General features: G+C 47.4%; 53 protein-coding genes and 1 tRNA gene (2 of these 54 cut by a window edge). 34 read left to right on the top strand and 20 right to left on the bottom strand.

Features of this window, described 5'->3' with window-relative positions; translation table 11 throughout:
- The 8 genes from H5336_RS01715 to H5336_RS01680 all read left to right on the top strand — a co-directional run.
- Positions 1–428 carry the end of an alkaline phosphatase family protein gene (locus tag H5336_RS01715; protein WP_185230821.1) on the top strand. It extends 1282 nt beyond the left edge of the window, so the window shows 428 of its 1710 coding nt (coding positions 1283–1710); its start codon lies beyond the left edge, outside the window; its stop codon occupies positions 426–428.
- A gap of 750 nt (positions 429–1178) precedes the next feature.
- On the top strand, positions 1179–1865 hold the full coding sequence (locus H5336_RS01710) for a response regulator transcription factor (protein WP_185230819.1): 687 nt from the start codon (positions 1179–1181) through the stop codon (positions 1863–1865).
- Between the two features lie 11 nt (positions 1866–1876).
- A complete protein-coding gene (locus H5336_RS01705) occupies positions 1877–3010 on the top strand; it encodes a FecR family protein (RefSeq protein WP_185230816.1) in 1134 nt (377 codons plus the stop codon).
- Between the two features lie 21 nt (positions 3011–3031).
- Positions 3032–5470, top strand: coding sequence for a CHASE2 domain-containing protein (locus H5336_RS01700; protein WP_185230814.1), 2439 nt, complete (start codon positions 3032–3034; stop codon positions 5468–5470).
- A 159-nt stretch (positions 5471–5629) separates the two neighbouring features.
- Entirely contained in the window at positions 5630–6724 is a 1095-nt protein-coding gene (locus tag H5336_RS01695; protein WP_185230812.1) for an OmpA family protein, read from the top strand.
- A gap of 56 nt (positions 6725–6780) precedes the next feature.
- Positions 6781–7602 (top strand): mechanosensitive ion channel family protein, encoded by an 822-nt coding sequence (locus H5336_RS01690; protein WP_246438997.1) that lies wholly within the window; start codon positions 6781–6783, stop codon positions 7600–7602.
- Between the two features lie 72 nt (positions 7603–7674).
- The gene (locus H5336_RS01685) at positions 7675–8085 is read left to right on the top strand and encodes a hypothetical protein (protein WP_185230810.1); all 411 of its coding nucleotides are present in this window, start codon (positions 7675–7677) and stop codon (positions 8083–8085) included.
- 514 nt (positions 8086–8599) lie between these two features.
- Positions 8600–8899, top strand: coding sequence for a putative signal transducing protein (locus H5336_RS01680; protein WP_185230808.1), 300 nt, complete (start codon positions 8600–8602; stop codon positions 8897–8899).
- 228 nt (positions 8900–9127) lie between these two features.
- Here H5336_RS01680 and H5336_RS01675 read toward each other — a convergent pair whose 3' ends face one another.
- On the bottom strand, positions 9128–10006 hold the full coding sequence (locus H5336_RS01675; protein ID WP_185230806.1) for a transporter substrate-binding domain-containing protein: 879 nt from the start codon (positions 10004–10006) through the stop codon (positions 9128–9130).
- Between the two features lie 391 nt (positions 10007–10397).
- Complete coding sequence (locus tag H5336_RS01670) at positions 10398–11342, bottom strand: LysR family transcriptional regulator (protein ID WP_185230804.1); 945 nt, start codon at positions 11340–11342, stop codon at positions 10398–10400.
- Positions 11343–11464: 122 nt separating this feature from the next.
- Here H5336_RS01670 and H5336_RS01665 point away from each other — a divergent pair, with 122 nt between their 5' ends.
- Positions 11465–11755: a DUF1330 domain-containing protein gene (locus tag H5336_RS01665; protein ID WP_185230802.1), complete on the top strand. Its 291-nt coding sequence runs from the start codon at positions 11465–11467 to the stop codon at positions 11753–11755.
- A 12-nt stretch (positions 11756–11767) separates the two neighbouring features.
- Complete coding sequence (locus H5336_RS01660; protein WP_185230800.1) at positions 11768–12502, top strand: glutathione S-transferase family protein; 735 nt, start codon at positions 11768–11770, stop codon at positions 12500–12502.
- Positions 12503–12522: 20 nt separating this feature from the next.
- On the opposite strand, the gene H5336_RS01655 is transcribed toward H5336_RS01660, so the two are convergent.
- Positions 12523–13269, bottom strand: a complete 747-nt coding sequence (locus H5336_RS01655) for a polyamine aminopropyltransferase (protein WP_185230798.1) — start codon at positions 13267–13269, stop codon at positions 12523–12525.
- Between the two features lie 281 nt (positions 13270–13550).
- On the opposite strand from H5336_RS01655, the gene H5336_RS01650 reads away from it, so the two are divergent.
- From H5336_RS01650 to H5336_RS01630, 5 genes are read left to right on the top strand one after another with little or no spacing between them, the layout of a single operon-like run.
- Entirely contained in the window at positions 13551–14312 is a 762-nt protein-coding gene (locus H5336_RS01650) for an outer membrane lipoprotein-sorting protein (RefSeq protein ID WP_313555748.1), read from the top strand.
- A gap of 7 nt (positions 14313–14319) precedes the next feature.
- Positions 14320–15552: an ABC transporter permease gene (locus H5336_RS01645; RefSeq protein WP_185230796.1), complete on the top strand. Its 1233-nt coding sequence runs from the start codon at positions 14320–14322 to the stop codon at positions 15550–15552.
- A 3-nt stretch (positions 15553–15555) separates the two neighbouring features.
- The gene (locus H5336_RS01640) at positions 15556–16791 is read left to right on the top strand and encodes an ABC transporter permease (RefSeq protein ID WP_185230794.1); all 1236 of its coding nucleotides are present in this window, start codon (positions 15556–15558) and stop codon (positions 16789–16791) included.
- A gap of 12 nt (positions 16792–16803) precedes the next feature.
- The gene (locus H5336_RS01635) at positions 16804–17496 is read left to right on the top strand and encodes an ABC transporter ATP-binding protein (protein ID WP_185230792.1); all 693 of its coding nucleotides are present in this window, start codon (positions 16804–16806) and stop codon (positions 17494–17496) included.
- A gap of 5 nt (positions 17497–17501) precedes the next feature.
- The gene (locus H5336_RS01630) at positions 17502–18746 is read left to right on the top strand and encodes a hypothetical protein (RefSeq protein ID WP_185230790.1); all 1245 of its coding nucleotides are present in this window, start codon (positions 17502–17504) and stop codon (positions 18744–18746) included.
- 58 nt (positions 18747–18804) lie between these two features.
- Here H5336_RS01630 and H5336_RS01625 read toward each other — a convergent pair whose 3' ends face one another.
- Positions 18805–19494: a J domain-containing protein gene (locus tag H5336_RS01625; protein ID WP_246438996.1), complete on the bottom strand. Its 690-nt coding sequence runs from the start codon at positions 19492–19494 to the stop codon at positions 18805–18807.
- Positions 19495–19558: 64 nt separating this feature from the next.
- The gene (locus tag H5336_RS01620) at positions 19559–21085 is read right to left on the bottom strand and encodes a Ppx/GppA phosphatase family protein (protein WP_313555741.1); all 1527 of its coding nucleotides are present in this window, start codon (positions 21083–21085) and stop codon (positions 19559–19561) included.
- 41 nt (positions 21086–21126) lie between these two features.
- Between H5336_RS01620 and H5336_RS01615 the strand changes: the two genes are divergently transcribed.
- Entirely contained in the window at positions 21127–21777 is a 651-nt protein-coding gene (locus tag H5336_RS01615; protein ID WP_313555739.1) for a class I SAM-dependent methyltransferase, read from the top strand.
- 23 nt (positions 21778–21800) lie between these two features.
- Complete coding sequence (gene msrA / locus H5336_RS01610) at positions 21801–22454, top strand: peptide-methionine (S)-S-oxide reductase MsrA (protein WP_313555735.1); 654 nt, start codon at positions 21801–21803, stop codon at positions 22452–22454.
- 12 nt (positions 22455–22466) lie between these two features.
- On the opposite strand, the gene H5336_RS01605 is transcribed toward msrA, so the two are convergent.
- The 4 genes from H5336_RS01605 to speA are packed head-to-tail and all read right to left on the bottom strand — an operon-like array spanning position 22467 to position 27503.
- Positions 22467–23147: a GGDEF domain-containing protein gene (locus H5336_RS01605; protein WP_185230786.1), complete on the bottom strand. Its 681-nt coding sequence runs from the start codon at positions 23145–23147 to the stop codon at positions 22467–22469.
- 23 nt (positions 23148–23170) lie between these two features.
- The gene (gene nspC / locus H5336_RS01600) at positions 23171–24361 is read right to left on the bottom strand and encodes a carboxynorspermidine decarboxylase (RefSeq protein WP_185230784.1); all 1191 of its coding nucleotides are present in this window, start codon (positions 24359–24361) and stop codon (positions 23171–23173) included.
- A complete protein-coding gene (locus tag H5336_RS01595) occupies positions 24361–25560 on the bottom strand; it encodes a saccharopine dehydrogenase family protein (protein WP_185230782.1) in 1200 nt (399 codons plus the stop codon). Before H5336_RS01595 ends, nspC begins: the two co-directional genes overlap by 1 nt.
- Positions 25561–25583: 23 nt before the next feature.
- Complete coding sequence (speA, locus tag H5336_RS01590; protein ID WP_185230780.1) at positions 25584–27503, bottom strand: biosynthetic arginine decarboxylase; 1920 nt, start codon at positions 27501–27503, stop codon at positions 25584–25586.
- Between the two features lie 361 nt (positions 27504–27864).
- Between speA and H5336_RS23305 the strand changes: the two genes are divergently transcribed.
- The gene (locus H5336_RS23305) at positions 27865–27990 is read left to right on the top strand and encodes a hypothetical protein (protein WP_281385326.1); all 126 of its coding nucleotides are present in this window, start codon (positions 27865–27867) and stop codon (positions 27988–27990) included.
- Positions 27991–28023: 33 nt separating this feature from the next.
- Here the strand turns inward: H5336_RS23305 and H5336_RS01585 are convergent, their stop codons facing one another.
- Positions 28024–28338, bottom strand: a complete 315-nt coding sequence (locus H5336_RS01585) for an HPF/RaiA family ribosome-associated protein (RefSeq protein WP_185230778.1) — start codon at positions 28336–28338, stop codon at positions 28024–28026.
- Between the two features lie 358 nt (positions 28339–28696).
- Between H5336_RS01585 and H5336_RS01580 the strand changes: the two genes are divergently transcribed.
- The 3 genes from H5336_RS01580 to H5336_RS01570 all read left to right on the top strand — a co-directional run bounded on the left by H5336_RS01580 (position 28697) and on the right by H5336_RS01570 (position 31147).
- Positions 28697–29701 carry a TIGR01777 family oxidoreductase gene (locus tag H5336_RS01580; RefSeq protein WP_185230776.1) on the top strand — a complete coding sequence of 335 codons (1005 nt, stop codon included), beginning with the start codon at positions 28697–28699 and terminating at the stop codon, positions 29699–29701.
- Positions 29702–29919: 218 nt separating this feature from the next.
- Positions 29920–30429 (top strand): Hsp20 family protein, encoded by a 510-nt coding sequence (locus tag H5336_RS01575; protein WP_185230774.1) that lies wholly within the window; start codon positions 29920–29922, stop codon positions 30427–30429.
- 166 nt (positions 30430–30595) lie between these two features.
- Complete coding sequence (locus H5336_RS01570) at positions 30596–31147, top strand: class I SAM-dependent methyltransferase (RefSeq protein WP_313555725.1); 552 nt, start codon at positions 30596–30598, stop codon at positions 31145–31147.
- Positions 31148–31156: 9 nt separating this feature from the next.
- Here H5336_RS01570 and H5336_RS01565 read toward each other — a convergent pair whose 3' ends face one another.
- A complete protein-coding gene (locus tag H5336_RS01565; RefSeq protein ID WP_185230770.1) occupies positions 31157–32155 on the bottom strand; it encodes a GlxA family transcriptional regulator in 999 nt (332 codons plus the stop codon).
- 142 nt (positions 32156–32297) lie between these two features.
- Between H5336_RS01565 and H5336_RS01560 the strand changes: the two genes are divergently transcribed.
- From H5336_RS01560 to H5336_RS01510, 11 genes are all read left to right on the top strand, one after another.
- Positions 32298–34151, top strand: a complete 1854-nt coding sequence (locus tag H5336_RS01560) for a beta-ketoacyl synthase (RefSeq protein WP_185230768.1) — start codon at positions 32298–32300, stop codon at positions 34149–34151.
- An 11-nt stretch (positions 34152–34162) separates the two neighbouring features.
- A complete protein-coding gene (locus H5336_RS01555; protein WP_185230766.1) occupies positions 34163–34774 on the top strand; it encodes a helix-turn-helix domain-containing protein in 612 nt (203 codons plus the stop codon).
- Between the two features lie 439 nt (positions 34775–35213).
- Entirely contained in the window at positions 35214–37370 is a 2157-nt protein-coding gene (fadB, locus tag H5336_RS01550) for a fatty acid oxidation complex subunit alpha FadB (protein WP_185230764.1), read from the top strand.
- 9 nt (positions 37371–37379) lie between these two features.
- Positions 37380–38555: an acetyl-CoA C-acyltransferase FadA gene (gene fadA, locus H5336_RS01545; RefSeq protein WP_185230762.1), complete on the top strand. Its 1176-nt coding sequence runs from the start codon at positions 37380–37382 to the stop codon at positions 38553–38555.
- A gap of 188 nt (positions 38556–38743) precedes the next feature.
- Positions 38744–38828: transfer RNA gene (locus H5336_RS01540), tRNA-Leu, on the top strand.
- A 109-nt stretch (positions 38829–38937) separates the two neighbouring features.
- Positions 38938–40254: a trigger factor gene (gene tig, locus H5336_RS01535; protein WP_185230760.1), complete on the top strand. Its 1317-nt coding sequence runs from the start codon at positions 38938–38940 to the stop codon at positions 40252–40254.
- Positions 40255–40675: 421 nt separating this feature from the next.
- The gene (gene clpP, locus H5336_RS01530) at positions 40676–41326 is read left to right on the top strand and encodes an ATP-dependent Clp endopeptidase proteolytic subunit ClpP (RefSeq protein WP_185230758.1); all 651 of its coding nucleotides are present in this window, start codon (positions 40676–40678) and stop codon (positions 41324–41326) included.
- A gap of 179 nt (positions 41327–41505) precedes the next feature.
- Positions 41506–42795, top strand: coding sequence for an ATP-dependent Clp protease ATP-binding subunit ClpX (gene clpX, locus H5336_RS01525; RefSeq protein WP_185230756.1), 1290 nt, complete (start codon positions 41506–41508; stop codon positions 42793–42795).
- A 187-nt stretch (positions 42796–42982) separates the two neighbouring features.
- Complete coding sequence (gene lon, locus H5336_RS01520) at positions 42983–45406, top strand: endopeptidase La (RefSeq protein ID WP_185230754.1); 2424 nt, start codon at positions 42983–42985, stop codon at positions 45404–45406.
- A 306-nt stretch (positions 45407–45712) separates the two neighbouring features.
- The gene (hbs, locus tag H5336_RS01515; RefSeq protein ID WP_185230752.1) at positions 45713–45985 is read left to right on the top strand and encodes a non-specific DNA-binding protein Hbs; all 273 of its coding nucleotides are present in this window, start codon (positions 45713–45715) and stop codon (positions 45983–45985) included.
- A 272-nt stretch (positions 45986–46257) separates the two neighbouring features.
- On the top strand, positions 46258–48132 hold the full coding sequence (locus H5336_RS01510; protein ID WP_185230750.1) for a SurA N-terminal domain-containing protein: 1875 nt from the start codon (positions 46258–46260) through the stop codon (positions 48130–48132).
- Positions 48133–48197: 65 nt separating this feature from the next.
- Here the strand turns inward: H5336_RS01510 and murI are convergent, their stop codons facing one another.
- A complete protein-coding gene (gene murI, locus H5336_RS01505) occupies positions 48198–49043 on the bottom strand; it encodes a glutamate racemase (protein ID WP_185230748.1) in 846 nt (281 codons plus the stop codon).
- Between the two features lie 79 nt (positions 49044–49122).
- Between murI and H5336_RS01500 the strand changes: the two genes are divergently transcribed.
- Together H5336_RS01500 and H5336_RS01495 are read left to right on the top strand one after the other, a co-directional pair.
- Positions 49123–50568, top strand: a complete 1446-nt coding sequence (locus H5336_RS01500; protein ID WP_246438995.1) for a DNA recombination protein RmuC — start codon at positions 49123–49125, stop codon at positions 50566–50568.
- Positions 50569–50570: 2 nt separating this feature from the next.
- Complete coding sequence (locus H5336_RS01495; protein WP_185230746.1) at positions 50571–51053, top strand: DUF2489 domain-containing protein; 483 nt, start codon at positions 50571–50573, stop codon at positions 51051–51053.
- A gap of 11 nt (positions 51054–51064) precedes the next feature.
- On the opposite strand, the gene trmA is transcribed toward H5336_RS01495, so the two are convergent.
- The 8 genes from trmA to H5336_RS01455 form a co-directional block, all read right to left on the bottom strand.
- Positions 51065–52162, bottom strand: a complete 1098-nt coding sequence (gene trmA / locus H5336_RS01490) for a tRNA (uridine(54)-C5)-methyltransferase TrmA (RefSeq protein ID WP_185230744.1) — start codon at positions 52160–52162, stop codon at positions 51065–51067.
- A 4-nt stretch (positions 52163–52166) separates the two neighbouring features.
- Positions 52167–52442 (bottom strand): hypothetical protein, encoded by a 276-nt coding sequence (locus tag H5336_RS01485; protein WP_185230742.1) that lies wholly within the window; start codon positions 52440–52442, stop codon positions 52167–52169.
- Positions 52443–52456: 14 nt separating this feature from the next.
- Entirely contained in the window at positions 52457–52771 is a 315-nt protein-coding gene (locus tag H5336_RS01480; protein WP_185230740.1) for a hypothetical protein, read from the bottom strand.
- Entirely contained in the window at positions 52768–53115 is a 348-nt protein-coding gene (locus H5336_RS01475; protein WP_185230738.1) for a DsrE/DsrF/TusD sulfur relay family protein, read from the bottom strand. Before H5336_RS01475 ends, H5336_RS01480 begins: the two co-directional genes overlap by 4 nt.
- A gap of 74 nt (positions 53116–53189) precedes the next feature.
- Positions 53190–53840 (bottom strand): Bax inhibitor-1/YccA family protein, encoded by a 651-nt coding sequence (locus tag H5336_RS01470; protein ID WP_185230736.1) that lies wholly within the window; start codon positions 53838–53840, stop codon positions 53190–53192.
- Between the two features lie 246 nt (positions 53841–54086).
- Complete coding sequence (locus H5336_RS01465) at positions 54087–54776, bottom strand: TSCPD domain-containing protein (protein ID WP_185230734.1); 690 nt, start codon at positions 54774–54776, stop codon at positions 54087–54089.
- On the bottom strand, positions 54776–56923 hold the full coding sequence (locus H5336_RS01460; RefSeq protein ID WP_185230732.1) for an adenosylcobalamin-dependent ribonucleoside-diphosphate reductase: 2148 nt from the start codon (positions 56921–56923) through the stop codon (positions 54776–54778). The genes H5336_RS01465 and H5336_RS01460 overlap by 1 nt, the downstream gene beginning before the upstream one ends.
- A 190-nt stretch (positions 56924–57113) precedes the next feature.
- Positions 57114–57671: the 3' portion of a mechanosensitive ion channel domain-containing protein gene (locus H5336_RS01455; RefSeq protein ID WP_185230730.1), read on the bottom strand. It continues 261 nt past the right edge of the window; the window shows 558 of its 819 coding nt (coding positions 262–819); its start codon lies beyond the right edge, outside the window; the stop codon is at positions 57114–57116.

Below are 57671 nucleotides of genomic sequence, written 5' to 3'. Positions count from 1 at the left end.
TGATCAACAACAAAAAAATTGATTTGTTGGCGTTAGAAACGGCTGTGGTAGAAGAGTTGATACGTTTACCGGGTGTCTCGGCTGCGGTTTCCAGCACGGCTTTGGAGCGCGGACTTCTAGCGGACAATTACATTACTCGAGCGGTGAGCCATAATTACCATCCAAAGCGTTCAGGGAATGTTTATGTGGTTTTTGACCCGGGTTGGTTTATTAACGATTTGGACGGCCTCTCTGCGGCAGTGGTGCATGGTTCGCCGTGGGCATACGATACTTTTGTGCCGATTATCTTCGCGGGCCACAACCTAAAGCCTCGGACAATTTCACGCAGAGTACATACGGTTGATGTAGCTCCCACGTTGTCGAATATTGTTGGCGCCAATCCTCCGTCAGGCGCAAGCGGGAATGTGCTATTGGAGGTAGTCGAGTAACCGTCAAGTAACAAAACAAGCTGAAGGTTTAATTTCGGTGTTGTTGGCTAGTTACAAATTCGGTGAGCACTAAGCGTCGCTTTTTTGGGGGGCACTCATTAAACGGAAATGCGCCAACAAATGTTGTAGTCGCAAGTAATTGATAGCGGTGTCCTTAAGGGCACCTCTATTCTCGGGTTGAAGCCAAAATCAATCTCGGGCTATACCGGCTGAGCCGTTATTTATAGTATCTATTGCTGGCACTTTTTAACTCAAAAGTTCCTGTGCTCCTTATTCTCTGTTCTCGGCCTACCTTTAGTGGAACTGCAAATCCAATGATCTCCAAGCAAACTGCGCAGATGAAGGTTTTTGCTCGCCCAGTACTGAATAATGTGGTGTATGGGTGTAGTAATCGCTCGCCGGGGAGGAATCTTCATAGCTCAATCGCCGCATGGTGGCCTTATAGACCGTAAAATCCAGGCGTGTGGGTGGGTGGTTATTATTATTACCGCATCTGGGTGTTTGATTGATTAATGTGTGTCATGGGCTACAAGGTTATTTTTAGGGTTGGGGTTAGCGCGCGTCCCCATCGGTTGTACGGGGGGTTGTCTTTACAGCGGAAAGATCTTGCCAATGTGGGGGGTACATGAGTAATCTCTCGCCTTAACGCCATGCGGCATGGATTGGCTCTGTGGCTGTGGCTGTGGCTGTTGTCGAATGTCGTATGCAAATTGGTTGGCGTTATAGGGTTTAGTTTAGGGGATACGTTGTATGAAAATTGGTTTTTTGGAGGATGACATTGCCCAAACTGAACTACTTCTTTCCTGGTTGGGGAGTGAGGGGCATGAAATTGTCCATGCTTCCAATGGCGCTGATTTTCTTAAAAACTTCGTTGCTGAACCTGTAGATTTGATCATTTTAGATTGGGAATTACCGGACACAACGGGAATCGAAATTCTTAAAGCGCTTAGGCAGCAGTTTGAGGCTAAAACCCCCGTTTTATTTACAACCCAACGAGATTCTGAAGAAGATATTGTTTCAGCATTACGTGAGGGCGCGGATGATTATCTGGTAAAACCTGTAAGGCAAGCCGAATTGCTCGCGCGTATTGCGGCATTGAGCCGCAGAGCAGGTATTAAGCAGGTAAGTGATGTCATTGAAGTTGGTCCAATAACGCTAGATTGCAAAGCGGAGTCAATATGTGTTGGCGATGAAACTTTAAAGGTGACAAGAAAGGATTACCTTGTCGCTTTACACTTGTTTAGGAATATCGGAAAAATTTTGTCTAGGGAATATCTGCTTAAAGCGGTATGGGGCACGGAAACAGGTTTGGATACTCGAAAAGTTGATGTGCACGTGAGTAGAGTGCGCCGTAGTTTAAAAATTAGCCCTGAAATGGGGTATACAATAAAGACAATTTACCAGCATGGCTATCGGCTGGAAAAAATAAACACTTAGGGATATAAGTTATGCCCGGAATAAAAAATTCCAAATTGTGTACGTTTGTATTTCTTGCGTTATCGTTTATGTATTCAGCTCAGTCGTCTGCAGAGGACTGGGTATACACCGTAAGGGCAGGAGATACCCTTTGGGGGCTTTGCATTGAGTACACAACGGTACAAAATTGTTGGCAGAAGATTGGCGCTTATAATAATGTTGAATACCCTCGTTCTCTTGCTCCAGGAACCCGTATTAAGTTTCCTGTAGCCTGGTTAAAAAACCAGCCTGCAGCGGTGGAATTGGTCTACATTCATGGATCTGTTAGTGTCTTAAGTCAGTTTGGGAGTGCAGATGCAGTAGCTCGTGTAGGTGTAACGGGCGAAACGCTGAGTATGGGCGCAGTAGTTGTAACCGGTGAAAATAGTAGTGCCACATTAAGGTTTGCGGATGGTGCTATTTTAGTACTGGAGTCCGATAGTAAAGTTGTTCTAGATTCGCTTTCACAGAATGGCGAAGCCGGAATGGTCGATTCCAAAATACGGTTATTACAGGGTAGTAGTAGTGCAAAAGTACCTGTTCGAGAGCCGCGCTCAAGGTTCAGTATTACATCTCCGTCGGCCGTTGCAGCGGTACGGGGAACAGATTTTCGTGTTACCACTTCGGACACTGAAGCCCCTGTTATGCGCGGCTCTGTATATGAAGGGTCAATCGTTGTGGTGGGTCATGGTGATGATGCTGCAGTACCGGTTGAAACGGGTTTTGGTGTAATGGCCGAACAGGGAAAGCCTGTTGGGCAACCACTTGAATTATTGTCGGAACCGACATTTACAACTGCGCCGGACGCGCAGTTTTATCCCCTTAAAATTGATTGGGGAAATATAGACGGCGCCGAGCATTACGTAGTAGAAGTGCTTGCCGACTCTAGCGACGCAAAATTAATTCAGCTTCACAAAAGCGAAGATTCTGAAGTTATTGTTCCCATGGATGAACCGGCCTGTTATCGCATTCGTGTTAGTGGGGTTGATAAAAAGCTATTTAAGGGGATGCCGGGTGAGATAAAACTCTGTGGTCAGCCTAGGCCAGAAGAACCCCCTGTACAGAAAAAGGATAGAACCAAGGAGGTAATGACCTTTCTTATTGTGCTATTACTTGTGGGCCTTTAAAAGTATTCTAGGTAACCCATTGTGAATCGACTTGTACATCTTGTATTACCGCTGATACTGAGCATGGTCGCGGTATTGGCTGTGAGCGGGAGTTGGTTTTCCTCTCTTGATTATTACCTTTTTGACCGCATTCAGTCACATAACAAAGTCCCCTCCCAGGACGATGTGCTAATTATTGCGATAGATGAATTTAGCACAGCACAATTGGGGCGTTGGCCCTGGCCAAGAAAGCGACACGCTGAATTATTGGATGTTCTAACCGATGCGGGCGTGCGTGTTGTTGTTTTCGATATTCTTTTCGGCGAGGCGGATCTTCTTCAGCCCGCCAATGATATAGCTTTTGCCAACGCCATTGAGCGTAACGGTAAGGTTATTTTACCTGTGTATTTTGAATCGCTCAGCTATCAGGGGCAATCTGTGGAGATCCCGCCCCTAGCGCGTTTCGCCAAGCACACGGCAGCTATAGGCCACGCACATATTGATTGCTCTGTGAGCGGCATTTGTCGCAGTGTTTATCTCAAAGAGGGTGTCGGCTCGCCGCATTGGCCTCATATGGCTTTGGCGCTGCACAACGTGGTTGAAAATGCGTCTAAAGAAAAAATGCAAATGGAGGGAGGTACGCCACTGCCCGGTTTGCGAGCCCAGCAGGTCGAAAAATATTCTCCGATGCTTATCTATCGCGATTTTAAAAATTTCGTGCCAATTATATCGGGTGGAGAAACCCCAATATTATCTTATAGCGATGTCCTTAAACGAAGAGTTCCTGCATCGGTCCTGAAGAACAAGATAATTTTCGTGGGTGCAACGGCTACAGGTATTCACGATGTGGTTGTAACGCCTGCGGGAAGAATGCCGGGGGTAAAACTTAACAGTTTTGTTTATCAAGCCATTAGAGGAGATAAGCTATCCCACGAATTGGGCGTTGGTACGGCATCATACATTACATTTTTTATGGTGTTTGTATTGTTGACAATTTTTTCCTTTTTACGTCCGTCCCACTTTTTTCTGCTAACACTCTTTTCTTCGGCCATGATTGTGGTCGTGTCTGCTTTTTTATTGTTGAAGCATAATCTCTGGTTCCCTCCTTCAGGGGTAATGGTATTTCTTCTGATTTTTTATCCATTGTGGAGTTGGGTGAAAATAGAGTTTGCGTTGCGTTTTTTACACCGCTCACTGCTCCGTATACAGGAGGAGGAAGAGAGTGGTGGTTTGGTTAGTGTGCAGAATGAACAGGGCGACATGCTGCCGTCGAGTGAACGGCTTAGTAAAATACTGTTTGGTACCCATTTTAGTGTTGAATCTAAGCTGAAGGGTACGGAGATTGTAACCAAAACTATTGAACAGTTTCGCCTCGCGAATCGGGGATTGGAAAGTGCTAGGCAGTTGGTTTTACAAAGCTTGGCAAACTTGCAGGAAGCGGTCGTTATATTTAACAAGAGTGGTGCGCTTGTGCTCAAAAATAAATTTGCGCAATCGCTTTTCCCCGGTATGAGTGAATCATTTAGTGTTGCTGAACTGGGTCATTCACTTTGCCTTGGTGAATCGTGCAGTTGGAGCGATATTGTTGCAGCGTTGAGTGACAACAAAAAGCCAATTAATATTGAAGGTTATTGTGAAATAGCTGAGGGGGGCAGTGATAGGGTAGAGCGTGTTGATTTGTACATTCAAGGTAAAAATATTGATATATCGAGACCTTCCTCTAATAAAGAGTCTAGTTCGGCAACCACCAACATTCTATTATTTACGTTTACCGATATTACTACACTGAAGAATAGTGAACGTTCCCGAATGGAAACAATGGATTTTATTTCGCATGATTTACGCTCGCCGATGGTTTCAATTATTGCGCTAATAGAAAAGCAAAGAATAATGGCAGGAGATAGCCAAACGGAACTCCAGGTGCTCGGTGAAATAGAAAAGTACGCTATTAGAAATATAAGTTACGCAGAAAGCCTTTTACACCTTAGTCGCGCGGAAGTGGCCAGCGCGGACAATTATACCACTAATGATATGCATGCCGTAGTTGACGCAGCGCATGCCTACGCAGTACCGCTGGCCCAGCAGAAAAACATAACGATGACGGTGGAGCGAGAGGATGTGGACATATGGGTATTGGCCGATACGGATCTCATTGAGAGAGCATTAATCAACTTGGTCACAAATGCTATAAAATACAGTGATGCTTGCACAAAGATAAAAATAAGTCTTGCGACTCATGATAGCGTAGTTGAGGTTCATGTTTGTGACCAAGGGCCGGGTATAGGTGAGCAGGATAGAGCTACGTTGTTCCAGCGTTTTAAACGAGGTATGCGTAAGAGCGCTGAGGGTGGTGCAGGCCTAGGTTTATATTTTGTAGAAACTGTGGTGCACAAGCACGGTGGTACCGTTAGCGCATACAATAACCCTACACTGGGCAGTACTTTTATTGTTTCCCTACCGCTAATTGCTCCAGCGGCGTAATGGCACCTCAGACACCCTAAAGCACTGCATGTGAGTGTGTTCCCCTAAAAATTTTACACGGTTTTACACACCTAATTTGTTTTTCTTCCCATACTACGCCTGAATTTCGAGGCCCACGAAGGCTTTCGAATTATCAGGGATAAATGGAGAAAACAGATAATGAAAGTACTTGGGCAGAAATCTAAAGAATTTAAATTGCAGCGCGCGGTAGTTGTTAGCTTAGCTGCATGTTTAACCGTAGCGAGTTATTCAGCGAATGCTGGGGATGTGCAGACAGAAGGTTTTACCTTAGCACCGTCGCTGGGATACCTGACGCACTCCGAATCACGGCAGGGTGCAGAAGATGCAGCTGATGCCAGTATTGCCGCCGGGTATCAGTTTGCAAGCCCCTGGGCCCTGGAGTTAGCTTATACCATCTCTGAACCCGGAAACCCAATTGCAAGCGGCGATCTTGACGCGAACCAGATTCGGTTAGATAGCCTCTACCACTTTGGAAAAAGCGGTAAAGCGCAGCCATATGCCGTGTTTGGTGTTGGTAAAAATGAGATCAGCGGCGGCCCGAACGACGTTGATGAAACACTATTGAATGCAGGTGTAGGATTAAAGTACCAGTTGTCTAAAGCCTTATCTATGCGTACAGATGTTCGTGCCATTGCAGGCTTGGATACCGACACAATGGAAACGGCGTTTAATTTAGGCGTGCATTATGTTTTCGGTAAAAAGGCAGCCAAGAGTAAGCCTGTATCAAAACCCGCCGCTGCGGCCGCACCCATGCCGATAAAAGTAACCGATACCGACGGTGACGGTATTGCTGATTCTGCCGACAAATGCCCCAATAGCGATGCTGGTTCTAAGGTGGATCAGAATGGTTGCTACAGAGTACTAAAGGAAGATGTGCGTGTTGAACTGAACATTCAGTTTGCCAATAATTCTGATGCAGTTGTAAGTGATTCATTCGCTCAAGTTGAAGAGCTTGCAACCTTTATGCGTGAATTCCCACTGACCAACGTTGAAATAAAAGGGCATACTGATGACCGTGGCGCGGCCACATACAACAAGCAGTTGTCACAAAAGCGCGCGCAAGCGGTTGCCGATATCCTGGTCGATAAATACAGCATCGATGCCAGCCGAATTACGGCAAAGGGATATGGTGAAGAACAGCCTGTCGCGAGCAATGATACTGCAGCAGGACGAGTCGCTAATCGCCGCGTAGAGGGTGTTGTAAGCGCCACGGTAGAAAAAATAATCAAGTAAAGTGTTGTTAAGTGGGGCTGGCGACAGCCCACTATATTATTTATTGGAGAAAAATAATGAGTATGCAAGATAATATTGAACAGTTGATGGAGAAGCTGCCAGAGATTGTGACCACATACGGTATAAAAGTTTTATTGGCTGTTGCGGTATTTGTTATCGGTAAATGGATAGCCAAATCCATTTCAAACCTAATGCAAAAAGGCATGGCGGCGAAAGGCGTGGATGCCACAGTAGCGGGTTTTACGCGAAATATAATTTACTATTGTTTATACGTTATAGTTATTATTGCTGCACTTGGGCAGTTAGGTATTCAAACGGCTTCCTTTGTTGCGATTATAGGTGCTGCTGGTTTAGCTATTGGCTTTGCATTGCAGGGTTCACTAGCAAATTTTGCATCCGGTGTTTTGTTGATAATGTTTCGACCCTTCAAAATAGGTGATTTTGTTGAGGCCGGTGGCGCAGCAGGCGTTATTACAGAGATTTCAATATTCTCGACAATCATGAAAACGGGCGATAATAAAACTATTATTATTTCCAACTCCGCCGTAATGGGTGGCAATATCACTAACTATTCGGCCGAGAAAGAACGTCGTGTGGATTTTACTGTTGGTGTTAGCTACAGCGCAGATTTGGATCTGGTGCGTAAAGAGTTGAATGCAATTGTAGAAGCCGAAGGTCGAATTATTACAGAGCGCGGCATTACTATAGCTGTTGGCGAGCTTGCTGACTCATCGGTTAATTTTGTTTTCAGAGTATGGGCCAAAACAGAAGATTATTGGGCCGTATACTTTGATATAAACGAAAAGATTAAGCGTCAATTCGATACCGCTGGTATTGAGATTCCTTTCCCTCAAATGGATGTACATTTAGACAAGTAGTTGTGTTTTTCGGCGCACTAATTGCGGTGTAATGCCTCAATTAGTGCGCAACAAAGAAGGAGAGGTTTGATTATGGATTCGGTAAGCACATGCGCAAGGTTTTTGATGATTCGCTTAAAGTTACGGCGAACAGAGCGGCAAGTAATACGGGACGTCGGCGTTCTTTTTGGGTGCTTAAACGCCAAAGAAAAATCGCGAGATTTGGCTAGACGGTTTCGTAAGTCACCATATTTAACGTCGATTCTTGAAACCTTATCTGCACGTGCAGCAATCAATAATCTTGAGGAAGAAGACGTTATTCAGCTATTCGATATCGGTTCTCTTGAGGTGTTTTCTGGAAAAATTGGCGTAGAAACAGTTGATGCTATAGCCGCACTCGGAGAGGTTATACCCGTTGTGGTGAAGCGCTCATTAGAATTGGAGGTAGAGCAGCCGTTGGATAGTGACTCTTTGGGTTCTTCTTGTCCGCCCGTAGGGAAGTAATTTAATCGGTATTTTAAGCGAATTGTTTCCACCTAAGCCTAGTTTTTTAAATTAATGGCTTAGTGTTGTTAGTCTAGTTCGGTGGACTAAACCTACAGGTTGAGTAGAGGGTTTTAGGACGATATGCATCCTGAATAGCGCTTTCGCTATTGCATAGTTCAAGCACTGGAATACCTTCATCTCTGTATGTGGAGGTAGCTGTTGAAGGCTCAGGTGTTTACCCGGTGTATTCAAGTAATCTTCGATCATTTCTTTTTCAATTATACCCACCAAACCTTGGAGTCGCTGCGTGCAGCATTTTCGAGTGCTGTTAGCCTTTTTGTTGATCATGTCGAGCAATTCGTAGCCCATGTTAGAATACGGAAATTGTGTACCTGATTGTCTGCCATAATGTGCGTTTATTATGCAATAGCATGATTTTTTGGCCGGATTAAGAGGTTGTAATTAGCAGGCTACAATCACAGCGCTTAGTTATTTTTACCTTGGTATAGAAAATAATGGAGAAAACAGATTGATGAAACTTGTTTATACTCGCGAAAATAAAATAATTGTAGAAAATGTACGTAATATTCTTGTCATTGAGGGTATTGAATGTGTGCTCAGGAACGAATTTTCGTCCGGTGGTATGGGAGAACTTTCACCTTTGGAAACATGGCCCGAGTTGTGGGTTCAAGAATCAGATTTCGTTGCTGCAAAGGCCTTGGTTGATGGTTTGAGCGAGGATTCCACCAAAGAAAGTTGGCACTGTTCAAGCTGTGGGGAGCAAAACGAGGGAACATTCGAGTTGTGTTGGAGCTGTCAAATAGAAAGATAGTAGGGTGCTCGTCAAGAGGTTTGTGTGGGGCAGGTAACGAGTCCTGTATTTTTATTCAGATGTTTTCACTGGCAAGCGCGGGAGGTCGAGTATAGGTGTTTCGTGGTGGTGGATTTTCCCGTGTCGCATCACTTGAATTTGTGTGGTTTCGTTGTTACTTGATTTGATGCTGACGTTTGGCGTTGGCCTAAAGTAATCTGCGGTGAATGCTGCGTAATGATTATAAAATTAATTTTTATGTTTTTGGCTTTTCTCCAATCCGTAAGGGTTCATGAAGTAGTATTGGAAGTCGGGTGAAATGTTGTTCAGGTAGGGGTTTTCTAAATAGAATAGCCGTCTGGTTTTCAGTTTTGAAAACTGTATAGCTTCGCCGTAGTGTTCCCGCCAGAGGTTTTGCATACTGCCGTCGTGGTAAGCGATATTTAATCCCTTTTGCACCCTTTCTTTAAGCGTTTTATTTTGGGCATGGGTAAAAAAGAATCGTGGTAGGTCGTAATAAATGGAAAAACTCTTATCGTAGGTTAGACCTTTCATGTCTGGTCGCTTTTTCCACTCGTGATATAGCTCATTAGCACCTCTACATAAATAGTCAAAACGGTTGTTGGCCACCATTTGGTGCATGCTTTCTACTTGAAGAATGTTGTATACCTGAAAGCCGTTGGCTTTAAGGATTTGGTGGTCCAGCCAGCTGTCCGGTTGGCCCATGGTTTTAGATTGAAGTTCTTTTAGCGTGCGGATGTTTGGGGATTTTTTTAGTACGTCTTCTGACGTGAAGCAGATTCTGTAACCGAATATACCTAGGTCGATTGAAATAGGTATATAGATTAACCCTTCATAATTGTCTTTGGTAGAATAGTTACTGCGAAAAATAAAATTTTCGATGGTGTTGTTACGAGATTTTTTTAAGGCCCGTCGTACTTCCATTGGTGCACTAGGCTCAAGGAAAAAAGCGCCATCTTCTTTTTGTGTTTTTCGGAGGGCTAGTTCGAGTAATTGGTACTCGTAGGACTGCGTGGGTTTTTCACGCATGAAGGAGAGGCGGTAGGTCACCTTGGTAATTGCAGCGGCTCGCTCACTAGCATTGTCACTGGCTGTTGTATATGGCACCAGTAGGTAACATAAAATAAAAACAATATAGCGATGTGCTCTCATCGGTTGGAAGCCAACAAGTAGCGGGTACAGTAAGAAGATTCTAAGTAATTCTCCCATCATCATTGTCTTTATCGAATTATAACCAGATCGTAAAGTAGGTTTAAAACCCCGGTATGGAATTGGTGCATCTACTTCGTTTACCGCGCCTGTGTGGCCCTGTAGAGGTCTGATGCTATTGGTGTCTCAATGGCAATAGGTACTTATCCTGCTGGTGGCCACGCTCACATAGAACACCCTCTCAGAGAATTGTCTTTAACGCCACAAATTTAGGTATATTTTCAGTCTTGCTCCACGAAAACAGGTTTTTTTGTATAAATACCTCGTCGTTGGCGGTATCTGACATTGATCACCGTATTGTGGAGTTGGCCTCGCTATGGCGGCGAGGTGAGCTTTTAACATTGTGTTTGCCAATCGTCTTAGTTCTACTCAATTCACCCTCTATAAGCGGCTTTTGCTCGCTCAGTAGGCTAGATAAAAACTGTTTAAAGGCACGTACTCGCGCGGTTTGTCTTAGGTCTGAATGGTGCAGCACCCAGGCCCCCCACTGTGACCGCGGGAGTGTAATAGGGGCTCGGTAAATGTGGGTATCGTTGAGCGTGTCTGGTAAATAGCAGGGCATACGAGCAATGCCTAAGCCCGCTTTAACGGCAGCGTACATAGAAGCCAAGTCATCTACTTTGAGTATCACCTTGCCCTTGGGGAAATGAGCGGTCACCCAGCTGGGGGGTTGAGTTTCATTCCGCCAAATAATGAGATTGGGTTGCTCTGGATCGTGGTTTACCGTACTGGAAAAATACACGCCGTGACGCATTCTTGCGAGCTCAACGCCAACGAGGTTGTCGGGTGGCGCAGGGGTAAGGCGTATTGCTATATCGGCTTCACGTGCAGAAAGGTTTTTTAACCCTGGGCTCACTATCAGTTCAAGTTCTACATCAGGGTACTGCAGAGTGAACTTTTCTAAGTAGGGGATAATACAGAAGTTGGCGAGGTCGTGGGGCATGGTTACGACAAGTTTACCCGAGAGGCGGGTATCGCCCGCATAAAGCAGGCGTTCTATCGCATGATTGTCCGCTTCTATGCTCAGGGCTTGGGTATAGATCTGTTCGCCGGCGTCCGTAAGCTGGTAACCGTCTGGTTGGCGGTTAAACAGTTTGATTCCATGGGTTTTCTCAAATGCGCCTATACGCCGTGCAACCGTTGAATGGTTAACGGCGAGGATGCGCGCAGCCGCCGAAAGGCTGCCGCTACGGGCCAATTCTATAAAAAATCGAAGGTCATCCCAGTTATTCATCTGTGCAATATTGCACAACTACTATGCATTTGTCGAGAATATGCGCGTAGCAACGTTCTGGTTATAGTTTACGTGTAAACGGCCGAACGCCAAAATTTAAACTTACGATGGAGTTAAAGAGTATGACAGCTTATGCGGTGGGTGAATTAACGGTTCACAACAAAGATTGGATGGAGGAATACACGCAGAAAATTGGCCCGCTTTTGAAAAAGCATGGCGGTGATGTGGTTGCTAAAGGGCAGCCCCTTCGTTTAGAGGGAAGTCGGGAGCTTCCTAACGTATCGATTTGTATTGCGTTTCCCAGTGGTGACGCTGCAAGGGGTTGGTATAACGACCCGGAGAATCAAGCATTGGTCACGCTTCGGCAAACCGGAGCCGATTTTGAGCTACTGCTTGTAGAAACAGGCACTTAAGGGGGTACAGAAATGTTAGGTACATTAAACAATACGGATTTGCCAAAGCTCATCAGTTTCCCTATTTGCCCTTTTGTACAGAGATCGGCCATTTTACTCGAATATAAAAATCAGCCGTATGAGCGTATCAATATCGATTTAGCTAATAAACCAGACTGGTTTCTGGCGTTGTCGCCATTGGCTAGGGTGCCAACGTTGGTTGTAAGCAGAGGTGAAAAGGGTGTTACTGCACTATTCGAGTCGTCGGTTATTAACGAATACCTCGACGAAGCCTATGGTAAGCCCTTGTTGAATGGCGATAGTCTGAGTAAAGCCCATTCACGAGCTTGGGTGGCCTATAGTGAGGCGCTAATTATGCAGCAGTATGCGCTAATGCTTGAGCAAAATGAGGAGCTGTTTCAAGTGAAGCTAGATGCTTTTTTAGCCGCGCTGAAAAAAATTAAACCCGCAGAGGGCAAAGCCTATTTTAATGGCGAAAGTTTTGGTTTGGTTGATGCCTCCGTGGCGCCGGTATTTACACGGTTGCAATGGTTACCTCAGTTGTTGGGCGTACTGAAAACAGAGGCTAAAACCGATAAGCACAGTACGTATTTACTGGGCTGGATAGACAGCCTAGTGAGCCATATCGCTGTACAGAATAGTGTTGCGGGCGATTTCGATGCACACTTCATTGATTACTTTAAGAAACGTAACAGTGTTGCGATTCAGCGCTGGGAAGACCTGTGCACCGCTGACGGATGTACATAGCAATCTCCGATTATTTAGGCTTATTCAGCGGTCGCCTCGCTAGATTTTACGCAAACATAAATACTGTTGGTCGCTTCTTTATTTTGAAAAGGATTGTAGAACGAGACAATATGGGCATCAACCTTATTGAACACGGTGCGCAATAGTGTAGAAAATGATTCGCTAGGTAAATCTTGAGACCACATGGCAAATACACCGCTCGGCTTCAACTGCGCTGCCATACGCGCTAAGTTGTTTGTGTTGTAGAAGTCTGCATTACTTTTATTGAGGTAGGCGGTAGGCGAGTGGTCAATATCGAGGAGTATCGCGTCGAGCAAGTCGGTTGGTTGTACAGGATATAAGCCGGTTGCCGTTACATCCGCCGTGGCGCGGGCAAAAAAATCGCCGAGGATAAACTGGCAGCGCGGGTCGGCATTGAGGGGCGCCCCTAAAGGGACTTTTTCGTCACGATGCCATTGAATAACCGTTTCCAGTGCATCAATGACCCATAGGTTTTTTAAGCGCGTTTCTTTTAGTGCGGCAACGGCGGTGTATCCCAAACCCAGCCCGCCAACGACAACTTGCAGGTTCTCACCTGTGGTGGCCGCAAGCCCTAAGTCTGCCAGCGCTATTTCAGCGTCTACGAACATGCTCGACATTAAAAATTCTTCGCCCAGCCGTACCTCGTAGATGGGTTCTTGCCCCAGGGCAGGAATGATGCGTTTACGAAGTGATATTTCACCTAGGTGTGAGGGCTGGCTGTCGATTTCTTCAAGCATGAGAGGCATAGCGGATTTCTGTTAGGTGAGTGGCGGTCTAGTTTACCATTTTTATTCAGCAGAGCCCTTGATAAGTGTGAACCCGGTGTTGCCACGCATTTGTACCGGGGCCTAGGTGGATTGCATTCTTTACATTATGGCGCTTCACATCCTTCTGTGGTGTATACAAGGATATACTCATTTCTTATTTCACAAATCAGTCGGTTGTTTATAAAACAAACGTGGCCAGCGGGCGCAGCCTGTACCATGTGATACCATGACGGAAACCAACCCTACAGGGAACTTGAAACGTGGTGATTCGCGCAATTGTTAGCTTGTTTTGCATTTTTCTGACAACTTCTGCGGTAGCGGAAGAACCTTCCTCCGGGGTAGATGCTAAAGCGCTTATACGTGAAGCCATGGAGTTATGGCGGGGCACATCTTCTATTGCCGAAATGAGTATGACCATTAAACGTGAGAGTTGGCAGAGGACGATGTCAATGAAGGCCTGGACGAAGGGCGACAAACATTCATTGGTTCGTGTAACGGCGCCAAAAAAAGACGCGGGAAATGGCACCTTGTTAATCGACAATGCCATGTGGAGTTATACCCCGAAAATTAATCGTGTCATCAAAATCCCCTCGTCAATGATGAATCAGCGCTGGATGGGTAGTGATTTCACCAATAAAGATATCAGTAAATCTACCGATGTACTGGACCAATATAACCATACACTTTTGGAAACTCGACAGGCACAGGGTCACAAGCTGTACCTGATTGAAGCTGTACCCCATGAGGACGCGGCCGTGGTATGGGGTAAAGAGTTATATTTAATTCGCGATGACTTTGTCATGATCGAACAGCAGTTTTGGGATCAAGACGGGGTATTAGTGAAAACCATGAAAACCCTCGAAGTCGCGGAAATGGGGGGGCGCCCGGTGGCCAAAATTATGCGTATGGCCGAGGTTGAGTCACCACAAGAGTGGACCGAAATGGTGACCCACAGCATTGGTTTCGATACGCCATTAAGCGACAACACTTTTACTTTATCCAACTTACGCAACCCCCGGTAGTTTACCTATGGCGGGCAATATTAGTGTACGACTTGCATGGAGAAACCTGTGGCGGCATAGCCGTCGAACTTGGTTGACGCTGGGGGCTATGGTGTTTTCCAATGTTTTACTGGTGTTTATGATTGCCTTGCAACAGGGCAGTTATAGCATGATGATCGATAATAGCTTGCGCGCATTTTCCGGCCATATTCAAATACAGGCAGAGGGCTATTTCGATGAGCAGAAAATGCGCATGGTGGTGCCAAACATTTCCTCATTAGCGGCCAGTGTACGTGAAACACTCACGGCTGAAACGGTTGCCGCTCGCGCTATAGGCTTTGCCATGGCCGCCAGTGAAGAGCGCTCTTTTGGTATTCAAATTACCGGCGTTGAACCTGCCTTTGAACCGCTCGTATCGACTATTCCCGGCCTAGTCAGTGAAGGCGTGTATTTAAAAGACACAATGGCTTCCGAAATTGTCATTGGTAAGGTACTTGCCCGAAATTTAAAGATAGAAGTGGGAGATGAGCTTACTTTATTGGGTGGCGGTTTTGATGGTTCTATTGCAGCGGCCATTGTAACGGTAGTGGGTATCTTTGAAACCGGCATGGTTGATTTGGATCGCGGCGTTGCACAAATTCCCCTGCAAACATTTCAAGACGTTTTTACTATGAATGGCGCTGGCCACAGAATCGTTATAGGGGCGCCTGATTTGGACACTGTTCCTACGTGGCAGGCGCAATTGTCGGCTGTTGTGGCTAATACTAATTTACGGGTGCTCGATTGGGATAAGCTCAATCCAGGGCTCCAGCAGGCGATTAAGGCCGACATGTCCAGTGCATCGTTTATGTACTTTGTGTTGGTCGTACTGGTGGCCTTTAGTGTACTTAATACACAACTGATGTCTGTGTTAGAACGGACACGAGAATTTGGCATTATGATGGCATTAGGCCTAAAGCCGGGTCGGTTAAGTGCGCTCATTCTCAGTGAAACCAGCATGCTCGCTTTTATGGGGTTGGTGATGGGCGTGGCTCTGGGGTTTTGTGTAACCTTGTATTTAAGTATTGAAGGGTTCACATACCCTGGAATGGAGGAGATGGCTGGGCGCTTTAATTTGCCTAGTAAAATGTACCCTACGATTAGCTGGCTTTCGATGTTGTTGGGCCCCAGTTTTGTATTTTTAGGGTCGCTACTGGCAGCAATATACCCCGCGCTACGCATCCATAAGCTGCAGCCTGTCGCTGCTATGAGGTCGGTGTAAGTTATGAAATCATCGGTTATTTTTACCTTGGCTTGGCGTAACCTTTGGCGGAACTATCGGCGCACCCTTATCATGTTAATGGCCATTGTGATTGGCGTTTGGGCGATGATATTCATGACCGCCATGATGCGCGGTATGGTCGACGACATGATAGAAAGTGGCATACGCAATTTGCCTGGCCATGTACAAATACACCACCCGCTATTTCGTGACGATCCTAATATTGTTAATTCAATTGTCGAGCCTGAAAAAAGCTTGCAACAGCAACTCGAAAACCCTGTGGTAAAAAGTTGGGCGTCACGGTTGAAGGTGCCCGGTATAATTTCCAGTGAGCGGGATGTGCGTGGTGTCTCGATTTTGGGGGTAAACCCTGACGCTGAAGCGCGCATTGCCTTCGCGACCAGTCAAATGAGCGAAGGGCGTTGGTTGGAGAACGAAAATGATAAAGGTATTGTCATTGGCGCAAAATTGGCGGAAAAGTTAGAAACCCGCTTAGGTAAGCGCATTGTATTAATGAGCCAAGACATCAATAACGAAATTGGTGAACGTGGCTTCCGCATAGTGGGTATTTATCGCTCTAGCGATGTTGGGTTTTTGGAAGAAAGAAACGTGTACGTGGGTTTGGCAAGGGTTCAAACCATGTTGCAGGCCGAGAATATGGTTTCGGAGGTTATCCTCAACGGAGAGGATTATCGCAATACTCAGCCTTTATTAACCCTGTTGGCTACAACGGAATTTAGCCAGCAATCGGTAGAAATTTTGCCTTGGAATTTAGCTGACAGTTACCTTGGCACCATGATGAGCGTGATGGATGGTTTTGTTATTGTATGGGTTGTAATTATATTTTTGGCACTGTCCTTTGGTTTGGTGAATACGTTGGTTATGGCCGTTTTTGAGCGTGTTCGCGAAATCGGGCTTATGCAGGCTTTAGGTATGAGGCCCACTATGATTTTGGTGCAGATAGTTTGTGAAGCGCTGTTCTTGCTTATGCTCGGGCTTATCGCGGGAAACCTTCTAGCGTTGGCTACTATTTTGCCTTTTCAAAGCGGTATTGATATTTCTTCTGTGGCCGAAGGCATGGAGATGTTTGGTGCAAACAGCGTGTTGTACCCGGCGTTGAAACTGAAAGATGTAGTGCTTGCAAATGTAATTGTAATAGTACTCGGTATAGCCGCTAGTATTTTACCCGCCTGGCGTGCAGCCAGCCTTGACCCCATTGTTGCGCTTTATAAAAATTAGGATACATATTTCATGACGGCCATTGCCTGTAAAGATCTCTGTAAAACCTTCCATCAAGGAGATGCGGTTATAACCGGTTTGGACCATGTTTCCATTAATATCGAATCGGGAGAGTTTGTCTGTCTGTCTGGCCCTTCTGGTTCAGGCAAGACTACTCTGCTGAACGCTATGGGAGGGCTGGATACTCCCGATAGCGGTGTAGTGATTGTTGGTGAAAAACGTATTGATACGTTAAAAAAAGTCGATCTTGCCGAGATGCGGTTGCAAAATATTGGTTTCGTTTTTCAGGCTTACAACCTTATTCCCGTTTTATCTGCTGCCGAAAACATTGAGTTTGTTATGCAGGTTCAAGGTGTTAGTAAAAACCTGCGGGCGCAACGAGTGGAGGAAACCTTGGCAGAGGTTGGTTTGGGCGGGCTAGGGGACCGCTTGCCGTCGCAACTTTCGGGTGGCCAGCAACAGCGGGTAGCTGTTGCCCGCGCCATTGCCAGCAACCCTAAGCTGGTGCTCGCAGACGAGCCAACGGCAAATTTAGATTCGAAAACAGCGGATCAGCTTATGGAGCTGTTTTCTATCTTAAATCAAAGCCGTAAAGTTACATTTGTTATCGCCACCCACGACCAGCGTGTTATGGCTCATTGTAAACGCCTAGTGCGAATGGAAGATGGCAAAATTGTGTCTGATGTCAATCAGCAGGCGGTATAACGACTATGCGTCTGGCTGGGGTTTTATTATTCTTGCTGATGGCAACGGCTGCATGGTCTCAAAGCGGGAGTTGGAGCGGACATGTTAAAGCTCAACCAGCGTTAACGACGTTCAGTGATAACAGCGTCTATAACAGCTTCACCGAATCACCCCTGTTGGATCGCAATGCAGGCCTGAGGTTGAATACTGATTACGCGTATAACGCCTGGCATCTAGAGTTGAATTATCAGCTCTACGGTCTTGCCGGGGATTCACTTGCCCTTGCGCAGTTGTCACAAGCATTGCTACCAGGGCAATCTATTATTCCCAGCGATGACCACCGATTGTGGAATTTGTCGGCCGATATTGAAACCAACGAGCGGCGTTATATCGGCCATCGGTTAGATAGGCTCTCGTTTACCTATACGGGTGAAAAATCCGTTGTTCGGGTTGGCCGCCAAGCGATTAGCTGGGGAAATGGGTTTATTTTCAACCCTATGGACATTGTTAATCCGTTCGACCCAACCACAGTCGATACGGAATATAAAACCGGCGATGATATGGTCTACGCTCAATACCTGCTGGATTCCGGTGCAGACACGCAGTTTGTGGCCGTTCCCCGCAGAAACCGAGCAGGTGATGTTGATGAATCGGTATCGTCTGTTGCCGGGAAGTACCACAGCTTTATTGGTTCTCATGAAATCGATGTATTAGTGGCTCAACATTACAATGATACCGTAGTGGCATTAGGTGGGGTCTGGTCTTTGGGTGGTGCTATTGCGCGTGCGGATATTGTAACCGCGGACAGTGCTGGTCATCAAATTACCAGCGCTGTGGCAAACCTTTCTTACTCGTGGTTGTGGTGGCAACGGAATATAAGCGGAACATTAGAGTACTACCGTAACGGTGCGGGTATCGCAAGCGGTGATTATTCAGCGGCTAACTTAGCGCAACAACCAGAGTTGTTGGAGCGCCTTTATCGTGGCGAGGTCTATAATTTGGCCCGCGATTATTTGGGTGCATCAGTCACAATCGAAATGCACCCGCTATGGTTGTTAACGCCGAATCTTTTTTACAACCTGAATGATTATTCTGCTATGACTCAAATAGTTTCTTCTCATGATCTCGCGGAGAGCTGGCAACTGTTTGTTGCCTTACAAATTCCGGTGGGAGGACGGGGGACAGAATTTGGCGGTATTGAGAGTGGGGTAGAGGGGTTATATTTGGAATTGGGGAAATCGATTAATGCGCAATTGGCTTGGTATTTTTAGTGGTTTGGTGTTTTTAGTGGAACGGTGGGGGCAAAAGTGTAGTTAACATTTCTGTTACCTAGCCAATATGTTTCAGTACAACTTCTTTCGCAATATTAACCCTAGAAGCCAAGTAATCATTTCCACCGCGATCAGGGTGAATTTTTTGCATAAGGCGCCGATGCGCTTGTATGACTATTTTTTTATCCAAATCTTTTATATTTGTACCTGCTGAAAAGCCCAAAACCTGTAATGCTTCATCTAAAGATGGGTCGCTTACGGAGCTGTAGTCGTTTTGGCTTTTATGCTGTGAGTTGGTATCAGCGTTCCCGCTAGCGGTTCTACTGGAAAACTGCCGCAGCATTCGAATCAGATACCAAGATCTTCGATCATTTTTTTGATAGTGGCTTTCTAGCTCGGCAAGCTGTTCGTCATTCAGTGATTCGATGGCTGTGCCTTTATAGGGGCCATCAATTACTTCACCGCTCACCCGATTATTTTTTAGGTCGAGCTGTATTTTTAGAAAAGGCGTGTTGAATACAGGGTTGCCAAAGGCTTTTTTGCCAAAGAGTTTGAATAAAGGAAAAAAACGAACGACAGAGCGCAATCCAAATTTGGCAAACCCGGCTACCGTTGCCAGTACGCCCCCCAGCCAATGCATTCGTCCGGTAATAACGGCCAATAACACGATACCGATTAGACTAAAAGCCACTATTTTCACCACCCACTGTTTTCTTTCGGTGGCGGGCAGCCGGCGATACTTATGCATCAGCACAAATATTATGCTGAGTAGGGCGAGAGCGAATAGAAGGCGCATAAACATGGGTTAGCGATTATTCAAAATTCAGTTGCAGTTCTATTTTTCGTAGTAACTGTATTTCTTGTTCCAAGCCGGCCCTTGTAAGTGGGTGGTTGTCTAGCCATTTGGGGTCTAGCTTGAGTTTATAACCATTACCCTGGCGCTCCAGTGAAGGCAGTATGTGCCCGAGTTCGCGACGCCGGTGGAGCAGAGTAGCGAGCCTTAAGCATACCAGCAGCGGCAGGAAGGCGGTAATGGCGTCATCGTCCATGTCTATAAATCGGCGTGCGGCGACTTTTTTACGGTGAAAGCGCACGAGATTGGCTAGTACGGTTTGTTCGTAGCGGCCAAAGCCGGCTAAGTCTGAGTGCCGTAAAATATAGTAACCGTGCATATTGTAACCGGTATGGGAAATGCTCAGGCCAATTTCGTGTAATTTTGCTGCCCAATCTAAAATTTTGGTGCGTGAGATACCGCTGAGTTCTGTTTCGTCGTCAATTTGCCGCCATAAATAGAGTGCGGTGCTACTGACGGTGTCGGCTTGCCGGGTATCGATGCGGTAGCGCTCTTGCAGGCCTGCGACGGTTTCTACTCGGCTGTCGTGGTTACTAAAGCGACCAATATTGTCGTAGATTAGACCTTCTTTCAGCGTGGCATCGGCGATGTGAATTTTATCCAGTTGCAATTGATCGAAAATAGCCTGCAATATTGTCAGCCCAGCAGGCAATATTTCACGACGTAATTTTGGAATTCCAGAGGCCACGAGTGAGCCTTTGCTGATGGCTTTTTTTACAAAATCGTCGAGATCACTACGGTTGATAACCGCTGCTCCACTTTCACCGCCTAAAAGCTCAGCAATAGCGCGCATACTGCCCGAAGTGCCGTAAGCAATCTGCCAGCCTTCTTCTAGGTAGCGTTTACGGATTTGCTCAAGTTTGCCGCAGGCGCTTAGGTAGGCGCGGTACATGGCGGAGCCAGAAAGGGTTTCGTGATTTAAACCAAAATTTTCGGTGTAGGTCACGGAGCCTAAACTCAGGCTTTCTAGGCAATGAGTATTGTATGACTGACCAATTATAAATTCGGTACTTCCACCACCAATATCGATAACAAGCCGTTTAGCTTCATCGTCTACAACGGTGTGCGAGAGCCCGGTATAAACGAGGCGGGCTTCTTCATAGCCGGAAATGGTTTGTATGTGTATTCCGAGCGCTGATTCAGCGGCCTTTATAAACGATTTGGAGTTGCGGGCGGCGCGCAGTGCTTTGGTGCCAACCGCCCGCACTTGCGCGCTAGGAATTTCGCGCAAGCGTTCAGCGAAGCGGTGGAGGCACTCTAGTGCGCGTTGTTGAACCTCTTCGTCGAGCTCTCCATTACGGCGTAATCCGCGCGCGAGCTGTACCATCTCTTTTTCTCTGTCGATGATTTCAATACGCGAATCGGTGAAGCGAACAATCAACATATGAAAGCTGTTAGAGCCAAGATCGATTGCAGCGAAATAAGGAGATTTAAAATGCGGCATAAGAGACGTAGAGCACTGGGAAATAATGGGTGACTTTGACACAATGTAGCTCTTTTTCCAACACATGATGGAGAATTGATTTAGTGTCGAAATCTGAACGAAAAGCGTACGGCCTGCGCATACTGAATAATAGCCATAAAGATATTAAACGTCTGGTTAAAGCCGCTGGTACGCCTAATATTCACGGTAATAAATTTTGGAAATCCAGCTTGCTATTAATGGATTACCTAGAGGCGTTTCCCCCCCAAATCATTCGGGTTGAAAATAAGCGGAAAAAACGACCGATTAGAGTGCTGGAAATTGGTTGTGGTTGGGGGCTGGCGGGAATTTATTGCGCCAAGACTTTTGCTGCTAAAGTAACCGGGCTGGATGCTGACGATACGGTATTCCCCTATATGGTGCACCATGCTGACGTTAATGGGGTAGAAGTGCAGACTTGGCAGTGCCGATACGAAAAAATTCGCAAGGTCGATTTGCAACAATTCGACATTATGATTGCGGCTGATATTTGCTTCTGGGACGAGATGGTTAATCCGCTCTATAAGTTGGTGCGCAGAGCTAAGCAAGCTGGAGGTGTGCGTGTAGTGATTGCAGACCCCGGGCGCCCTACCTTTAGTGAAATGGGTGAACGCTGTGTTGCTAAACTAGGGGCATACTTGGAGCCTTGGTCTACGCCTCATCCCCATAATACCTCGGGTTGGGTGCTGGACCTGGACCCCAATCAAATAGATTAACGGCTTTACGGTAGGAGATAGCGGTGGACCTGTACGAAAAACTCAATCAACGCATGGCCGATAAACTTCAAATTCCTTCGTCGGAAGATTGCTTGCCTGGTCATGATCAGCCGCTGATTACGGCAGAATCCCATTTTGTCTCCGGTGCGCCTTTAGCGCCCCCATTTCCACAAGGGTATCAGCGCATTGTGCTAGCGTTGGGTTGCTTTTGGGGAGCAGAACGGAAATTTTGGCAGCTCGAGGGCGTCTATACCACGGCTGTGGGTTACGCTGGCGGGGGTACTCGTAACCCGAACTATGATGAGGTGTGTAGCGGGCAAACGGGTCACACCGAAGTTGTGCTGGTTGTTTTCAATCCCGAAGTTCTGGCTCTGGAGCAAGTGCTGGCCTGCTTTTGGGAGTCTCACAATCCTACCCAAGGCATGCGGCAGGGCAATGATGTGGGTACTCAGTATCGATCGGCTATTTATTTTTCTGACGATCAGCATGAGGCTGTTGTTCGTGCTTCCTTAGCGCAATATCAGGCTGCGCTCGTCGATGGTGGCTTTGGCACTATCACGACGGAGATTGCGCCGGCTAAGGCGTTTTATTATGCTGAAGAGTATCATCAGCAGTATTTAGCGAAGAACCCTAATGGCTACTGTGGCTTGGGTGGAACGGGAGTTAAGTGTGTTTAGTTTGTTTTTTTGTCATTCCTGTAAATCATTTAAAGCATTTTTTTCAGCGGCGCTTACCATCTGTTTGGTAACCCGCTTACCCGCGCCAAACTGCACACGATTGCGCCCGTTCTTTTTTGCTTCGTAGAGCCAGTGGTCGACACTGGCAACAAATTTTTCCGGGGTAAACTCTCTGCCTGTTAGCAACGTGTCAACGCCAAAGCTTGCGGTAAGTGGAATACTTTTTTCTTCCCAGCTTAAGGGATTGTTCGCGATCATAGTGCGCAAACGCTCGGCTACTTGAACGGCAACCAAAAGCGGTGTGGAGGGTAATAAAATAGCAAACTCTTCTCCGCCGTAGCGGCAGGGTACGTCCAGCTTTCTGAGTGAGTTTTGCAGTATTAGGGCAATGTGTTTTAGCGCGGCATCACCGGCAACGTGGCCCCAAGTGTCGTTAATTTTTTTGAAAAAATCCAAATCGACCAACACTAGCGTAGTGGGTTGGCCGGTGCGCTGGGTTCTCTCGATTTCCTGTCGCAGTGAAATTTGGAAGTGACGATTATTGTACAGCCCTGTTAGCGCATCGGTGTGCGCGTCTTTTTGGAGTTGGGCGACACTATTGCGTAGCTCAAGAAGCTCAGCATAGTAGGGGCACTCCATGCCTTGTGGGCAATCCAGTTGTTCTACGGCTGGCGGGGTGTCGTTGTTACTCATTATTAGAGGTGCCCTTAAGGTCTTTAGGATAATCGCTGCTTAAAATCCTGATATCCAAATTCTTTGATTATTTTCATTGCTTGGCTCTGGCTGTTCCACAACACGATAGCGGGTAGGTTAATACCGTTAAAAGTTGAGTTTTTCACCATGGTGTAGATTGCCATATCTTCAAACATAAGTCTCTGCCCTACCTGAAGAGGGCTATCAAAACTGTAGTCGCCAATAATGTCTCCAGCAAGACAGCTAGGCCCACCGAGCCGGTAGGTGTGAGGCTTTTCATTAGGCGCACCGGAGCCGGTTAGGCGCGGGCGATAGGGCATTTCGAGCACATCAGGCATATGGCAGGTTGCGGAGACATCTACAATGGCTAGGTCCATGGTGTTGTGTAGGGTGTCCAGTACTTCTGTCACCAGCACGCCGGCATCTAGGGCAATAGCTTCCCCAGGCTCCAGATAGACTTGTACAGTGTATTTTTGTTGAAATGCAGTAATGCGCTCAATCAAGCCCTGAAGGTCATAGCCTTCACGGGTAATGTGGTGACCACCACCAAAGTTAACCCATTCTAGTTTGTGCAGCGTTTCGCCAAAGTTTTTTTCAACGGCATCCAGCGTTCTTGCGAGAGGCGCAAACTCCTGCTCACACAGTGTATGAAAGTGCAGCCCACTGATGCCGTTTATATTCAGTTGTTGAAAATCTTCTAGGCGAATACCCATGCGAGAGCAGGGTGCGCAGGGGTCGTAAAGTGGCGTGTCGCTCTCCGAGTGTTCTGGGTTAATACGCACACCAAATTGAATCTTTGTGTTAGAGGTGTTCTGGTAGGCCAGTGCTCGATCCCGATAGTTATGCCATTGATTGACGGAATTAAAAATCAGATGATCGGAAACGTTTAGTAGTGCGTTAAATTCGTGGGGGCGTATAGCGGCAACGTAGGTGTGTACCTCGCCTTTAAACTCTTCTTTTCCGAGTGTTGCTTCGTTCAATCCGCTTGCCGCTACGCCCTGCAGGTATTTCATTACCAGTGGAGCAATCGAAAACATTGAAAAGGCTTTAAGGGCGAGTAGTATTTTTGCCCCACTGGCCTGTTGAACCTGTTCAAGAATTTTCAGGTTAGCTTCGATTTTTGCTTCATCGATAACGTAGCAAGGCGAGGGCAGTGCGCTTAGGGCCAGTGAGCTAAATGGCTCACTGGCAATGGTTGGTTGATGAACGGTCATTAACGGGTCAGCCCAGTCTCGTCGAGTTCAACTACCGTCCATGGCAGGCCGTATTTGTTTAGATCTTCCATAAAGGGATCGGGGTTGAATTGTTCCATATTCCATACGCCGTCGGCTTTCCATTTGCCCTCGAGTATCATTTTGGCGCCAATCATGGCGGGCACACCGGTTGTATAGGAAATTGCCTGTGACTGCACCTCTTCATAGCACTTTTCGTGGTCGCAAATGTTGTAAATATAAACGATTTTTTCTTTGCCGTTTTTAATGCCTTTGGCAACGCAGCCAATACAGGTGCGGCCTTTAGTTAAGGGCCCAAGGCTGGAGGGGTCGGGCAATACGGCTTTGAGGAATTGCAGCGGTACTATTTTCGCCCCGTTATATTCCACCGGCTCGATTCCTGTCATACCTACGTTTTGTAGAACTTCGAGGTGATTCAGGTAGTTTTGGGAAAAAGTCATCCAAAAGCGCGCGCGTTTTATTTCCGGGAAATGTTTTGTTAGAGATTCCAATTCTTCGTGGTACATCAAATAAATATCTTTAGCACCAATGCCTTCTGGGAAATCGTAACTATCTTTTACCGAAAGCGGATCGGTTTCTTTCCATCCACCGTTTTGCCAGAATCGGCCTTTTGCCGTCACTTCACGGATATTGATTTCCGGGTTGAAGTTGGTGGCGAAGGGCATGCCATGATCGCCGGCATTACAGTCGATAATGTCCAGTTCGTGAATTTCATCGAGGTAGTGTTTGCGAATGTAAGCGGTGTAAACGTTTGTTACCCCGGGGTCAAAACCGCTGCCCAGTAGTGCCATCATATTTTTCGCAACGAATTTTTCTTGGTAAGCCCACTGCCATTTATATTCAAATTTGGCTTCATTGGGTGGTTCGTAGTTGGCGGTATCCATGTAGTCTACGCCCACGTTAAGGCAGGCATCCATTATGGGTAAGTCCTGATAGGGCAGCGCAACGTTTATGACTAAATCCGGTTTTTCAGCTTCCAGCAACGCCGTCATTTCTTCTACGTTGTCGGCATCTACTTGCGCAGTGCGAATGGGACGCGACAGTTGTGCGGCTATAGCCTTACACTTTTCTTCATTGCGGCTGGCGAGAATGATTTCGTTGAATACTTCCGGTAGTTGCGCGCACTTGTGAGTAACAACCCCACCTACGCCACCGGCACCCACAATAATGACTTTACTCATGATTTGCGTTCCTAAAAATAGACTTAATCTTTTTCGTAGTAAGTGTAGCCCTGCATACTTTCGGAAAAGGCTTTCATAATGGATTGACGCTCTAGTGCGCTAATACGACCCTCTCGAACCGAGCGTTCAGCAATTTTACGAAATCGCTCGCGCAGCAGCTGAGGTTGGTATTCCACGTAGCTAAGAACGTCGGCGATGCTGTCGCCTTCAATTTCATCGGCGAACTCATAGGTGCCGTCGTTGTGAAAGCGTACGCTCACGACATTGGTATCACCAAAGAGGTTGTGTAAATCGCCTAGTGTTTCCTGGTAGGCACCCACTAGAAACACGCCAATGAAATATTCCTCGCCTTCAATAATAGGGTGTAACGGTAGTGTGGTTTTGGTGTTACGCATATTGGTGAAGCGGTCTATACGGCCATCGCAATCACAGGTGATATCGGCGATGATGGCTTCTCGCGTTGGTTGCTCCTGCAGCCGATGGATAGGGGCAATCGGGAAAATCTGGTCGATGGCCCACACATCTGGCAGCGACTGGAACAAACTGAAATTGCCGTAGTATATATCGGAGAGTTGTTCCTTCAGCTTGTCGAATTCTTGCAGGGGCCGAGGAGCTTTTTCCGATATTTTTAAAACCTCCTGCATAATCAGCAGGAAAAGGTTTTCTGCTAAGGAGCGCGAGCGTAGCCCTACATGGCCACGCTTGAATAGTTCCCTAACTTCATCTCGGTAGAAAAGTGCATCGTTGTAGCACTCCTGCATATTTTTTTCTGTTAGCCCATCAAATGTTTCCTTCAGACTTTGGATAAGCTGATGTTCGTCATCGGGGATAGTTTTGGGGATTGAGCCGGGCGTAAAGGTGGCGACATCGAGGATGTTGAATATCAGTACCGATGAATAAGCAATGGTGGCGCGGCCGGATTCCGTGATGATGGTAGGGTGGGCAATTTTATTTGGGTCGAGGGTGGTTATTACTACATCGATGATATCGGCACAATATTCGTCGAGCGTGTAGTTTTTTGAGTGGATGTAGTTGGTTTTACTGCCATCGTAATCGACAGCCAAACCGCCGCCGAGGTCGAGGTAGCGCATATTGGCTCCCTCGCGGACCAAATCCATGTATACCTGGCAGGCTTCAACGACACCGCTACGAATATCGCGAATATTGGGTATTTGCGAGCCTAGGTGGTAATGCAGCAGCTGCAGGCAGTCGAGCATACCTTCATCGCGAAGGGAGTCAATCATCTCAACAAGTTGAGCAATTGAAAGGCCAAATATACTGCGGTCGCCACTGGTGGCATTCCAATGGCCACCTACAACGGAGGCCAGCTTTACCCTTACGCCGATTAAAGGTTTGATGTTGAGGGCGCGGCTGCGCTCCAGAATAATGGGTAATTCGCTTGGGGTTTCGATCACAAAGAAGCAGCTATAGCCCATTTTTCGGGCATTTAGCCCCAAGTCGATAAATTCCTGATCTTTATAACCGTTGCAGATAATGTGCGCATCAGGGGACTCAATATGGGCAAGCGCTATGATCAGCTCAGCTTTGGAGCCGGCTTCCAGTCCATGGCCATAGCGGGCGCCAGCTTGTGCTATCTCTTCAATAACATGACATTGCTGGTTAACCTTAATTGGAAAGACGCCGCGATAGTCACCCTGATAGCCCGCTGACTCAATTGCATTGCGAAAGGCGTTATTAAGGCGGCTGATCTGCTGGTCGAGTAGGTCCTCAAATCGAATTAGAACCGGGGCATCCAGCCCTCTTTCCTTGATATCGTTGACAATATTTAGCAGGGGAGCGTTAACGGGGGTATCGGCATTGGTTGTGGTAACACTGAGCAGGCCTTGTTGATCGACACCAAAATAGCCCGCCCCCCAGTCATTTACGCCGTAGAGTTCTGCGGAATCGTTAGCTGTCCAGCTTCTGTTAATGATTTTGTTCAAGTAGCTTAGGTCTCTGATAGGGGTGTAATAGAGCGGTTGTATGGCCTCATCTACCAGGTAGGTGGGCTGTCTAGCTGTTGGCGGTTAGATGATTCATGGCGACCCATAAGGTTGCCCCACACTGAAGCGCGCGAATTTTAGCTCGATTTTTTCAGCGATGCACCACTATTGTTATCGAGATTTGGCGTTTCAAGTCGCATCGGCTTCGGGGGCAGCGCTTGAATATGGTCACAGCGGTTAGCCGCAGTATATTGGTGAGGAGACGAATACGCGTGAATCGGCAGTTTGATGCGTGATAACCGGCTGACGTGGAGTGAAGGGCAATCGAGAGCACCGTCAGCCGTTGTGGCAATGCACTTGAATGCAAGTGGATCGATTGGTTGCCTTGGGTGATTCTGGCGTTACTTACCAGGTTGTGGCTGGAGAGGCGCAGGCGAGTGATCCGCTGCTCAACCTGACACCTACTTTTATGGAGGTGCCAGATTGACCCTAGGACATCATAGGTTAATTTTCGGGCATATTATCGGGCCGCCTTGCGTCGGTTTGCTTCTTCTTTTAGCTTTCTTTCACAGGTAGCAAACGCATCGCGCACGGCGATATGGGGGGACGGATCATCGTGACTAACCGTTATAGGCGAACCTTTAATGCCAAGCTCAATAGAAGCCCTGAACATCTTGCCCTTATGCTTGTGATTGTGCGGGGAGTTAAGTGTGACCCGGCTGTGGAGAATGGAATCTGAAAAACGATAGAGTTTTTCGACTTTTTTGTGGATGGTGCTATTTAATGCTGTGGATGGTTCGAGATCGCGGTAAACAACGTCAGCATTGAACTTCATAGGCGTACCTCCATCAGTACCATTGATGAATTTCGAATATTTAAACGGTGGGCCCACAAACTAATCATGGCGTTTTAAAGGAATAATTCAAGTATTTTTTAAGAATATTCCTGTTCTCTTTTATGCGTTTTTAGTAATAATAAGTAGTGCCCATTTCAAGCTGGGGGGTTTTCCTCAGAATAGGCGTATACTCTTTGATATAAATGTACAGCTATTTGCCCGATTCGTTCATTGTTCAATGGCCGTGCAGCTAGGTTCAGGCGGCGTGAAGATGGTATAAAATACGCAAATCTAACCTAGAAAAACAACAAAACAACAAAACAACAAAACAACAAAATGGAAACAAGGAAATCTGCCTATGACATCTACGGTGGTATTTGTTAATGGTGGAACAGGTTTTATTGGGCGTGCACTATGCTCGGCTTTTTTAAAGCTGTCGTGTAATAGAGATTCGGTTGGTCATACAAAACAGCCAGGGTCTGAAGGTGATACGCTTGGTAATGAATCTCTCCACGTTGCTGACCCAGAAAGACAACACGCCTATCAGCTGTATGTTCAAACGCGTATGCCCAGCCATCACCGGCATCGCGCCATTACCTTTGTTTCCTCCTATGAGGATTTGCCGGACGATGTGATTCCCGATGTTATTGTGAACCTTGCTGGCGCACCTATTGCTGAAAAAAGATGGAGTGAAGGTAGAAAAAAAACGCTGCTTGATAGCCGTATTCGCCTAACTGAAAGTTTATTTCGTGCGATTAAAGCAAAAAATCATCGCCCCAGTGTGTTATTAAATGCATCGGCTATTGGTTATTATGGATTTACTACACAGCAGGCCTGCTTGGAAAGCGGTGCTCTCGGTGAAGGCTTTGCTGCGGAGCTTTGTAGCCAGTGGGAAACGGCTGCGAAACTGTTTTCAGAGCTGGGTACACGGGTTTGCCTGTTTCGTATTGGTGTTGTGCTTGGCCCTGGCGGCGGTGCTCTAGGTAAGCTGCTGCCGGTATTTCGTATGGCGCTTGGTGGCCCCATAGCAACGGGTGAGCAGTGGTTTTCCTGGGTTCATATTTGTGACTTGGTACACCTTATGATTGAGGCCGTACATAATTCGGAATACCACGGCGCCATAAATGCTACCGCCCCCAACCCGGTTCCTCAGGCGATATTTGCGCAAGCACTGGGTAAAGCGTTAAAGCGCCCGGCTAAATTGCACACACCTGGATTCATTCTGAAATTAATTTATGGCCAAATGGCGGAGGAATTGCTTATTGGCGGACAGAAGGTTGTGCCAGCAAAGGCGAGCAATCTGGGGTTTGAATTCGAATACGATAATATTGACGCTGCGCTGGCGGATATCACCCAGGTGTAATTTTTTTATTTTTCTCCTTGAAACCTCAAAACCGATCCTCATATTGATATAAGGCTTGCTGCACTCAGCAGAAGCTTGATACCGATTTGGTTTAGTTCTAACTGTAGTTCTAGTGCGCAATGCCTAACGGGTTGCACATCAAACCAAAACGGGTACCCCATGGCTCGATTAAAGAAATGAGCCACTTAATAATATTGCTCAAATATGAGGATATACACATGCGTAATTTTGATTTTTCTCCCCTTTACCGTTCTGCAATTGGTTTCGATCGTATGGCTAATCTTCTGGATACAATCTCCAGAACCGAGCAGAGCCAACCAAGTTACCCACCATACAATATTGAACTGACGGGTGAAGACCAGTACCGAATTTCGATGGCCGTAGCTGGATTCGATGAGTCCGAATTAAATATTGAAACCAAACAGAATAGTTTGGTGGTTACGGGTAATAACGGTGTAAAAGGCACAGAAAGTAGGCACTTTTTACACCAGGGAATTGCTGCCAGAAACTTTGAACGACGCTTCCAGATGGCAGATTACGTGAAAGTTGTTAGTGCATCTTTGCAAAATGGTTTGTTGCATGTAGATCTTGTTCGTGAAGTGCCAGATGCCATGAAGCCGCGTACCATCGAGATCTCCGGAGGCAAGTCGTCGAATCACCTTCACAATGAAAAACCTGCTGATACAGCAGTGGCTATCGATACTGCGGCAAAGAGTCGCGTAGCCTAAATCACACTGTTACAAGAGGGGCCGATAATCGGCCTCTCTCTACCTTTCATTTAAGTGCTTACTTTTATTAATGCCTTGCCCACTTTGTTTCGGCGAACATATAGATTCTTTTTTTCGTGATAAAAAGCGTGAATATTTTCGCTGTGTGAGGTGCGCATTGGTTTTCGTGCCTGCTGCCTTTCATTTGCAGAGTAATGACGAGAAATGTGAGTACGACAAGCACACTAACTCTCCTGATAATAAAGACTATATAGAATTTTTGGGGCGGCTAGTGTACCCGTTGGCAAAATTGTTATCGGAAGGCGCGCAAGGCTTGGATTTCGGTTGTGGCCCCGGTCCTGCGGTGGCTACGATGTTGGCTAAGTTTGGTGTGCTGGTTGAAAATTACGATCAATTTTATACCGACAATAAGTGTTTTATCGGCAAGCACTACGATTTTGTTATTGCTACAGAGGTCGTAGAGCACTTTCGAGAACCTCAAGCTGAGTATGCGCGTATTTGGCACTGCTTAAAGCCCGGTGGTACGCTGGGGTTGATGACCAAACTGGTAATCGATTGCGATAGGTTTGCTCGATGGCACTATAAAAATGACCCAACGCACATAAGCTTTCATTCGATGGATACGCTCAACTATTTAGCTGCTCTTTGGGGAGCTGAGTTCACCGTATTAGCGGCCGATGCTTTTTTGTTTCGGAAGCCGCTGGCGTCGCTGGGCTAATGTTCTGGTCTAGCCTTCTGGCCTAAAGAGTTTAGCCCGGACGGTTGTTCGATACTGGCTAGGCGTAACCGAGAACTTCTGCTTAAACAGCTTGGTAAAATAAGCACCATCCTGATAGCCCACCCGATACATCGATTCGTTTACCGAAAGGTTAGTGTTCTTCAATAGGTCAGTTGCTGTGTTTAGGCGAATATCCTGCAAATAATGCAGTGGTGTAGTGCCAGTGGCTGCCTTAAATCGACGATTAAATGTGCGTGTACTCATGCCGAATTGCTCAGCGAGTTCGCTTAGGCGTACTTCAATACTGTAGTTTAATTGAAGCCAAAGCTGTGTTTGCACAATATCTTCATCGGGGTGAGCGCTGTTGGATTCCAGAAATGCATGGGAAGAATCATACGCTCGGCGAATCTCATGGAAAAAGTGTCGCTCAACATGGCTGGCAATGGTGTCATTAAAATAGCGGCGAATAAATTGCACCGTTAAATCGGCCAGTGAATTGACGCTGCCGGTACAGTAGATGTTACCCGCCTGGGTAATAAAGTGATTTCTCTTCAACAATACGTTGGGGTATCGTTTTTGGAACTGGTCGAAATAATACCAATGGGTGGTAGCGGGCAAGCCTTCCAGCAGTCCGGCTTCCGCCAAAAACCAACAACTAGTACCTACGCCGGCCAATAAGCTTCCTTTTTGCGATTGGGATTTTAGCCAAGGGATAGCTTTGGAGTTTGTTCGTAACGTGGGTTCAGGGTTTCGCCAAAGTGCCGGCAAATAAATAATATCGGCTTGGGGTGCCTGCTGGATTGCGCAGTCCGCAGAGAGTTTTAGTCCGCTCTGAGTAGAGACGGCCTCACCATCCATTGAGGCAAACGTAATGCTGAAGGGCTTGTGTTGTTTCTTTTTGCAGCGCATAGCGCGGGCCTGTGTATTAGCCGCAACCAGTAACTCCGTTGGAAGTGTTGCGCTGGTTGCCAGCATTTTATCCAGCAGAAGAACGGTGACGTTAATCATTGAAAGGTCCCATTTGTCTGTGTGTGGCCAATATACCATGGTTTGTTGGCCGATTTGTCCGCGCGGCTACTGTCTGCAAGCAATACACTGTGTGCCAAATCAGGCACTTGGTTATTTTGGTTAAAGAGCATACGGGATCCATATGGCGAATTTTCTCCCTTTAATAGTTGGTTTTGGCGGTTATAACTCAGCGGGTCGTAGCTCGGGACACCAGGCCTATCGAAGAATGATTTTTGAGAGCTTGGGACAAGCTGAACGTCAGCACACTGTGGATTCTCTGGCGTACCTGATGGACAAGCCTGGAGCAGAAGAAAGTACCGTGCTTAATGGCACTCTTGTACGGCGTATTGAAAGCAATTTTTTTAATGTTGAAAACACTGCGATGGGTAAAAAGATTACCTTAGAAGCCCATCCCGAGGAACCTGCTCGCTTCATCATTGCAGGTAAAGACTTACCCTATCCATTGCCTGATCATTGGGCTGCTGAGCCGATGGATGAAAGTGGTAAGCGCTACCAGATCAGTATTGATAGTAACCAGACATTAACGTTGAGCTGTACCAGTAAAATGGCGGTGCAGGCGGCGGGGCAGTTGCCTAGTGGGTTCAGCCCAGGAAGCCATTATCGCTCCCAGCACCACCCTCGAGGCTTGCAGCTCGCCGTATTGGCGGCTAGTGATGCTGTGAAGTCCATGGGTATTGATTGGAAAGTGGTCGCCGACAGTGTTTCTCCGGACGCTATTGCCGTGTATAGCAGCAGTGTTATGAGCCAGCTTGATAGCACAGGGTTTGGCGGCATGATGCAAGCTCGCCAACTGGCGTCGCGGGTAACATCAAAACAGCTGGCAATGGGTCTGAATACCATGCCAGCCGATTTCATCAATGCTTATGTGCTAGGAAGTGTGGGGGCTACGGGTGGCGTTACCGGTGCTTGCGCTACTTTTTTGTATAACTTAAGGCAGGGCGTAGAGGATATTCGTTCTGGTCGCCGTAAGGTGGTATTGGTTGGGGCTAGTGAGGCGCCGATTATCCCCGAGGTTATGGACGGCTATGCGGCCATGAGTGCTTTGGCGACAGATGCTGACCTGCTCAAGCTTGATGGCTTGAATGCCTGCGATATGGCCAATCATCGCCGCGCAAGTCGGCCATTTGGTCAAAATTGTGGTTTTACTTTGGCGGAATCGTCGCAATTTGTGGTGTTAATGGCTGACGATTTGGCGATGGAACTGGGTGCGCAGGTATTTGGCGCGGTGCCGGGCGTCTACATCAATGCCGATGGTCACAAGAAATCGATTTCTGCACCCGGTGCCGGAAACTACATCACCATGGCCAAAGCGGTATCGCTTGCGCGAACGCTGATGGGTGAGGAGGCCGTACGGCAGCGCAGCTTTGTCCATGCCCACGGCTCCAGTACGCCTCATAACCGCGTAACGGAGGCGAAAATTTTTGATGAAATAGCCAAGACTTTCGGCATCGAATCATGGCCAGTTGCCGCGGTGAAAGCCTATTTGGGTCATTCATTGGGGCCCGCCAGTGGCGACCAGTTGATGGCCAGTTTGGGCTCGTTCGCACACGGTATTGTGCCCGGAATTAAAACCATTGAAGGCGTTGCTGATGATGTATATGCAAAACGTCTGCACATCTCAAATGTTGATAATAATCGTGGGGCTGCCGGTTGTGAAATTGCTTTTCTTAACTCCAAGGGTTTTGGCGGAAACAACGCTACGGCCACAGTGCTTTCGCCGAGTGTGGTGCATACCTACTTGGAGAAGCACTACGGCAAAAAGCAAATGGCGGTGTTCCAACAGTCTCAATCAGTGGCCGTAGAGAAGGCATCTTCTTATTTGCAGTCTGCCGATAAAGGCGAGCTCAATCCCATTTATGAATTTGGTACAGATCTTATTGATGAGTCACAAATAACGATCACGCCTGACGCGATTAGCTTGCCAGGCTATGCTCAGCCGATTACATTGGGTGACGATGAGGGTTATTCATTCTAGGAACTTGAACCATGTCAGACCAGGAAGTTGTAAATAGCAGGGAAGATGACAAGCGTTCTGGTGGTGAAAAAGAGAGCCTAGGCTGGGGCGCGCGTTTGCAGGCCCTAAGAAAACAGCAAGGCCTTTCTCAGCGTGAGCTGGCTCGTCGGGCTGAGGTCACCAACAGCACTCTGTCGATGATTGAGCAGGGCAAGGTGAGCCCTTCCATTAGTTCTCTTGAAAAAATTCTGGTAGCCATTCCGATGACGTTGCAAGAATTTTTTTCCGATAACCTCGAAATTGCGCCACCGGTTTTTCGTGAGGCAGACTTTGTTCGCGTGCAGAAAAATGGCACAGAAAATAGCATTATGCCGCTAACGGAAGCTCGCCGAGATGGTGTGTATATGTCGCGACAAATCTACAAACCTGGCGCTCATATTTCTTCGGAGTGGATGATTCGCAAAGGTTTTGTTGGTGGCATGGTTGTCGAGGGTACCCTCACTCTGCGTTTGGATGGCAACGAGTACCATCTAATGGCCGGTGACGGCTTTCACTTCTCGCTTCATCGTTCCCACAGCCTTGCTAACCATGCCCGCCAGGAGTGTGTGGTTATATCCGTCTCCTTTAGTGATAGACGATCTTGACGTGGTTTAGCTGCAAAGATTAAATAGCCGCCAATGTGAGGTTTGTGCCATCAGTGCCGCTACCGTCAGGGCCTATTTTGATCCATACTTTTAGGGGCGCATCTACTACAGCCCCGAAGGGCGCGACTTAGTAATCCTTATTGCTGCGCTGGCCTGCTTGGAAAGGCAACCAGCCAGCCTTCCGCTACGCAGTCCGCCTTACACTAAGACTTGCCAGTCCGCTTAGGGGCTAAAATTAATTATTAAAGGTGCCCTTAATTACCGTATCAGAGAGATGGTTTCGTGGTTGATTCCGACAGGCAACTTAGTCGAATTGAATAGTGCCACTACCGAGCCATTTCATTAGTGTACGATCTTCCATAAGGTGTGCGTAGCAAGCTGCTCAGGTTTGTTTGGTAGTTCCCTAATGTATTTCCGCCATTTTTAATAAGAGGTGAGCATGTTATTCAACGGTCAGGCTTTTCAGCTGCAAGAGCTGAAAGACGGGTTCGTCGAGTTGGTATTTGACCTTCAGGGCGATTCAGTTAACAAGTTTAACACTATGGCGCTGGATGAATTAGAGCAAGCCGTAGGCCATCTTGAGCGGCGCGCAGGTATTAGAGGCATGCTCCTGCGTAGTGGTAAAGAGGTGTTTATTGTTGGCGCAGACGTAAGCGAATTTGGTGGGGTTTTTTCGCAGGGCGCCAGTCAAATTGAACAATATGTAACTAAAACCAATGTGCTATTTAGCCGGATTGAAAATTTACCCTTCCCTACGGTGGCGGCCATAAATGGTTATTGCTTAGGCGGTGGAATGGAGCTTGCGCTTGCGTGCGATTTTCGCGTACTCAGCACTCAAGCCAAAATAGGGCTGCCCGAGACGAAGTTGGGGATTATTCCTGGCTGGGGCGGTACAGTCCGCTTGCCACGGTTGGCTGGCCTTGATGTTGCTGTTGAATGGATTGCATCGGGTAAAGAACAAAAAGCTCAAACCGCATTAATTGCGGGCGTGGCTGATGGTGTAGTTGAGCCGCAGCTATTAATTCAAGCAGCGCTAAAAGTGTTGCAGCAGGCGGTGCAAGGAAAGCTGCTCTTCGAGCCTCGGCGCCAACAGAAGAAGGCGCCTTTGCAGTTGAATGACACCGAGGCATTGCTTGCTTTTGAAAGTTCTAAAGCTTTTATTCGGGGGCAGGCAGGGCGGCACTACCCGGCGCCGGTTGCCGCGATTAAGGCGATGCAAGAAAGTGCGAAACTTTCTCGAGATGATGCTCTAAAAGTAGAAACCAAATATTTTACTGAGTTGGCTCAAACGGATGTTGCGCACAATTTAGTGGGTCTGTTTTTAAGTGATCAGTTGGTCGCCAAAAAAGCCAAAAACTTGGCTAAGGCCGCGACTAAAAAAGTGGAACGAGCAGCTGTTCTGGGTGCTGGCATTATGGGTGGCGGTATTGCTTATCAGTCTGCTTATAAAGGCACACCGATAAAAATGAAAGACATCGCCCAGGCAGGCCTCGATCTTGGGTTGGCTGAAGCGTCGAAATTACTCAACAAACAGGTTGTGCGGGGCCGTATTGATGCACAGCGTATGGCGGTTGTGTTAAACAATATTCACCCCTCTTTATCTTATGATAGTTTTGACGAAGTGGACGTAGTGGTTGAAGCTGTTGTCGAGAACCCAAAAATTAAACGTGCGGTTTTATCGGAAGCAGAAGCTCAAATACGTGACGATGCGATTTTGTGCTCCAACACCTCAACCATTTCCATTAGTCATTTGGCCCAGGCTTTAAAGCGACCAGAAAATTTCTGCGGTATGCATTTTTTCAATCCTGTGCACGCCATGCCGTTGGTGGAAGTCATACGCGGAGAAAAAACATCGGATCAAGCGGTTGCTCGAACGGTGGCTTATGCCAATGCGCTCGGGAAAAAAGCAATTGTAGTTAATGATTGCCCCGGCTTCCTTGTGAATCGTGTGCTATTTCCTTATTTCGCAGGTTTCGCCATGCTCCTGCGTGACGGCGCTGACTTTCAGCAGGTTGATAAGGTTATGGAGCGATGGGGCTGGCCAATGGGGCCGGCGTATTTGATGGATGTAGTAGGTATAGATACGGGTGTGCATGCCGAAGGGGTGATGGCCGAAGGTTTTCCTGACCGCATGGCTAAAACATTTAAAGCGGCATCGGACGTGCTATATGAGGCGGGTCGGCTAGGACAAAAAAACAGTAAAGGCTTCTATAACTATGAAACCGATAAAAAAGGTAAGCCTCAAAAAGTGGTGACTGACGAAAGCTATGCGCTGTTAAAACCACACGTGGCCGAAACGCGAGAGTTCAGCGACGAAGACATTATTGCGCGCATGATTGCGCCAATGGCAACCGAGCTTGCGCGCTGTTTGGAGGAGGGCGTTGTAGCCTCTGTTGAGGAAGCGGACATGGCACTTATTTATGGATTGGGCTTTCCTCCATTCCGGGGGGGGGTGTTTAAATGGTTGGATTCAATAGGTATGGCAAGTTTTAACGATCTGGCTCAGCCTCTGCAGCCCTTGGGAAAATTGTACGAGCTAACGTCAGGCATGAAACAGCACCTGGAAAATAAAACTACTTACTACTCGGCTGGGTGAGGTATTAACATGAGTCTGAATTCTAGAGATGCTGTAATTGTTGATTATGCGCGCAGCCCGATGGGTCGCGCCAAAAACGGCTGTTTTCGTCATGTGAGGGCAGACGATCTGAGCGTTGCCATTATCAAAGGCCTACTCGCTCGAAACTCAGCCCTAGACCCGGCTGAGATCGATGACGTTATATGGGGCTGTGTTATGCAGCGCGAAGAGCAAGGTTTTAATATCAGTCGGAATATTATTCTTTGTGCAGGTTTACCACATACAGTGCCAGGACAAACGGTTAACCGTTTATGTGGATCATCAATGTCGGCACTGCATACCGCTGCTGTGAATATTAAGGCAGGTATGGGCGATGTTTACCTTGTGGGTGGTGTCGAACATATGGGCCACATCGACATGAATAAAGGCGTAAATCAAAACCCGGCGATGGGCTTGTCGATTGCAAAGGCGGCCGGTTCAATGGGTATAACCGCTGAATACCTCTCACTACTGCACGGTATAACGCGTGAGCAAATGGATGCGTTTGGGGCTCGCTCGCATCAGCGAGCTGCAGCGGCCACACGGGGTGGGAATTTTGCCCGAGAAATAATTCCTATTGTTGGCCATGACGAAAACGGTGTGCCTACCCTTATCGAACAGGATGAAACGATTCGCCCGGAGACCACGGTAGAGATATTAGCTGGCTTAAAGCCGGCGTTTAATCCTAGAGGCGGAACTGTTACGGCTGGTACGTCTTCGCAAGTGACCGACGGCGCTTCGTGTATGTTGGTGATGTCGGCAGAGAGAGCAAGTGCTTTGGGTTTAACCCCCATCGCTAAAATCCGGGAAATGACTTTGGCAGGCGTTGACCCTTCGATTATGGGGTATGGACCGGTGCCTTCTACGCAGGCTGCGCTAAAGAAATCGGCCTTGGCTATAGGCGATATTGACAAGGTTGAGCTAAATGAGGCTTTTGCGGCACAAGCCTTACCGGTTCTGAAAGACTTGGAACTACTCGACGATATGGATGAAAAGGTGAATCTGTACGGCGGTGCTATTGCCCTGGGGCATCCGTTTGGTTGCTCGGGTACACGCATCACCGGCACACTCCTTTCGGTCATGCAAGACACTGACAGTACGCTGGGTGTGGCGACGATGTGTATTGGTTTGGGGCAGGGTATTACCACTATCGTGGAGCGGGTCTAAACTACCTTCGTTCAAGAATCTGCAGGGGGCAATACATCCTGTGTTGAACCCCCGGGATGACTGTGGCACAATTGCCACCCTTCAATTGACCCCCACTGTGGAAAAACAAGAATTTATTGTTAAAAAACAAAGGGTTAGCTACAGTTTTTCGACGTTGTAGCGGTTTTGGTTGTAATTGAACAGATTATGCGGTCGTGGCGGAATTGGTAGACGCGCTAGATTTAGGTTCTAGTGCCGCAAGGTGTGAGAGTTCAAGTCTCTCCGACCGCACCATACATATCCCATTTAACTACTTGGATGAGTAGCGCGGTTGGCGACAACATCACCTGTATTAGGTGGTCGCCAATAATCAGCGAGCTCGAGAATTATTACGAGGAACATAATGCAAGTTTCCATTGAAACAACGTCTGGCCTTGAGCGTCGATTAACAGTGGGCGTACCTGCCGATGTTGTAGACCAGGAAGTAGAAAAGCGTCTGAAAGATGCGGCTAAGTCAGTTCGAATCAATGGTTTTCGTAAGGGTAAGGTTCCTTTCAAAGTAGTTAAGCAGCGATACGGCGCGGGTGTTCGCCAGGAAGTTGTTGGCGATACCATCCAGCGAACCTTCTACGATGCCGTCAGTAAAGAGTCTATTCGCCCTGCTGGTCAGCCGGCCATTGAGCCTAAGCAGCTAGAAGAAGGTAAAGACATCGAATATGTCGCCACTTTCGAGGTTTATCCGGAAGTTGAGCTGAAAGGCTTGGACGAGCTGGCGATTACTCGCTACGAAGCCGATATAGTTGATTCCGATCTAGACAAAATGATTGAGTCCCTACAGAAGGCTCAGGCCACTTGGACGCCAGTTAAGCGTAAGTCCAAGAAAGGTGACCAGGTAATTATTGATTTTGAAGGTAAAGTCGAAGGCGAAACCTTTGAAGGTGGTAGCGCAACCGGCCATAACCTCACGCTGGGTTCTGGCGCGATGATTCCAGGTTTTGAAAAGGGAATTATCGGTATGAAAGCCGGTGAAACCGGCACTGTTACCGCGACATTCCCTGAGGATTACCAAGAGGAAGCGCTTCGGGCCAAAGAAGCTGAGTTTGAGGTTACGGTCACTGAGGTGAAAGGTGAGAAGCTCCCGGCTCTTAACGATGAATTTTTCGCCAAGTATGGCGTTGAAGAGGGCGGCGAAGAAAAGTTTCGCGAAGATGTTAAAGAAAACATGGAGCGAGAAAAGCTACGTGCCGTTAAGGCCAAGTTAAAAGAACAGGTAATGAATGCGCTGTTGGAAGCCAACCCTGTTGAGTTACCTACGGCACTTGTGGACAGCGAAATTAATGCGTTGCGACAGCAAATGGTCCAGCAGTATGGTCAGGCGGCGGCAAACCTAGATTTGAAGGCGTTGCTTCCAGATGACATGTTTAAAACTCAGGCTGAACGTAGAACGGCGTTGGCACTGTTGATTTCCGAACTTGTTAAGGAAAAAGGGCTGAAGGCTGACAAAGACCTGGTGCGCTCCTTGGTCGAGGAAACAGCCGCCACCTACGAAGATCCTGAGCAGGTGATTAATTACTACTATGGTAATGAGCAGCTTTTAGCCGGTGTAGAGGCCGCTGCACTGGAAGAGCAGGTAGTTAATGTGCTTCTAGAGCAGGCCAAGGTTACCGACGAGAAAGTAAGCTATGAAGAGGTTGTTAAGCCAGCTGAAAACCCTCAGTAGGTACTAATTTGTACTCATAAAAGCAGCTCCAGCCTGGGGCTGCTTTTTTTTTGCGCAGATGAAAATCAGTACAATCTGTGCAATACCGCCACATATGCTGGGGCGTCTGCAGTCATAGCGGTAGGCGGCTAACGGCGCAATTGCCTTATATGCAGTCAATTACGTGCCGAAGGGGAATAGTTGTGTGCCATTAACGCTTTTATGTAGTGGGAATTCCCTGTTGTAACGAATAATCTTGCCTGATTTGGGTCTACAATCATTGTATGTGGGTAATCTGCCCTTATAATGTTTTTTTACTATTATTCGCGTATTTATTCGATAGGGTAATTTTTACGAGAGCGTCATTCATTCTGATGCGCTATGTAAAGCCACACTATGGAATCTTGAACAGATATTTAGCCAAACTGGAGTGGAAACAAATATGTCCGCAATTGACATTTACGGTGGATCTACACCGGGAACTACCCGAGTTGAGAATTCACTGGTTCCAATTGTTGTAGAACAAACAGCCCGGGGCGAAAGGTCCTATGATATTTATTCGCGCCTGTTAAAGGAGCGAGTGATATTTCTGGTTGGGCAGGTTGAAGATCACATGGCAAACCTGGTCGTTGCCCAGTTGTTATTTCTGGAGGCAGAGAACCCAGACAAAGATATTCACTTGTACATTAATTCGCCAGGGGGTTCCGTAACAGCGGGGATGTCTATCTACGATACCATGCAGTTTATTAAGCCTGATGTTAGCACTATGTGTATCGGCCAAGCCTGTAGCATGGGTGCTTTCCTGCTCGCTGCAGGTGCCGAGGGTAAGCGTTGTTGTTTGCCTAATGCGCGAACCATGATTCATCAGCCTTCGGGTGGTGCCCAAGGCCAAGCTACGGATATCCATATCCACGCTCAGGAAATCCTTAAGATTCGTGAGCGTTTGAACACCATTATGGCCAAGCACACAGGTCGTACGGTTGAGGAAGTAGCAAGGGACACCGAGCGCGACAATTTTATGAGTGCAGAAGAATCCAAAAAATTCGGATTGATCGATCAGGTACTGGAGAATCGCTCGCTAGCAGATGCCTAATGGCAGTGAGTGTTGTGGCTGAATTTCACAATCACTTACAAAGTACCGCTTATCTGTGAGTTGACACTAGTGGTGGGCGGTGGCCACAATAAGAGTTTCGGCGCTAGTTTTACGGGTTGTATGCAAATACCGGTATCAGAGTTGGCCGGTTTAACGAAGAAAGTAGGTTGGAGACGAGAATGTCCGACAATAGTAGTGAGAATGAAGATAGCGGCAAGCTGCTTTACTGTTCATTTTGCGGGAAAAGCCAGCATGAAGTCCGTAAGTTAATTGCCGGTCCTTCCGTTTTCATCTGTGATGAGTGTGTAGACCTCTGTAATGACATCATTCGTGAGGAAATTCAGGAAAATGCTGCCGAAGGTAGTGGTGATCGGCTTCCTGTACCCAAAGAGATATCCTCGACCCTAGATGATTACGTCATTGGTCAGCGAGAAGCTAAAAAGGTGCTTGCTGTTGCCGTATACAACCATTACAAGCGGTTGCGCGTCGGAGATCAGAAGAAGAACAAAGACGATGTAGAGTTGGGCAAGAGTAACATCCTTATGGTGGGCCCCACGGGTAGCGGTAAAACCCTATTGGCCGAAACGCTGGCTCGATTGCTCAATGTACCGTTTACCATCGCAGACGCAACGACCCTCACTGAGGCCGGTTACGTAGGTGAAGACGTAGAAAATATTATTCAAAAGCTGCTGCAAAAATGTGACTACGATGTTGAAAAGGCCCAGCAGGGCATTGTCTACATTGATGAAATCGACAAGATTTCACGTAAGTCAGATAACCCCTCTATCACCCGAGATGTATCGGGTGAGGGTGTTCAGCAGGCGCTGCTGAAGCTTATCGAGGGCACTATTGCATCGGTACCACCTCAGGGGGGGCGCAAACACCCTCAGCAGGAATTCCTACAGGTAGATACCTCTAACATCCTCTTTATCTGTGGCGGCGCATTTGCCGGTTTGGATAAGGTCATTCGAGAGCGTTCAGAGAAAGGCGGTATTGGTTTTAGCGCAGAAGTTAAGAGCAAAGACGGCAGTAAGAATGTCGGTGAAACGCTAAAAGACCTAGAGCCCGAAGATTTGGTACGTTACGGCTTAATTCCAGAATTTGTAGGCCGGTTACCGGTGATTGCTACGCTGGATGAGTTGGACAAAGACGCTTTGGTGACTATCCTCAAAGAGCCTAAGAACTCCCTGGTTAAGCAGTACGGCAAGTTGTTCGAGATGGAGAACGTTGAAATCGATTTTCGCGACGATGCGCTCGACGCTGTTGCCGAAAAAGCTATGGAGCGAAAAACCGGTGCCCGAGGTTTACGTTCGATAATGGAAAACGTTTTGCTCGAAACTATGTACAAGCTGCCGTCTGAGGAAAATGTAGAGAAGGTAGTGGTTGATGAATCAGTTATTAGGGGCGAGTCTGAGCCCTTAGTTGTGTACGGAAATTTAGACACGGCTAAAGCCGTTCCTGAAGAGTAGAGGCCTGCTGGGCGAATAATTGTTTGGCTCAGCATCATAATGTGTACATACAAGGGGCCTTCGATGGCCCTTTTTTGGCTGTAGTGTTTGGGTTTGGTGGCTTTCGCGGTTGTGGAGGCCTAGTGAGCTTGTAATTTAGCGTTCATGCCCCCAATACTCTCCTGTATCCGCCAGTTTGAGGTTATAAATGGATCAGTCAGATATGGTTGTTGGCGATAATCGCCTCCCACTGTTACCGCTACGCGACGTAGTGGTATACCCACATATGGTTATTCCGCTCTTTGTTGGAAGGGTGAAGTCGATCGCTGCTCTGGAAAGGGCAATGACAGAAGATAAACAAATACTGTTGGTTGCACAGAAACATGCTTCTGTGGATGAGCCGAGTATTGACGATTTGTATCAGTTTGCCACTATCGCTACGGTACTGCAGTTATTGAAGTTGCCAGACGGCACCGTCAAAGTGCTAGTAGAGGGGCGGCAGCGAGCCCAAATAAACGCTATCGAGGAGGAGGAAGACTTCTTTATGGCGGAAATTTCCGTCATTGCTCGCGATGAGGCCGAGGGGCGGGAAGTGGATGTACTTACCCGTTCGCTTATTTCCCGGTTTGAGCAGTATGTGAACCTCAGCAAGAAGGTACCGTCAGAGGTGATGACTTCGCTGAGTGGAATTGATGACCCAGGCCGCTTAGCGGATACTGTTGCCGCTCATATGAGCCTTGAGCTTGCGCAAAAGCAGGAAATATTAGAAGTCTCGGATGTGCGCGAGCGTCTTGAACATCTTATCGGCCTTATGGAGGCCGAAGCAGACTTGTATCAAGTTGAGAAAAAGATTCGCGGCCGCGTGAAAAAGCAGATGGAGAAGAGCCAGCGCGAGTACTATTTGAATGAGCAAATGAAAGCCATTCAAAAAGAGCTGGGTGAAATGGGCGAAGAGGTTAGCGAAGCCGAGGAACTCGAGAAAAAAATTGTTGAAGCGGGAATGAGTAAGGAGGCGGAAAGTAAGGTCAAGGCCGAGCTATCCAAACTTAAGCTCATGTCGCCCATGTCTGCCGAAGCCTCGGTGGTTCGTGCCTATATCGATTGGGTGGTGAACCTACCCTGGAAAAAGCGCAGTAAAGTGCGCCACGACCTTCAGCGAGCAGAAGAAATTTTGAATCAAGACCACTACGGTCTTGTAGAAGTAAAAGAGCGAATTCTCGAATACTTAGCGGTTCAACAGCGAGTAAAGAAGGTTAAGGGGCCCATTCTCTGCTTGGTTGGTCCTCCTGGCGTTGGTAAGACTTCGCTGGGCGAATCTATTGCTCGCGCCACTAATCGTAAATTTGTTCGTATGGCCTTGGGAGGCGTGCGAGACGAGGCCGAAATTCGTGGTCATCGCCGAACTTATATTGGTTCTATGCCGGGTAAACTCGTGCAAAAAATGTCGAAAGTCGGCGTTAAAAACCCACTTTTTTTACTCGATGAAATCGACAAAATGGGCATGGATCACCGGGGTGACCCAGCGTCGGCGCTGCTGGAAGTGCTTGATCCAGAACAGAATAATTCGTTCAATGACCATTACTTGGAAGTTGACTACGATCTCTCGGATGTTATGTTTGTTTGTACTTCAAACACCATGAATATCCCGGGTCCATTATTGGATCGTATGGAGGTTATTCGCATCCCCGGTTACACCGAGGACGAAAAAGTTAATATCGCCAGTCGATACTTGATTCCAAAGCAAATAAAAAATAACGGTTTAAAGCCAGCCGAGATATCCGTTGCTGACGAAACGATGCTGGATGTGATTCGCTATTACACAAGGGAAGCTGGTGTTCGTGGTCTCGATCGGGAGATTGCAAAAATTTGCAGAAAAGTTGTTACTGCAAATGTGAAGTCAAAGGCCAACGAAAACATTCATATTGAGCCGGACAAACTTGAAGAGTATCTGGGTGTTCGCAAATCGGACTACGGTAAGGCCGAAAGCGAGGATCAGATCGGACAGGTAACCGGTTTGGCCTGGACTCAGGTGGGCGGAGAATTGCTTACCATTGAAGCCTCAGCCGTCAAAGGTAAGGGCCGAATGGTAAAGACGGGCTCCCTAGGTGATGTTATGCAGGAGTCTATTCAGGCCGCGATGACCGTTGTACGCTCTAGAGCTCAATTTTTGGGTATAAAGCCCGATTTTCATGAAAATAGGGATTTGCATATCCACGTGCCAGAAGGCGCTACGCCTAAAGATGGCCCCAGCGCGGGTATTGCTATGTGCACGGCGCTTGTTTCCGTGTTCACCGACATACCCGTGCAGGCCGATGTCGCAATGACCGGCGAAATCACCCTGCGTGGCGAAGTGCTTAAAATTGGCGGATTGAAGGAAAAGCTGTTAGCTGCTCATCGAGGCGGCATCAAAACAGTGATTATTCCACATGGAAATGAGGCAGATTTACGTGAAATTCCCGATAACATCAAAGAAGATCTGGTTATTAAACCTGTAAAATGGATAGATCAAGTACTTCAGGTTGCATTACAGTATACGCCCAAGCCATATAGCGATGAAGAGTACGAGGAGCTGGAGGCGCAGGCGCAGGCGAAAAGTAGAGGTGGGGAGGGGAATCGAATCAGTACCCACTAAATTCGGTTTTTATCGTTACTGTGCTTAAGGTCTCGGTATAAAGCTCAGGACTGTGAGTGTTTAAAATTAGGCTGAGGCCGTTATATCCCCTAGGTTGATCGAAATACAGCCAGATATGCGCATCTCAGCTAAATAATGTATTTCATTCTTGACCGGTATACGGCCAGTTGGTATAAATCGCAATTCTTTGCGGTGTCGTCGTTGCACGGTGCAATATGGCGGACAACCAATCATTTCGATTGGGGTGCGCAAAAGTAAAGTCTTTTAGTGTCTATTTGACTAATCCAATAAAAAGAGGGGATTAAAGTGAATAAGTCAGAGTTGGTTGAAGCCATTGCAGCTTCCGCAGATATTTCTAAAGCAGCAGCCGGTCGAGCTCTCGATGCCGTAACTGAATCAATCGCTAGTGCCCTCAAAGAAGGTGACCAGGTTGCATTAGTTGGGTTTGGTACGTTTTTGGTAAAAGAACGAGCCGCTCGTACCGGTCGCAATCCTCAAACAGGTGCGCCTATTGAGATTGCAGCCGCGAAGATCCCAAGCTTTAAAGCTGGCAAAGCGTTGAAGGACGCCGTCAACTAAGCGGGTAATCACTGGCCGGTATTCTACTGTCTCTGAATATTGGTTGGTTCATTAGCTTTAACGATATCGAACTCCTCCTCAGAGTAGCCGAAATTAATTTATTGGTTGGGTCGGAAGTCAAATTTAACTGTTATTCACTGATCGAGATTTTCGGTATTGGCAGAATAATTATAATAAAGAATCGTTAAGCACGAGATATCAATGAAATAAAAGGCGCAGTTAACGGGCGCCTTTTTTCGTATCAGGATACACAGGAATTTTTGGGGTTCATTATGCTTCAGGGGTTAAGAGATAACTTAAAGGGAACAGTCGTTGCGTCGGTTGTTGTCTTGTTTTTTGTATTACCAATGGTCATTACCGGTGTTGGCAGCTCGTGGTTAGGTTCTGTAGCAGGAACAGACGCCGCTAGCGTGGAAGGTAGAACTATTACGCGTCAGGAGCTTGAGCGAGAGGTTTACTTGCAGCGTCAGCGTTTGCTGGGCCAGCAGGGGGTAGACCCATCTGCAGACTACTTGAAAGAGGAGAATCTGCGTCAGCCTGTTCTCGATAGGCTCACCAAGAAAGAAGCTATGTTGTCGTCTAACGAGAAGGGCGGAATGGCTATCTCGGAAAGTACTGTTAACGCATTGATTGTTGCGCAACAGGATTTTCATACAGACGGTAAATTCGATGCACAACTGTATCGCAGTTTGCTAGCGCGAATTGGTTCATCACCGGCTATGTACAAGCAGGAGATGGCCGAAAATATGGTGCTCAGTCAGCTTAATGCGGGAATAGAGTCGTCTTCTTTCATTACTGAAATGGAAAAGTCGAGTTTGGTTGCCATTATCAATGAGCAGCGCTCGTTTTTTACGGTTGATGTGCCAGCAGATGGAATCGCAGACGCTGTTAGCGTAAGCGATGAAGACGTTCAGGGTTACTACCAAGATAACCAATCTGAATTTCTTGAGCCGGAGAAATTGTCGGTTAACTATATAGAACTCTCGGTAAGTAAACTTTCGCAAGGTATAAAGGTTTCTGCCGAAGAGGTTGAGGTTCAATATCAGCTGGAATTAGCAGCGTTTGATGCTACTCCGGAATTTGATATCGCCCATATTTTAATCAATGAGGGTGATGACTCAGCGTCTCGAATTACTGAAGTGCAAGAAAAATTAAACGCAGGTGAAGATTTTGCCGAATTGGCGAAATCCTATTCAGATGATGCCGGTAGTAAGAGCAACGGCGGTGCACTAGGTGTGATGCTCGACGGTGTTTTCCCCGAAGAGTTTCAAAATACAGTGCTAGCGCTGGAAACGGGTGGTATTTCGTCGCCGGTTAAAAGTGACTCTGGGGTGCATTTCATTAAAGTTCTGGACAAGCGCGTACGTGCAGCACCTTCGTTAGAAGACCGTAAAAGTGCAATCGAAATTAGCCTGAAGCGCGGGAAAGCTGAAGAGATTTTTACGGCCAACTTGGAGTTATTAGAAGAGCTTACCTATGACTCTGATAACTTGGACAGTGCAGCTGCTGAGTTGGGTTTAACGGTACAAGCTAGCCCACTGTTTGAACGTGTACGCGGTACCGAAATCGCTACCAATGTACAAATTCGAAATGCGGCTTTTGATCCAGAAGTGTTGGTGGATGGACATAACAGCCGTGTTATCGAGCTGGCAGCTAACCGAGCCATTGTTTTGCGAGTGAAAGAGCATCAACCTGAGCGTTTCAAGGCGCTGGCGGAAGTTCGCGAGCAGATCAACGGCACACTTACAGAAAAAGCGGTAGAGCAGGTTCTTAAAAGTAAGGCCGATGGATTTATCGCCGCTGTCGAAGGTGGGGCAACGGCTGAAACGTTGGCCGGTGAGTTTGGATACACCTATACATTCCACGAGAATGCTTCAAGGTCTGCACCCGTTTCCGATCCGCAAACACGCCAAAAAGTTTTTGCAACGGCTTTAGCTGACAGTGCTGTAACCTTCGAAACCAATAAAAACTCCGATGGTAGTTATCGGCTTATTGGGATTACCTCGAGCAAGCCAGGTGAAGTTAGCGAAATGGAATCGCAGCAGCTGGTGGGCTTATCAACTCAGTTAGGTCGTGAGAACAGTCGGTTTGAAGGTTCGGCTTACCAAGAGAATGTTATTGGTAGTTCTAGCATCAAAGTACATTGATCTGAACCCCACGTAGGGATTCTAGGTAAATGAAAACCCCGGGGGCGTAAGCTTTCCGGGGTTTTTTAGTTTTTAACCGCCCCGGTGTGTGCTGATATTGTGCCAAAAATATTATCGGCTATTAGATGTTGTTGGTAACATTTAGCGATGCTGGGGTGTGTATCAGTATCGGTGAAATAGAGCATTAGCGAGGGCTGGGGGCGCAGTTGTGCGGGTTTCAGTTTGCCCGCTTCCTCGAGATGGAATTTAACTCTTCTGGCTATAGCGCTACCTGAGTCTACCCATTGCACATTACGCCAGCCGTTTAACCTGTTGAACCGCTCTTTAAGCAGGGGGAAGTGGGTGCAGGCGAGTACCACGGTGTCCATTGGGGTTTGATTTGTTGTTGTGAGTAATTTTTGCAGTTCCGCTTCAAGTTCTTCGTTACTTGCCGGGTTACCCGCTATTTCATTTTCAGCATATTCAACCAGTTTGCTACTGCCAACGCGGACAACAAGGCAGTGGTCTGCAAAATCCTTAACCAAGTTGTTGGTGTATTCACGCTCGACGGTGGCCGGTGTTGCTAAAAGCCCGATAACGCTCGTTGAGGACGTTTTTGCCGCGGGTTTGATAGCTGGGACAACGCCAACAAAAGTGGTGCCAAATCGAGCCCTGAGGGCTTCCAGTGCCAGGGTGCTGGCGGTATTACAGGCAATGACCGCTACATCTGGCGTAAATTTTTCGATTAAATGCCCCATAACCTCTAGTACGCGTGAGATTAATTGGTCATCTTCCATTTCGCCGTAGGGAAACATGGCGTTGTCGGCCGCATAAACCAGATCGCAATGTGGCAGCACGGCTGTAATCTCCCGCGCAATGCTTAGGCCACCAGCACCAGAATCAAAGACGAGTATTTTCGGTAATGTGGACACGGTGTGAAGCAGACCTTGTTTACCTGAAGTGTTTGCTCGCTGATAATAGCAAAGCTTTCACGTGTGATACAAAAACCCTATGAATGATTTAATGTTACTTCCTTTAGCCCACTATTTGGCCGTATCAGCGTTAACCGCTTTTATTACCCTGCTAATTGCTTTCATGTGGCTACGCCAGGCCAGTAAAACGGCCCAACAGAATATGGCGAGTGCTATTAGCTCTTTGCAGGCTCAGGCTTTGGTGCGGGAGAACACGTTGGAAGAGCAGCTTCGGCAAACAGAGCTAACATCAGTACGTCGCGAAACAGCACTGGAAGGCGCTCAGCAGCAGCTTGACGCTCTCCGGAAAGAATTGTTGGCTTTTGCAACGTATAAGACACGCTGCATTCAATTGGAAACACGCCTTGAAGAGCAGCAATTGCAGCAAGCGCGGGAGAAGCTGCTGCTGGAGGAGACCAAGCGCCAATTGTTCGGGGAGTTTGAACTCGCGGCCAATAAGTTATTCGAAAGTAAGCAAAAGCAATTTTCGGAATCAAGTCGGCTGAATATCGAAAATGTACTAACGCCTTTTAAGGATCAATTAAAGGATTTTAAAAAGCGCGTAGAAGATGTGTATCACAAAGAGAATAGCGAAAGAAATCAATTGGTTGGCCATATTGCCGAACTGCAAAAGCAAGCACAGAAAATCAGTGGCGAGGCAAACAATTTAGCGCATGCGCTAAAAGGGGACAATAAAGCGCAAGGGGGCTGGGGGGAAATAATTCTTGAGCGACTTCTTGAGCAGTCTGGCCTTGAAAAGGGGCGTGAATATGAAACGCAAAAAACCCATTTAAGTGAAGCTGGTAAGCGATTCAAGCCCGATGTTATCGTTCACCTTCCCGAGGGCAAGGATATAGTGGTGGATGCGAAGGTATCGCTAGTGGATTACGAGCGTTTCTGCAGTTTGGAAGATGTTGCCGAGCGGGAGCTTGCACTAAAACGCCATGTGGAGTCATTGCGCGCGCATATTAAAGGCTTGTCGCTAAAACAGTATGAGCAACTAGAGGGGGTGCGCACACTCGATTTCGTGTTTATTTTTGTTCCCGTTGAGGCCGCGTATGTTGCCGCTATTCAGGCTGCTCCAGCATTATTTAAAGAAGCCTACGATAAAAATATTGTGTTGGTGAGTCCATCGAGTTTAATGGTTGCACTGCGCACGGTGGAAACCTTGTGGCGTTATGAAAAACAAAACAATAACGCAGAAGAAATAGCAAAAAGCGCAGGTAAGCTCTATGACCAGTTTGTGCTGTTGCTGGCTTCGATTGACGATATTGGAAAGTTCCTTGAGAAAGCATCGGAGGCCTATGAAACAACGCGTAAGCGCCTCAGTGACGGCAGGGGGAATCTTGTTAGGCGGGTCGAGCACCTTCGTGATTTGGGCGCGAAAACCAGCCGTAATATTCCCGAATCAATTAAGTTGGAGGCGCTAGAGCCGATGGACGATGAGGCTCTACCCACGAACGATCACTCTACGGAAAAGGGTTAATTGTGTTGAGTTATTTAATAAGTACAGCCGTTTTTGTCATTTTACTGCTGGCGGGTATTGCGGGCTACTTACACTGGAAGCTTTACCTGCGAAATGTACAGCGAGATAAGCAACGCGCTGTACAAAAAAAAGAATTACGGGTTGATCGGGAGAAAAATCTCAACAGCATTGAGGTGTTATTGCGGGCCACGTTAGAGGATCAGGTCACGCTCACGGAAGCCTGCATAAGAACCTGCGTTTTGATGGAAAGCCTGCAATTGCCCGACGACGAAAAGCAGCGCTATGCGTCTTTCTATAAGTTGGCTCAGGCAACTTCACATATCCCCATTTTGGCCGAATGGAAAGCACTACCAACGAAAAAGAAATTGAATTTTGATCGCGAACGCCTCGAACAGGAACGTCAGTATCGCGATTTTATTGTTTCTTCGGCGAAGACTTACTTAGAGCGACAGCAGCGCTACCGAGACCATATTCTTACGCTGTAGCGTGTAAACCTTTATCTTTTCTGCAGTAGTACCCCGCATTCTCGATGTTCGGTATAGGGGAATTGGTCGAACAATGCCAACTTGCAGATGCGGTGGGTATTATTCAATGCCGCGACGTTCTGTTTGAGTGTCTCTGGGTTACAGGAAATGTAGAGAATATTATCGAATCGAGCCGCTAGGGCTTCTGTTGCGGGGTCGAGCCCAGCTCTTGGGGGGTCTACGAAAATGGTCGAGAATGCGTAGCTGTCTAAGTCGACATCTTTAAGCCTGCGAAACGGGCGTTCTTTATTAAGCGCCTGGGTGAACTCTTCGCTCGACATGCGTACAACCGTTATATTGTGGCACTGATTTTCCGCCATATTGTACAGCGCCGATTTTACAGACGTTTTCGAAATCTCTGTGGCTAATACCTTGTCAAATTTTTTCGATAACGGCAGGGTGAAGTTTCCATTACCGCAATACAGTTCTAGTAAGTCTCCTCCAATACCCTGTACAGCATCAACGGCCCAATTTAGCATCTGCTGGCATACGACAGCATTGGGCTGCGTAAAGCTATTTTCTACCTGTTGATATCGATACGCTTGGCCATCTACGGTAAAGGTTTCTGTGACCGAATCCGAACCAATAACCGTTTTTTGTTTTCGGCTACGCCCTATCACGCTGCACTTAAGTTGAGAGGCTAATTGCTCGGCTTCTTTTTCCCAGGTGTTGTCGAGAGGCTTGTGGTAGATCAGTGATATCAGCGCCTCCCCGGTTGTGGAAGTTAAAAACTCACCCTGGAATAACTTTCGTTTCAATATTTCATTAGTATTTAGCCTATCAAGCAGCTGCGGCATAAGTGCGTTAATGGTGGTAGAGCCGATGGGGAAATCATTAATGGTAAAGTGTTTGTTCGCTATACCGGGTTGGTGCATGGCATAGCTGACACGCTCTGTTTCTTTGTCGTACCACATTTTGAATTCGGCCCGCATGCGAAAATGCGAAGGCGGGGAGGGGAAAACCTCAAGTTCTGGTGCTGAATACTCTGCAAATTCTAAGGTTGTTTTTTCTGTTTTTTCGTTGAGCTGTATTTGGTAGGCGCTCGTATTGTCTGAATCGCTCGGTTGCATTACGTTAGTACCAGCTATTAATAGGGTTATGGGTTTCGGTTAAATTGACCAGATCGTCCATTGTTATAGTGGGTATAGGCAAGGAGACATCTGACAGTTCGCGCAGGCTGTAAAAATCGCATCCGGTGGTAATAATGGCTTCTATGGAGGCGTTAGCGCTGTTGTTTTTGGGGGTATTCATAAAAACAACGGTATCGGTGTCTACCGAAATACTATTTACCAGCAGAACGAGTTGCTCACTTGTCGGTAGGCATTGTTCAAAATTTAGCAGGTGAAGCATGGTTGGGGGGAGCCCTAAAAATTTAATACGGCACTGGCCGCATGCAGGTGGTTGTTCCATTGTTCATTATTACAGGGAATCGTTTTTAGCAGACCAACTGGATTACGGCTTACGCAAAAGATGTTCACGGAATCGAAATTTTGGCAGAATTTCTGCAGTATTGGTTCAATTGTTTTCACAAACGCCTCGCTACTCGCCGCGTTTGAATCTGCGAGTATAAAAAGCTGAACGTTTTGATCAAAAATAAGAAGGGTGGTTGCAGCATCAAAGGCCGCCTGAATTTGATGCTTGCTGGTTTTTGGGCTTAGGGTGATAAGGGTATTGTTCATGTGGCGGCACCCTGGTCTGTTCGTGAGCCAAAGGTTAGCGTGCGATCGCAGCTAGCCAATGCCGCTGCCAGTTGCGCCATACCTGCAATTTGAAAGGGGTTATGGGCGTTGCTGGAATAATCGGGAAGGTATGCTTCAACAGAGTTTACGCAAATCGTTGCCGTTAATTGGCGTTCCCTTAAAAATTGTGCCCACGGATGATCCTCAGCATTTTTTACGCCCTCATCAACAAAGAACAACGTTTCGATAGTGTGTTGTTTGTTCAGCAGTGCGTTGGCGAAGGCCAGCGCTTGCGCGGATGAAACCGAGCCGGGGGGGGCGTTAACAACGATTAAATATTTCACTGATTAGGGCACACAGGGCTTAAACAAAAACGGCCCCGCAAGAGCGGAGCCGTTAATTAGTAGGGTACAAATAATTAGTCGCGACCGGTCAAGAAACTCAACAATATGGTGAAAATATTGTAAAGGCTGACATAAAGCGTAACGGTTGCAGAGATGTAGTTGGTTTCGCCGCCGTGAATAATGCCGCTGGTTTGCCACATAATCAGCAGTGAAGACAGCACTAGGAACATACAGCTAACGGCCAGTGAGAGGCCGCTGATGTTCAGGAAGGCCGCTGCCAGCATAGCGATGAAGGCCACGATAAAACCGGTCATGATAAAGCCGGTTAAAAAGCTCATATCTTTGCGGGTAACTAGCACATAGCCAGACAGACCAAAGAAAATTAACGCGGTGCCGCCTAAGGCCATAATGAGTGGCTCATAGCCAGACATACCGATGGAAAAACTGAGCATGGGGCCAAGGGTAAGACCCATGTAACCGGTGAGGGCAAACACCCAAAAAAGCCCGGCTGGGCCATTTTTAGTTTTTTCAACGGCATAGAGCAGCCCCATATAGGGGAGCAACATCCAAAGGCCCATGTAAGGAAAGTTAATGGCCATGGATATAGCGGCGGTAACGGCGCTAAAGGCTACGGTCATAGCCAACAGTGCATAGGTATTACGCAAAACCTTACTGACTTCCAGTGAGGAAATACCAGCCGAGGATTGTGTGTAAAGTTCTTGCATTATCCAACTCCGAGTGAGGTTATTTTCGGTTCATGATACAAAGCCCCATTAGGGTCTGTCTATAGTAATTTAGACATTTCATGAGTGCCTGCAGGGGCAGAAAACCCTTTAAAGTTCAGGTGTTTAGGCACCAGAAATTGTTTTGGGTTCCCTGTTCTAACGCTATAGATTGGGGCTAATGCATGAAATTTAAACCCGAAGCGAGGCTGTGGTTTAATCTTCTTATGGCTTAACCGTTCTTAGCGCTTAACCACACTTGGAACTGCCACAGCTTAGGCAGGTCATACAGCCATCCATAAGAATCATGGCTTTGGTATAACACTTCATACACAGCTGCGCACTTTCAGGAAACTCGCCCTCGACAGACTTCTTTCCGCGTTCTGCTTCGTATTCGGCGTGTTTTTCCGCCAGAATCTGTTTTTGTATCCCAGAAAGCTCTTCGGTTTTCACTAAGCCGATAGTTTTCATGTGGGTTTGAATGGCGTCGCCAATTTCTGCAACCAGTGAAGGCATAAAGCGCCCGCCCGATTTGAAGTAACCGCCTTTTGGGTCAAACACCGCCATAAGTTCCTCCGCAAGGAAGGTAACATCGCCGCCTTTGCGGAAAACCGCTGAAATGACGCGGGTAAGTGCCACAACCCACTGAAAGTGATCCATATTTTTTGAGTTAATGAATATCTCAAAGGGTCTACGCACTTCATGGTTGGTGTCGGGGTTAAGGATAATGTCGTTTATGGTGATATACAGCGCATGGTCCGACAGCGGGGTTTTGATTTTGTAGGTGGAGCCCAGCAGTATTTCTGGGCGACCTACGTTCTCGTGCATATGCTCGATTGCAGGTTCTGTGGGCTCTGTTTGCACTTCGGTTTCGGCCTTTTCCTTTTGAATAGAGTAGCCGGTAATTTTTTTCTCGATTGTGACTGTGTTTGTGCTCATTAGAATTTTCCGTAATAGCCTTCTTTAAGGGCGTCGTACAGGTTGGCGGCGCTATGCTGTTCGCCGTCATATTCGACTGTTTCGTTACCTTTCAATTCCAGTTTTGTACCGTCTTCCAGCTCAAAGCAGTAGGTGGTGTTGGCTAGGTCTTCTTCTTTTACCAGAACGCCTTGGAAGGCTTCGGGGTTAAAGCGGAAGGTGGTACAGCCCTTTAAGCCTTTTTCGTAGGCGTACAGGTAAATATCCTTGAACGCGTCGTAAGCTATGTTGGTAGGTACATTGATGGTTTTGGATATGGAGGAATCTACCCACTTTTGCGCGGCTGCCTGAACGTCTACGTGCTGCTGTGGCGTAACGCTGTCGGCACTGACAAAGTAGTCGGGAAGGTTGGTTGGCGTTGCGTCGGTATCGACAAGGTGGCGATAGGCCAGCAGCTCGTAGGAAAACACATCCACTTTTTCCTTGGTTTTACGGCCCTCGCGAATAACATTGCGCGCATAGTGGTGGGCAAAACTGGGTTCGATACCGTTACTCGCGTTATTGGCCAAAGACAGCGATATAGTGCCTGTGGGCGCAATGGACGAATGATGCGTGAAGCGGCTGCCGTGTTCAGCGATCTCGTTGATCAACTCTGGCGCTTCTTCTCCTAGGTTTTGCATGTACTTGCTATAGCGGCTGAGCAAAATACGCCCTGTAACCTTATCACCCGCTTTAATACCGTCTTTTACCATTTCTGGTCGTTGCTGCAGCATGGCTTCGGTTACTTCAATTTCTTCGGCTAGTTTTGGTGCCATACCTTTTTCTTTGGCCAGTTCAACACCTTGCTGCCAGCCCGTTATCGCTAATTCACGGCTAACTTGCTCGGTGAACGCAATAGACGCGGAGCTACCATAAGAAATACCCAGTAGGGCTAAAGTGGAACCAAGGCCAAGGAAACCCATGCCGTGGCGACGCTTACTCTTAATTTCAGCCTGTTGCTGTTCGAGTGCGAGGCCATTAATTTCTACGACGTTATCTAACATGCGAGTGAACGTGGCGACCACTTTACGGTAACGGTCCCAGTCGAAGCGAGCGTCTTCGGTAAACGGGTTTTCGACAAAAAGCGTGAGGTTTACCGAGCCGAGCAAACAGCTGCCGTAGGCGGGCAGAGGTTGCTCACCGCAGGGGTTTGTGGCGCGAATGTTTTCACAAAACCAGTTGTTATTCTGGTGATTGACCTTGTCGATAAGAATAAAGCCGGGCTCGGCATAATCGTAGGTGGAACTCATAATCTGGTTCCACAGGCGACTCGCGGGTATTTTTCGGTAGATGCGACAGGCGGTTAGGCCTTCGTCATTGGTAATGTAATTTTCTGCATTGGACACTCGTCGCCAGTGCACCTGCTCGGCGTCGTTCAAATCGATGGGCATGTGCTCCATGTCTTTGTCGGACATAGGGAATGACAGTGGCCACAGGGTGTCTTCTTTAACCGCCGTGATGAAGTCGTCGGTTATCAGCAGACTTAAGTTGAACTGACGCAACTTGCCGTCTTCGCGCTTGGCCTTAACAAAATCCTGAACATCGGGGTGATGAACATCGAACGTGGCCATTTGCGCGCCGCGGCGCCCGCCTGCGGAGGATACGGTAAAGCACATTTTGTCGAATATATCCATAAACGACAGCGGGCCGGAGGTGTATGCACCAGCGCCGGAAACGTACGCGCCCTTAGGGCGTAGGGTAGAAAATTCGTATCCAATGCCGCAGCCAGCCTTCAGTGTTAGGCCTGCTTCTAGGTTCTTTTGCAAGATGCCCTGCATGGAATCCTGAATGGTGCCGGACACCGTACAGTTGATGGTGGAGGTGGCCGGTTTGTATTGGCTGGCGCCAGCGTTGGAGATGATACGCCCGGCTGGAATTGCGCCGTTTTCCAAGGCCCAGAGAAACTGTTCTTCCCAGTATTTTTTGCGCTTTGGCTCTTGTTCTGCCAGCGCTTTGGCCACCCGTGCGTAGGTGCCCTTAATATCGTTATCGACGGGTGTTCCGTGTGCGTCTTTTAGTCGATATTTCTTGTCCCATATGTCTGCCGAGGCCGCTTGCAGCTTGGGTTTGGCGTGTTTTTCATTGTTGATTGATGTGCTCAAAGAACTATTTGTAGTGGTATTGGTCATTCCCGATCCCAATATGTTGTGGTTTTTAAGGTGCCGCTATTGAAGCGCGTATTTAATCGCAGCTTGTTGACTTGAGTCAATGGGCAGAGGTGTTAGAAATCGGAATTTGTGTCAAAAATAAAGCTTGGAGGGTGGTCTTGGATACGGTTTAGCCACCAAAACAGGCGGCTAAACCGGGCGCGCGAGGAATTTATTCTTTTGCGATATGAATGTCCATTTGCGGGAAGGGTATTTGAATGCCTTGAGCGTCGAAGCGCTTCTTGATCTTCTCATTGGTTTCGAAGAAAACGCCCCAGTAGTTGGCGCTGTTAACCCATACGCGGAAAGCGAAATTAACGGAGGAATCGGCTAATGCAGCCACGCCAATCGTTACATCGTGATCCTGAAGAATGCGTTCATCTTCGCTGGCAATGGCTTGAAGCTCTTTACGCACAGTATCGAGGTTTGCTGAGTAGGCGACGCCGACAATAAAATCGACCCGGCGCTTTTCCTGGGTGGAGTAGTTGATAATATTGCCGCCCATGATGCCGGAGTTGGGCACGATGACGGTTTTGTTGTCGGGGGTGGTCATTATGGTGCAGAAAATGGATATTTCTTTTACCGTGCCAGAGGTGCCGCCAGCTTCCACGTAGTCGCCAATTTTTAACGGACGAAACAACACCAGTAAAACACCCGCTGCAAAATTGGCTAGAGACCCTTGAAGCGCTAGGCCAACCGCTAAGCCCGCAGCACCTACAACCGCGACGAA

This window comes from Teredinibacter franksiae (assembly GCF_014218805.1).
Classification (GTDB): domain Bacteria; phylum Pseudomonadota; class Gammaproteobacteria; order Pseudomonadales; family Cellvibrionaceae; genus Teredinibacter; species Teredinibacter franksiae.
Note: the sequence above shows the minus strand (reverse complement) of the source record. Positions and strands in the feature narration are given on the sequence as shown.

Bases quoted from the DNA above. Each gene is read 5' to 3' on its own strand.
- H5336_RS01710 (WP_185230819.1), top strand. From the start codon at position 1,179: ATGAAAATTGGTTTTTTGGAGGATGACATTGCCCAAACTGAACTACTT.
- H5336_RS01705 (WP_185230816.1), top strand. From the start codon at position 1,877: ATGCCCGGAATAAAAAATTCCAAATTGTGTACGTTTGTATTTCTTGCG.
- H5336_RS01695 (WP_185230812.1), top strand. From the start codon at position 5,630: ATGAAAGTACTTGGGCAGAAATCTAAAGAATTTAAATTGCAGCGCGCG.
- H5336_RS01690 (WP_246438997.1), top strand. From the start codon at position 6,781: ATGAGTATGCAAGATAATATTGAACAGTTGATGGAGAAGCTGCCAGAG.
- H5336_RS01685 (WP_185230810.1), top strand. From the start codon at position 7,675: ATGGATTCGGTAAGCACATGCGCAAGGTTTTTGATGATTCGCTTAAAG.
- H5336_RS01680 (WP_185230808.1), top strand. From the start codon at position 8,600: ATGAAACTTGTTTATACTCGCGAAAATAAAATAATTGTAGAAAATGTA.
- H5336_RS01670 (WP_185230804.1), bottom strand. From the start codon at position 11,342: ATGAATAACTGGGATGACCTTCGATTTTTTATAGAATTGGCCCGTAGC.
- H5336_RS01665 (WP_185230802.1), top strand. From the start codon at position 11,465: ATGACAGCTTATGCGGTGGGTGAATTAACGGTTCACAACAAAGATTGG.
- H5336_RS01660 (WP_185230800.1), top strand. From the start codon at position 11,768: ATGTTAGGTACATTAAACAATACGGATTTGCCAAAGCTCATCAGTTTC.
- H5336_RS01655 (WP_185230798.1), bottom strand. From the start codon at position 13,269: ATGCCTCTCATGCTTGAAGAAATCGACAGCCAGCCCTCACACCTAGGT.
- H5336_RS01645 (WP_185230796.1), top strand. From the start codon at position 14,320: ATGGCGGGCAATATTAGTGTACGACTTGCATGGAGAAACCTGTGGCGG.
- H5336_RS01640 (WP_185230794.1), top strand. From the start codon at position 15,556: ATGAAATCATCGGTTATTTTTACCTTGGCTTGGCGTAACCTTTGGCGG.
- H5336_RS01635 (WP_185230792.1), top strand. From the start codon at position 16,804: ATGACGGCCATTGCCTGTAAAGATCTCTGTAAAACCTTCCATCAAGGA.
- H5336_RS01630 (WP_185230790.1), top strand. From the start codon at position 17,502: ATGCGTCTGGCTGGGGTTTTATTATTCTTGCTGATGGCAACGGCTGCA.
- H5336_RS01625 (WP_246438996.1), bottom strand. From the start codon at position 19,494: ATGCATAAGTATCGCCGGCTGCCCGCCACCGAAAGAAAACAGTGGGTG.
- H5336_RS01605 (WP_185230786.1), bottom strand. From the start codon at position 23,147: ATGAGTAACAACGACACCCCGCCAGCCGTAGAACAACTGGATTGCCCA.
- nspC (WP_185230784.1), bottom strand. From the start codon at position 24,361: ATGACCGTTCATCAACCAACCATTGCCAGTGAGCCATTTAGCTCACTG.
- H5336_RS01595 (WP_185230782.1), bottom strand. From the start codon at position 25,560: ATGAGTAAAGTCATTATTGTGGGTGCCGGTGGCGTAGGTGGGGTTGTT.
- H5336_RS23305 (WP_281385326.1), top strand. From the start codon at position 27,865: ATGCAAGTGGATCGATTGGTTGCCTTGGGTGATTCTGGCGTTACTTAC.
- H5336_RS01585 (WP_185230778.1), bottom strand. From the start codon at position 28,338: ATGAAGTTCAATGCTGACGTTGTTTACCGCGATCTCGAACCATCCACA.
- H5336_RS01580 (WP_185230776.1), top strand. From the start codon at position 28,697: ATGACATCTACGGTGGTATTTGTTAATGGTGGAACAGGTTTTATTGGG.
- H5336_RS01575 (WP_185230774.1), top strand. From the start codon at position 29,920: ATGCGTAATTTTGATTTTTCTCCCCTTTACCGTTCTGCAATTGGTTTC.
- H5336_RS01565 (WP_185230770.1), bottom strand. From the start codon at position 32,155: ATGATTAACGTCACCGTTCTTCTGCTGGATAAAATGCTGGCAACCAGC.
- H5336_RS01560 (WP_185230768.1), top strand. From the start codon at position 32,298: ATGGCGAATTTTCTCCCTTTAATAGTTGGTTTTGGCGGTTATAACTCA.
- H5336_RS01555 (WP_185230766.1), top strand. From the start codon at position 34,163: ATGTCAGACCAGGAAGTTGTAAATAGCAGGGAAGATGACAAGCGTTCT.
- fadB (WP_185230764.1), top strand. From the start codon at position 35,214: ATGTTATTCAACGGTCAGGCTTTTCAGCTGCAAGAGCTGAAAGACGGG.
- fadA (WP_185230762.1), top strand. From the start codon at position 37,380: ATGAGTCTGAATTCTAGAGATGCTGTAATTGTTGATTATGCGCGCAGC.
- tig (WP_185230760.1), top strand. From the start codon at position 38,938: ATGCAAGTTTCCATTGAAACAACGTCTGGCCTTGAGCGTCGATTAACA.
- clpP (WP_185230758.1), top strand. From the start codon at position 40,676: ATGTCCGCAATTGACATTTACGGTGGATCTACACCGGGAACTACCCGA.
- clpX (WP_185230756.1), top strand. From the start codon at position 41,506: ATGTCCGACAATAGTAGTGAGAATGAAGATAGCGGCAAGCTGCTTTAC.
- lon (WP_185230754.1), top strand. From the start codon at position 42,983: ATGGATCAGTCAGATATGGTTGTTGGCGATAATCGCCTCCCACTGTTA.
- H5336_RS01510 (WP_185230750.1), top strand. From the start codon at position 46,258: ATGCTTCAGGGGTTAAGAGATAACTTAAAGGGAACAGTCGTTGCGTCG.
- H5336_RS01500 (WP_246438995.1), top strand. From the start codon at position 49,123: ATGAATGATTTAATGTTACTTCCTTTAGCCCACTATTTGGCCGTATCA.
- trmA (WP_185230744.1), bottom strand. From the start codon at position 52,162: ATGCAACCGAGCGATTCAGACAATACGAGCGCCTACCAAATACAGCTC.
- H5336_RS01485 (WP_185230742.1), bottom strand. From the start codon at position 52,442: ATGCTTCACCTGCTAAATTTTGAACAATGCCTACCGACAAGTGAGCAA.
- H5336_RS01480 (WP_185230740.1), bottom strand. From the start codon at position 52,771: ATGAACAATACCCTTATCACCCTAAGCCCAAAAACCAGCAAGCATCAA.
- H5336_RS01470 (WP_185230736.1), bottom strand. From the start codon at position 53,840: ATGCAAGAACTTTACACACAATCCTCGGCTGGTATTTCCTCACTGGAA.
- H5336_RS01465 (WP_185230734.1), bottom strand. From the start codon at position 54,776: ATGAGCACAAACACAGTCACAATCGAGAAAAAAATTACCGGCTACTCT.
- H5336_RS01460 (WP_185230732.1), bottom strand. From the start codon at position 56,923: ATGACCAATACCACTACAAATAGTTCTTTGAGCACATCAATCAACAAT.